The sequence below is a fragment of the Microvirga sp. Mcv34 genome, assembly GCF_024519725.1.
Taxonomy (GTDB): Bacteria; Pseudomonadota; Alphaproteobacteria; order Rhizobiales; family Beijerinckiaceae; genus Microvirga.
Genome location: NZ_JALJRK010000035.1, coordinates 1 through 55,726, shown reverse-complemented (window position 1 = coordinate 55,726; position 55,726 = coordinate 1). Strand labels below are relative to the sequence as shown.

The 55,726-nt window shown below is 64.8% G+C and carries 59 protein-coding genes and 1 tRNA gene (1 of these 60 cut by a window edge); 34 read left to right on the top strand and 26 right to left on the bottom strand.

The window, feature by feature from the left end; genetic code table 11:
* The 4 genes in view from iolD to OC446_RS18085 are tightly spaced (at most 22 nt apart) and all read left to right on the top strand, a layout consistent with a single transcriptional unit that may run on beyond the window.
* Positions 1–969, top strand: the 3' portion of a protein-coding gene (gene iolD / locus OC446_RS18100) for a 3D-(3,5/4)-trihydroxycyclohexane-1,2-dione acylhydrolase (decyclizing) (RefSeq protein ID WP_262030415.1). 879 nt of this gene lie to the left of the window's left edge; only the last 969 of its 1,848 coding nucleotides appear in the window; its start codon lies beyond the left edge, outside the window; its stop codon occupies positions 967–969.
* Positions 970–991: 22 nt separating this feature from the next.
* Positions 992–1,876 carry a myo-inosose-2 dehydratase gene (iolE, locus tag OC446_RS18095; protein ID WP_262030414.1) on the top strand — a complete coding sequence of 295 codons (885 nt, stop codon included), beginning with the start codon at positions 992–994 and terminating at the stop codon, positions 1,874–1,876.
* A gap of 12 nt (positions 1,877–1,888) precedes the next feature.
* The gene (gene iolB / locus OC446_RS18090; RefSeq protein WP_262030413.1) at positions 1,889–2,692 is read left to right on the top strand and encodes a 5-deoxy-glucuronate isomerase; all 804 of its coding nucleotides are present in this window, start codon (positions 1,889–1,891) and stop codon (positions 2,690–2,692) included.
* 13 nt (positions 2,693–2,705) lie between these two features.
* Positions 2,706–2,903, top strand: coding sequence for a hypothetical protein (locus OC446_RS18085; RefSeq protein ID WP_262030412.1), 198 nt, complete (start codon positions 2,706–2,708; stop codon positions 2,901–2,903).
* 15 nt (positions 2,904–2,918) lie between these two features.
* Here OC446_RS18085 and OC446_RS18080 read toward each other — a convergent pair whose 3' ends face one another.
* Positions 2,919–3,371 (bottom strand): host attachment protein, encoded by a 453-nt coding sequence (locus OC446_RS18080; RefSeq protein WP_262030411.1) that lies wholly within the window; start codon positions 3,369–3,371, stop codon positions 2,919–2,921.
* A gap of 194 nt (positions 3,372–3,565) precedes the next feature.
* On the opposite strand from OC446_RS18080, the gene OC446_RS18075 reads away from it, so the two are divergent.
* On the top strand, positions 3,566–3,733 hold the full coding sequence (locus tag OC446_RS18075; RefSeq protein ID WP_036371238.1) for a YqaE/Pmp3 family membrane protein: 168 nt from the start codon (positions 3,566–3,568) through the stop codon (positions 3,731–3,733).
* A 120-nt stretch (positions 3,734–3,853) separates the two neighbouring features.
* Here OC446_RS18075 and OC446_RS18070 read toward each other — a convergent pair whose 3' ends face one another.
* On the bottom strand, positions 3,854–4,249 hold the full coding sequence (locus OC446_RS18070; protein WP_262030410.1) for a hypothetical protein: 396 nt from the start codon (positions 4,247–4,249) through the stop codon (positions 3,854–3,856).
* A 222-nt stretch (positions 4,250–4,471) separates the two neighbouring features.
* Here OC446_RS18070 and OC446_RS18065 point away from each other — a divergent pair, with 222 nt between their 5' ends.
* Positions 4,472–4,675: a hypothetical protein gene (locus OC446_RS18065; protein WP_262030409.1), complete on the top strand. Its 204-nt coding sequence runs from the start codon at positions 4,472–4,474 to the stop codon at positions 4,673–4,675.
* Positions 4,676–4,691: 16 nt separating this feature from the next.
* Here the strand turns inward: OC446_RS18065 and OC446_RS18060 are convergent.
* The 3 genes from OC446_RS18060 to OC446_RS18050 all read right to left on the bottom strand — a co-directional run bounded on the left by OC446_RS18060 (position 4,692) and on the right by OC446_RS18050 (position 6,156).
* Positions 4,692–4,768 (bottom strand) — tRNA-Arg (locus OC446_RS18060).
* A gap of 169 nt (positions 4,769–4,937) precedes the next feature.
* Entirely contained in the window at positions 4,938–5,618 is a 681-nt protein-coding gene (locus OC446_RS18055) for a TerC family protein (RefSeq protein WP_262030422.1), read from the bottom strand.
* 193 nt (positions 5,619–5,811) lie between these two features.
* Positions 5,812–6,156, bottom strand: coding sequence for a hypothetical protein (locus tag OC446_RS18050; RefSeq protein WP_262030408.1), 345 nt, complete (start codon positions 6,154–6,156; stop codon positions 5,812–5,814).
* Positions 6,157–6,361: 205 nt separating this feature from the next.
* Between OC446_RS18050 and OC446_RS18045 the strand changes: the two genes are divergently transcribed.
* Entirely contained in the window at positions 6,362–6,781 is a 420-nt protein-coding gene (locus OC446_RS18045; protein ID WP_262030407.1) for a nuclear transport factor 2 family protein, read from the top strand.
* Between the two features lie 21 nt (positions 6,782–6,802).
* Here OC446_RS18045 and OC446_RS18040 read toward each other — a convergent pair whose 3' ends face one another.
* The 5 genes from OC446_RS18040 to OC446_RS18020 all read right to left on the bottom strand — a co-directional run bounded on the left by OC446_RS18040 (position 6,803) and on the right by OC446_RS18020 (position 9,656).
* Complete coding sequence (locus OC446_RS18040; RefSeq protein ID WP_262030406.1) at positions 6,803–7,549, bottom strand: pseudouridine synthase; 747 nt, start codon at positions 7,547–7,549, stop codon at positions 6,803–6,805.
* Positions 7,546–8,466: a class I SAM-dependent methyltransferase gene (locus OC446_RS18035; RefSeq protein ID WP_262030421.1), complete on the bottom strand. Its 921-nt coding sequence runs from the start codon at positions 8,464–8,466 to the stop codon at positions 7,546–7,548. The genes OC446_RS18040 and OC446_RS18035 overlap by 4 nt, the downstream gene beginning before the upstream one ends.
* 55 nt (positions 8,467–8,521) lie before the next feature.
* The gene (locus tag OC446_RS18030) at positions 8,522–8,740 is read right to left on the bottom strand and encodes a hypothetical protein (protein WP_262030405.1); all 219 of its coding nucleotides are present in this window, start codon (positions 8,738–8,740) and stop codon (positions 8,522–8,524) included.
* An 89-nt stretch (positions 8,741–8,829) separates the two neighbouring features.
* A complete protein-coding gene (locus OC446_RS18025) occupies positions 8,830–9,039 on the bottom strand; it encodes a cold-shock protein (RefSeq protein WP_009763033.1) in 210 nt (69 codons plus the stop codon).
* A 278-nt stretch (positions 9,040–9,317) separates the two neighbouring features.
* Positions 9,318–9,656: a hypothetical protein gene (locus tag OC446_RS18020; protein WP_262030404.1), complete on the bottom strand. Its 339-nt coding sequence runs from the start codon at positions 9,654–9,656 to the stop codon at positions 9,318–9,320.
* Between the two features lie 222 nt (positions 9,657–9,878).
* Here OC446_RS18020 and OC446_RS18015 point away from each other — a divergent pair, with 222 nt between their 5' ends.
* Complete coding sequence (locus OC446_RS18015; protein ID WP_262030403.1) at positions 9,879–10,163, top strand: hypothetical protein; 285 nt, start codon at positions 9,879–9,881, stop codon at positions 10,161–10,163.
* Between the two features lie 5 nt (positions 10,164–10,168).
* On the opposite strand, the gene OC446_RS18010 is transcribed toward OC446_RS18015, so the two are convergent.
* Entirely contained in the window at positions 10,169–11,095 is a 927-nt protein-coding gene (locus OC446_RS18010; protein WP_262030402.1) for a DMT family transporter, read from the bottom strand.
* A 259-nt stretch (positions 11,096–11,354) separates the two neighbouring features.
* Here OC446_RS18010 and OC446_RS18005 point away from each other — a divergent pair, with 259 nt between their 5' ends.
* The 4 genes from OC446_RS18005 (at position 11,355) to OC446_RS17990 (ending at position 15,254) form a co-directional block, all read left to right on the top strand.
* Complete coding sequence (locus tag OC446_RS18005; RefSeq protein WP_262030401.1) at positions 11,355–12,587, top strand: MFS transporter; 1,233 nt, start codon at positions 11,355–11,357, stop codon at positions 12,585–12,587.
* Between the two features lie 268 nt (positions 12,588–12,855).
* A complete protein-coding gene (locus OC446_RS18000) occupies positions 12,856–13,188 on the top strand; it encodes a septal ring lytic transglycosylase RlpA family protein (RefSeq protein ID WP_262030420.1) in 333 nt (110 codons plus the stop codon).
* 157 nt (positions 13,189–13,345) lie between these two features.
* Positions 13,346–14,149, top strand: a complete 804-nt coding sequence (locus tag OC446_RS17995) for a hypothetical protein (RefSeq protein WP_262030400.1) — start codon at positions 13,346–13,348, stop codon at positions 14,147–14,149.
* A complete protein-coding gene (locus OC446_RS17990; RefSeq protein WP_262030399.1) occupies positions 14,142–15,254 on the top strand; it encodes a thermonuclease family protein in 1,113 nt (370 codons plus the stop codon). Before OC446_RS17995 ends, OC446_RS17990 begins: the two co-directional genes overlap by 8 nt.
* Before the next feature lie 52 nt (positions 15,255–15,306).
* Here the strand turns inward: OC446_RS17990 and minE are convergent, their stop codons facing one another.
* The 3 genes from minE to minC are packed head-to-tail and all read right to left on the bottom strand — an operon-like array spanning position 15,307 to position 17,121.
* A complete protein-coding gene (gene minE, locus OC446_RS17985) occupies positions 15,307–15,570 on the bottom strand; it encodes a cell division topological specificity factor MinE (RefSeq protein ID WP_262030398.1) in 264 nt (87 codons plus the stop codon).
* Positions 15,567–16,382: a septum site-determining protein MinD gene (minD, locus tag OC446_RS17980; protein ID WP_262030397.1), complete on the bottom strand. Its 816-nt coding sequence runs from the start codon at positions 16,380–16,382 to the stop codon at positions 15,567–15,569. Before minD ends, minE begins: the two co-directional genes overlap by 4 nt.
* A gap of 16 nt (positions 16,383–16,398) precedes the next feature.
* Positions 16,399–17,121, bottom strand: coding sequence for a septum site-determining protein MinC (gene minC / locus OC446_RS17975; RefSeq protein ID WP_410055091.1), 723 nt, complete (start codon positions 17,119–17,121; stop codon positions 16,399–16,401).
* Between the two features lie 440 nt (positions 17,122–17,561).
* Between minC and OC446_RS17970 the strand changes: the two genes are divergently transcribed.
* Positions 17,562–18,674, top strand: coding sequence for a TAXI family TRAP transporter solute-binding subunit (locus OC446_RS17970; protein WP_262030396.1), 1,113 nt, complete (start codon positions 17,562–17,564; stop codon positions 18,672–18,674).
* 68 nt (positions 18,675–18,742) lie between these two features.
* Positions 18,743–20,305, top strand: a complete 1,563-nt coding sequence (locus OC446_RS17965; protein WP_262030395.1) for a hypothetical protein — start codon at positions 18,743–18,745, stop codon at positions 20,303–20,305.
* Between the two features lie 4 nt (positions 20,306–20,309).
* On the opposite strand, the gene OC446_RS17960 is transcribed toward OC446_RS17965, so the two are convergent.
* The gene (locus tag OC446_RS17960; RefSeq protein ID WP_262030394.1) at positions 20,310–20,567 is read right to left on the bottom strand and encodes a hypothetical protein; all 258 of its coding nucleotides are present in this window, start codon (positions 20,565–20,567) and stop codon (positions 20,310–20,312) included.
* 180 nt (positions 20,568–20,747) lie between these two features.
* On the opposite strand from OC446_RS17960, the gene OC446_RS17955 reads away from it, so the two are divergent.
* The 4 genes from OC446_RS17955 to OC446_RS17940 all read left to right on the top strand — a co-directional run bounded on the left by OC446_RS17955 (position 20,748) and on the right by OC446_RS17940 (position 23,464).
* Positions 20,748–21,347 (top strand): helix-turn-helix domain-containing protein, encoded by a 600-nt coding sequence (locus tag OC446_RS17955; protein WP_262030393.1) that lies wholly within the window; start codon positions 20,748–20,750, stop codon positions 21,345–21,347.
* 8 nt (positions 21,348–21,355) lie between these two features.
* Entirely contained in the window at positions 21,356–21,895 is a 540-nt protein-coding gene (locus OC446_RS17950; RefSeq protein WP_262030392.1) for a GNAT family N-acetyltransferase, read from the top strand.
* 206 nt (positions 21,896–22,101) lie between these two features.
* Entirely contained in the window at positions 22,102–22,869 is a 768-nt protein-coding gene (locus OC446_RS17945) for a sulfite exporter TauE/SafE family protein (RefSeq protein WP_262030391.1), read from the top strand.
* Between the two features lie 127 nt (positions 22,870–22,996).
* A complete protein-coding gene (locus OC446_RS17940; protein ID WP_262030390.1) occupies positions 22,997–23,464 on the top strand; it encodes a hypothetical protein in 468 nt (155 codons plus the stop codon).
* Between the two features lie 61 nt (positions 23,465–23,525).
* Here the strand turns inward: OC446_RS17940 and OC446_RS17935 are convergent, their stop codons facing one another.
* On the bottom strand, positions 23,526–24,557 hold the full coding sequence (locus tag OC446_RS17935; RefSeq protein ID WP_262030418.1) for a cysteine synthase A: 1,032 nt from the start codon (positions 24,555–24,557) through the stop codon (positions 23,526–23,528).
* A 216-nt stretch (positions 24,558–24,773) separates the two neighbouring features.
* Between OC446_RS17935 and OC446_RS17930 the strand changes: the two genes are divergently transcribed.
* Positions 24,774–26,009: a YeeE/YedE family protein gene (locus OC446_RS17930; protein ID WP_262030389.1), complete on the top strand. Its 1,236-nt coding sequence runs from the start codon at positions 24,774–24,776 to the stop codon at positions 26,007–26,009.
* 24 nt (positions 26,010–26,033) lie between these two features.
* Here OC446_RS17930 and OC446_RS17925 read toward each other — a convergent pair whose 3' ends face one another.
* A complete protein-coding gene (locus OC446_RS17925; protein ID WP_262030388.1) occupies positions 26,034–26,942 on the bottom strand; it encodes a LysR substrate-binding domain-containing protein in 909 nt (302 codons plus the stop codon).
* 97 nt (positions 26,943–27,039) lie between these two features.
* On the opposite strand from OC446_RS17925, the gene OC446_RS17920 reads away from it, so the two are divergent.
* Positions 27,040–28,503: a catalase gene (locus tag OC446_RS17920; protein WP_262030387.1), complete on the top strand. Its 1,464-nt coding sequence runs from the start codon at positions 27,040–27,042 to the stop codon at positions 28,501–28,503.
* A gap of 226 nt (positions 28,504–28,729) precedes the next feature.
* Here the strand turns inward: OC446_RS17920 and OC446_RS17915 are convergent, their stop codons facing one another.
* Positions 28,730–29,380, bottom strand: coding sequence for an MBL fold metallo-hydrolase (locus tag OC446_RS17915; protein ID WP_262030386.1), 651 nt, complete (start codon positions 29,378–29,380; stop codon positions 28,730–28,732).
* A 133-nt stretch (positions 29,381–29,513) separates the two neighbouring features.
* Between OC446_RS17915 and OC446_RS17910 the strand changes: the two genes are divergently transcribed.
* Together OC446_RS17910 and fghA are read left to right on the top strand one after the other, a co-directional pair.
* Positions 29,514–30,626: an S-(hydroxymethyl)glutathione dehydrogenase/class III alcohol dehydrogenase gene (locus OC446_RS17910; protein WP_262030385.1), complete on the top strand. Its 1,113-nt coding sequence runs from the start codon at positions 29,514–29,516 to the stop codon at positions 30,624–30,626.
* Between the two features lie 14 nt (positions 30,627–30,640).
* Positions 30,641–31,489, top strand: a complete 849-nt coding sequence (gene fghA / locus OC446_RS17905; RefSeq protein WP_262030384.1) for an S-formylglutathione hydrolase — start codon at positions 30,641–30,643, stop codon at positions 31,487–31,489.
* Between the two features lie 193 nt (positions 31,490–31,682).
* Here the strand turns inward: fghA and OC446_RS17900 are convergent, their stop codons facing one another.
* Positions 31,683–32,258: an NUDIX domain-containing protein gene (locus OC446_RS17900; RefSeq protein ID WP_262030383.1), complete on the bottom strand. Its 576-nt coding sequence runs from the start codon at positions 32,256–32,258 to the stop codon at positions 31,683–31,685.
* Between the two features lie 145 nt (positions 32,259–32,403).
* On the opposite strand from OC446_RS17900, the gene OC446_RS17895 reads away from it, so the two are divergent.
* The 5 genes from OC446_RS17895 to OC446_RS17875 all read left to right on the top strand — a co-directional run bounded on the left by OC446_RS17895 (position 32,404) and on the right by OC446_RS17875 (position 37,295).
* Positions 32,404–33,237, top strand: coding sequence for an SIR2 family NAD-dependent protein deacylase (locus OC446_RS17895; protein ID WP_262030382.1), 834 nt, complete (start codon positions 32,404–32,406; stop codon positions 33,235–33,237).
* A gap of 163 nt (positions 33,238–33,400) precedes the next feature.
* Positions 33,401–34,558, top strand: coding sequence for an OpgC family protein (locus OC446_RS17890; RefSeq protein ID WP_262030381.1), 1,158 nt, complete (start codon positions 33,401–33,403; stop codon positions 34,556–34,558).
* On the top strand, positions 34,474–35,322 hold the full coding sequence (locus tag OC446_RS17885; protein WP_262030380.1) for an SGNH/GDSL hydrolase family protein: 849 nt from the start codon (positions 34,474–34,476) through the stop codon (positions 35,320–35,322). Before OC446_RS17890 ends, OC446_RS17885 begins: the two co-directional genes overlap by 85 nt.
* 54 nt (positions 35,323–35,376) lie before the next feature.
* A complete protein-coding gene (locus OC446_RS17880; protein WP_410055092.1) occupies positions 35,377–36,723 on the top strand; it encodes an AmpG family muropeptide MFS transporter in 1,347 nt (448 codons plus the stop codon).
* A gap of 68 nt (positions 36,724–36,791) precedes the next feature.
* Complete coding sequence (locus OC446_RS17875) at positions 36,792–37,295, top strand: DUF2059 domain-containing protein (protein ID WP_262030378.1); 504 nt, start codon at positions 36,792–36,794, stop codon at positions 37,293–37,295.
* 60 nt (positions 37,296–37,355) lie between these two features.
* Here the strand turns inward: OC446_RS17875 and OC446_RS17870 are convergent, their stop codons facing one another.
* From OC446_RS17870 to xylF, 4 genes are all read right to left on the bottom strand, one after another.
* Entirely contained in the window at positions 37,356–38,108 is a 753-nt protein-coding gene (locus tag OC446_RS17870) for an SDR family NAD(P)-dependent oxidoreductase (RefSeq protein ID WP_262030377.1), read from the bottom strand.
* 139 nt (positions 38,109–38,247) lie between these two features.
* Entirely contained in the window at positions 38,248–39,027 is a 780-nt protein-coding gene (locus OC446_RS17865) for an ATP-binding cassette domain-containing protein (RefSeq protein WP_262030376.1), read from the bottom strand.
* An 11-nt stretch (positions 39,028–39,038) separates the two neighbouring features.
* A complete protein-coding gene (locus OC446_RS17860) occupies positions 39,039–40,340 on the bottom strand; it encodes a sugar ABC transporter permease (protein WP_262030375.1) in 1,302 nt (433 codons plus the stop codon).
* Positions 40,341–40,497: 157 nt separating this feature from the next.
* Complete coding sequence (gene xylF / locus OC446_RS17855) at positions 40,498–41,541, bottom strand: D-xylose ABC transporter substrate-binding protein (protein WP_262030374.1); 1,044 nt, start codon at positions 41,539–41,541, stop codon at positions 40,498–40,500.
* 215 nt (positions 41,542–41,756) lie between these two features.
* Between xylF and OC446_RS17850 the strand changes: the two genes are divergently transcribed.
* The 6 genes from OC446_RS17850 to OC446_RS17825 all read left to right on the top strand — a co-directional run bounded on the left by OC446_RS17850 (position 41,757) and on the right by OC446_RS17825 (position 51,499).
* Entirely contained in the window at positions 41,757–42,974 is a 1,218-nt protein-coding gene (locus tag OC446_RS17850) for an ROK family transcriptional regulator (RefSeq protein WP_262030373.1), read from the top strand.
* A 74-nt stretch (positions 42,975–43,048) separates the two neighbouring features.
* Positions 43,049–46,108 (top strand): DNA polymerase I, encoded by a 3,060-nt coding sequence (gene polA, locus OC446_RS17845; protein WP_262030372.1) that lies wholly within the window; start codon positions 43,049–43,051, stop codon positions 46,106–46,108.
* Between the two features lie 407 nt (positions 46,109–46,515).
* A complete protein-coding gene (locus OC446_RS17840) occupies positions 46,516–46,767 on the top strand; it encodes a GNAT family N-acetyltransferase (RefSeq protein WP_262030371.1) in 252 nt (83 codons plus the stop codon).
* Between the two features lie 963 nt (positions 46,768–47,730).
* Entirely contained in the window at positions 47,731–50,238 is a 2,508-nt protein-coding gene (locus OC446_RS17835) for a calcium-binding protein (protein WP_262030370.1), read from the top strand.
* 177 nt (positions 50,239–50,415) lie between these two features.
* Positions 50,416–51,126: a glutathione S-transferase gene (locus tag OC446_RS17830; RefSeq protein ID WP_262030369.1), complete on the top strand. Its 711-nt coding sequence runs from the start codon at positions 50,416–50,418 to the stop codon at positions 51,124–51,126.
* A gap of 91 nt (positions 51,127–51,217) precedes the next feature.
* Positions 51,218–51,499 (top strand): hypothetical protein, encoded by a 282-nt coding sequence (locus OC446_RS17825; RefSeq protein WP_262030368.1) that lies wholly within the window; start codon positions 51,218–51,220, stop codon positions 51,497–51,499.
* Between the two features lie 13 nt (positions 51,500–51,512).
* Here OC446_RS17825 and OC446_RS17820 read toward each other — a convergent pair whose 3' ends face one another.
* Positions 51,513–52,301, bottom strand: a complete 789-nt coding sequence (locus OC446_RS17820; RefSeq protein ID WP_262030367.1) for a class II glutamine amidotransferase — start codon at positions 52,299–52,301, stop codon at positions 51,513–51,515.
* 256 nt (positions 52,302–52,557) lie between these two features.
* Here OC446_RS17820 and OC446_RS17815 point away from each other — a divergent pair, with 256 nt between their 5' ends.
* Positions 52,558–53,964 (top strand): sodium:proton antiporter, encoded by a 1,407-nt coding sequence (locus OC446_RS17815; protein WP_262030366.1) that lies wholly within the window; start codon positions 52,558–52,560, stop codon positions 53,962–53,964.
* A gap of 112 nt (positions 53,965–54,076) precedes the next feature.
* Here the strand turns inward: OC446_RS17815 and OC446_RS17810 are convergent, their stop codons facing one another.
* Together OC446_RS17810 and OC446_RS17805 are read right to left on the bottom strand one after the other, a co-directional pair.
* Positions 54,077–55,177: an NAD(P)/FAD-dependent oxidoreductase gene (locus tag OC446_RS17810; protein WP_262030365.1), complete on the bottom strand. Its 1,101-nt coding sequence runs from the start codon at positions 55,175–55,177 to the stop codon at positions 54,077–54,079.
* Between the two features lie 158 nt (positions 55,178–55,335).
* A partial coding sequence (locus tag OC446_RS17805; protein ID WP_262030364.1) for a TOBE domain-containing protein occupies positions 55,336–55,726 on the bottom strand: 391 nt, incomplete at its 5' end.

Below are 55,726 nucleotides of genomic sequence, written 5' to 3'. Positions count from 1 at the left end.
GAAGAGGCCGACGTGGTGATCGCCGTGGGAACGCGCCTGCAGGATTTCACCACCGGCTCCTGGGCCCTGTTCAAGAATCCGGACCGGCGCATCGTCGGCCTCAACGTGCAGACCTTCGATGCCGCCAAGCACAACGCGGTTCCGCTTGTGGCGGATGCCCGTGTCGGCCTCGAGGAACTGAGCCGCGCGCTCGGCGCCTGGAAAGCCCCGGAAGCCTGGACGGCGAAGGCGCGGGATGAGAAGTCGCGCTGGGCAGAGACCGCCGCGCGCTACACGGACCCGACCAACGCGGAGCTTCCCTCCGACGCGCAGGTGATCGGCGCGGTGCAGCGCACCTCCTCGCCCACCGACGTGGTGGTCTGCGCGGCCGGCGGCCTGCCGGGCGAGCTGCACAAGCATTGGAAGGCGAGCGCGGCGCTTGGCTACCATATGGAATACGGCTATTCCTGCATGGGATACGAGATCGCGGGCGGCCTCGGCGTGAAGATGGCCGATCCGTCCCGTGAAGTGATCGTGATGGTGGGCGACGGCTCCTACCTCATGATGAATTCGGAACTCGCCAGCTCCGTGATGCTTGGCCAAAAGCTCACGGTCGTGCTCCTCGACAACCGCGGCTATGGCTGCATCAACCGCCTGCAGCGCGCCACCGGAGGCGAGAGCTTCAACAACCTGCTGCAGCACACCAACCACGTGACGTTGCCCGACATCGACTTCGCCGCCCATGCGGCGAGCCTCGGCGCGCAATCCATGAAGGTGAAGAGCATCGCTGAGCTCGAGGATGCGCTGCGGAAGGCACGCAGCGCCGAGCGCAGCACCGTCATCGTCATCGATACCGATCCTCTCGCCTCGACCGATGCGGGCGGCCATTGGTGGGACGTGGCGGTGCCGGAAGTCTCGACGCGCGAGCAGGTGAAGACCGCCCGCAAGGATTACGAAACCGCCCTCGCCGCGCAGCGCGTGGGCGATTGATCAGGACAGAAGGAACAACACCATGACGATCCGCATCGGGGCCAATCCCATCGGCTGGTCCAACGACGACATGCTCGAACTCGGCGGCGAGACGCCGCTGGAGGTCTGCCTGGCCGAGGCCAAGGAAGTGGGCTTCGAGGGCATGGAGCTCGGCAACAAGTTTCCGCGCGAGCCGGAAGCGCTTAAAAAGGCGCTGGCGCCCTTCGGGCTGGCCTGCGTGTCGGGCTGGTATTCCGCCGAATTGTTGAAACGCGACGCGGATGCGGAGATGCAGGCCCTGCGGCCGCATCTCGACCTGCTGAAGGCCATGGGCTCGAACGTCCTCGTCTTCGCCGAGACGTCGAACGCCATTCACGGCGACCGCTCCAAGCCCCTTTCGCAACGTCCCGTGATGAAGGACGGCGACTGGGCCGAGTTCGGCCGCCGCATCACGCAGGTGGCCGAGCGAACGCTCCAGGAGGGCGTGCGCGTGGTGTATCATCACCACATGGGCACCATCGTGGAATCGGGGGCCGATATCGACGCCTTCATGCGCTCCACGGGTGAGACCGTTCATCTCCTGCTCGATACCGGCCACGCCACCTGGGGCGGCGCCGATCCCGCAGCCCTCGCCCGCCGCTATCGCGATCGGATCAGCCACGTGCATACGAAGGACGTGCGCAAGGCCGTGATGGAGAAATCTAAGGCGGAGAACTGGAGCTTCCTCGATTCCGTCATCGAGGGCGTCTACACGGTGCCGGGCGACGGCATGGTGGATTTCGTCTCCGTGTTCAAGGAACTGCCGGGCTACAGCGGCTGGGTGGTGATCGAGGCGGAGCAGGACCCAAAGAAGGCCCATCCGCTCACCTATGCCAAGATGGGCTATGCCAACCTCACCCGGTATCTCAAGGAAGCCGGCCTGCGTTAAGGAGCCTGTGCGATGTCGAAGCTTCTCGTCAAACCGTCGAAGCCCGATCAGACTGGGCGCATCCACGCCATCACGCCGGAAACGGCCGGCTGGACCTATGTGGGTTTCGAGGTCTACCGGCTCAAAAGCGGGCAGTCCCTGAAGCAGCGGACGGAGAACCGGGAGGCTTGCATCGTGCTCCTCTCCGGCAAGGCGCGCGTGGCGGCCTCGGGCCAGGATTTCGGCGTGATCGGCGGACGCAGTTCGCCGTTCGAGGCGGACCCGTGGTCCCTCTACGCGCCCGCCCGCTCCGAATGGTCCCTGGAGGCGCAGACCGATTGCGAAATCGCCGTCTGCACCGCTCCGGCCGAGGGCAAGCTCCCGGCGCGTGTGATCGGGCCCGACCAGGTCGGCCAGGAGACCCGCGGCCAGGGCACCAACACGCGCCATGTGCGCAACATCCTGCCGGAAACGGAGCCGGCCGAAAGCCTGCTCGTGGTCGAGGTCATCACGCCGTCAGGCCATTGGTCGAGCTATCCGCCGCACAAGCATGACCGGGACATGCTGCCGAACGAGTCGCTGCTGGAGGAGACCTATTACCACCGGCTCAATCCACCCTCGGGCTTCGCGCTCCAGCGGGTCTACACGGACGACCGCTCCCTCGACGAGACGCTGGCCGCCAGCGACGGCGACGTGGTGCTGGTGCCAAAAGGCTACCATCCCGTCGGCGCGCCCCACGGCTACGACCTCTATTACCTGAACGTGATGGCGGGCCCGAAGCGGATCTGGAAGTTCCACAACGATCCGGATCATGAATGGATGCTGGCGAAAGCTTGATCCTGCTGTCCCTATGACGTGGTCCGACCTCGCCGCCCGCATCTTCAAGACCGCGATCGCGCTCGTCACCGCGATCGTGATGGACTACGCGTTCCTGGACGGGCGCATGACGCGCCAAGCCGTGATGGGGATCGAGCGCATGGCGGCCGACGCGCCAATCCTCGTCGACCGGCTCGTCACGAGCGTCCTCAACATCAAATGGGATCGCTGAGCGCCTGCTGACGATTCAGGTGCTCGCCACCAGGTGCTGCTCGATCTCGTAGACCGGGTGCTTCGTGAGGTCCTTGTTCACCTCGGCCAGGATCCGCTGCTTCACCGCATCGGAAAAGTGAGTGCGCAGTTCGGCGAGGGTACGGGGAGGCGCGGCCACGATGATGTGCTTCACCTTACCGCCGGAGCAGGCCGCATTGACCTCCTCGGCCACTTCGCCGGCGAATTTCCGTTCGGCGAGATCGTGCCAATCGACCTGCTCGACCGCGCTGCGTTGACCGTTCATCCAGGTCCGACCCTGCTTGTCCGTGCCTTGGAGATGGGTCGGCAGATTGTCCGGGGCTTCCAGGACGCGCTCCACCTGGAGATTCGGATAAACTTCGTCGCCCTTGTTCTTCAGGAAAAGGGCCTTCCTGCCATCACTGACGAGAACCAATCCGTCATGCGGAAGCTTGAGAGCTTTGTTCACGGCCATGCTCCTTGTTACGGGAGGCATTCTTCGGCGCTCGGACCAGCCGCGCCTTGATCCAAATCATATCACGGTTACGAGCATGCTGCTGAGGGGATCGGCCGTCTAGCCGCGTCTGTCGATCATCGGCTCTGGAACGGAACAGCCACGGTTCCGTTCATTCCATGGTCTCACACTCTCCCCCTGTCGATCCCATGGCAAACCTTCTTCGCATCCTTCTCGCCATCCTGCTCCCGCCGGTCGGCGTCTTCTTCACAGTCGGTCTGGGCGGGCAGTTCTGGCTCAATATCCTCCTGACGATCCTGGGCTATATTCCCGGTATCGTTCATGCGGTCTGGATCATCGCGCGGCGGACGCGTTGAGATTGGCGAAGGATGAGCCGAGGAAAGAGGAGGCGCGATCCTCCTCATGGAACTCAGCTTTCTGCTTTGGTGGACATCTTCTTCGAGCGGCGAACCGGATCCACTTCGCCGAATATTCCCTCAGCGACGCCATTGTCCGATCACCCGATCCGCCCGGCCGTGCCGCGGTCGCTCCCGGTGCAAGCCATATCCACCGCGCGAATAATATCGGTTTCCATAGTACCGGTTGCCGTAGTGGCGGTTACGATAATAGCGGTTCGGCGCATACCGGTAAGCGCGATAGGACCGCCCGTAACGGTGACGCGGAGGGACATGGGCTTTGCGACGCACGGTCCGAGCCCTCTCATAAGTGACGCCGCCCGGCCCATACCAGCCGGCGCCATAAGGACCGTTCACCATGCCATTGCGCCACGTGCCGGTGCTCTCGCCGGCCTGTGCGGGAAGCGAGGCCAGCGTAGCCGAGCCCGAAAGGGCCAGGGCCAGAACACAGGTCTTCAGGATACGCGAAGAAAACATTGCACTCTCCGGCAGGTTACGGTCGTGGACAACGTTCCCATGTTGGACAGCGTTCCGAACCAAGCCTGAGCGATCGGTGCAAGGCACCCGAAGCGTGGATGAACATCGCCGGGCGATGCGGTCCGGCATCCGTATGGTGCTGCGGCGCACGTGACGCGATGGAAAACATGAACGGAGAGGCGCGAGGAACGTTCATCCCTTGCGTATGGCATTGCAGCACGCATGACCGAAAGACCAGGCCCGATGACCGTTCTCGACCCCATCTCCGGCAAGCTGGTCGCCATCGACCCGCAGGCAAAGCCACGCGACGCGCACGGGACCGATCTCCCTGACGATGCCCGCTCACAGCCCCGGCAGGACGCATCCGTCGACTGCGAACTGGAGCCTCGCTACGGAACTCGGCGGCGGGAAGAGCCTGAGGATTGATAGCCTAGAAGTGGGATGGCGCACCCGACACGATTCGAACGTGTGACCTTTGCCTTCGGAGGGCAACGCTCTATCCAGCTGAGCTACGGGTGCTTGAGGCGATGGGCCTGTTTCTTCCCTACCCGATTACGAGCGGCAGGGCAACCTCTGCCGATAGGTGAGAGCGGCCGTCTCCTTCTCAAGACGGCCGCTGTGGGTCCTTTCAATTCTTATGCTGGAAACCAGACAGGTTCGACGTCCGGAAAACAGGACCCATCTTTTGCTAGGCCTCGTCCGTTGCCGCCCGGTGCCGCGAGAAGTAGCCGACGGCGAGCACCAGGGCGGCTCCGACGATGGCGATGGGGATTTCCGCCTTGTGGCTGAGTTCCTGGCCGAGTTGCCCGACCAGCCATGGGTCGGAGATCAGCATCTCCCCGGCCACCCAGCCGAGAAGGGCGGCGCCGGCCCAGACGAGCAGGGGAAATCGGTCCAGGAGCGCCATGATGAGGGCGGCGCCGGCCACGATGAGCGGAATGGAGATGGCGAGGCCTATGGCGAGCAGCACAGTGGAATCCTGCGCCACGGCGGCGATGGCCAGGACATTGTCGAGGCTCATGACGGCGTCGGCGACCACGACGGTCCAGACCGCATGCCAGAGGCGATCGGTTTCCTTCACGCCGCCCTCGTCATCGTCGCCGTGCAGGAGCTTCACGGCGATCCAGAGCAGGAGAAGTCCGCCGACGATCTTCAGGAAGGGCGTCGTCAGGAGGGCCGCCACGACGATGGTGAAGACGATGCGCAGGCCCACCGCGACACCGGCGCCGAGCACCATGCCGATGCGCCGCTTGTCTTCCGGCAGGCCGCGACAGGCCAGCGCGATGACGACGGCATTGTCTCCGGACAGGATGATGTTGATCCAGACGATGCCGAGAAGTTTGAGGATTTGGGGAAAAAGGTCTTCCATCATGGGGAACTTGATTGGCCGTTCGAAACGAACAGCGACCGGAGCTTGCCTGGAAGGCGACCATGGCCGATATGAAGGCCCGGCCCTGCCGTTCAAAGGCGCTCGCGGAGACAGGATAAGGCGCCGTTTTGGGCGCGCGACACGATCGGCCCGCAGCCTTCGAGGCTACGCTTCTGGCCAAACTCAACTCACTTCAGAGGCGCGGAGGCCCCGTCGCATGCAGGAATCCCAGAAGAGAGACGGCGCCGGATCGCGGCGGGCCGAGATGGATGCCCTGCCCCGTCGAGCTATGCGAGCGGCAGGCGATGGCTGAAGCCAGGATCGCATCGGATCCGCCCGTGCCGTCCTTCCACGGGCAGGGACAGGCTTCCCCGTCCGCTTCGCCCCCATCGGTCAAGCCCGCGAGCGAGAGGGTTTCCTCGAACTGGATGAGAAAGGACGCGCCGGAATTGGCCTGGTCGATGGCCGGCAGCCACGCAAGCAGGATCAGCCCGAGCAGTGCCTGCACGAAGGGATGTGGAATGCGGGGTCGGGCCAATGCTCTGTCCATTCGAGCGAAAGGGCTCCCAAGCGGCGAACCTCCCCTCCCTAACCCGTCCGGAGGCCAAAGGGCAACCTGAGCAGGCGTATTCGCCTTTGCGTTCGATGCCTTAGTTCGAAATAGACATTGTGCAGGCGGCCGATCGTGCCTCACCATTTCGTCCTGGCGACTCGCTCAAGGTTGCTTTCCATAGGAGAGCTCAATGGCAGCCCCTGACGATCCCGTTTCCATACTCCGCGAAACCTATGCCCGCTGGGTCGACACCAAAGGCGGCGATTGCGAATGCTGGATGGACATCATTGCCGACGATGTCTCTCTCGGCTCGCTGGCCGAGGGCTCGCCGGAAGTCCCGTTCACCATGCGCCGGAGCAGCAAGTCCGGCGTGCGCGCCTATCTGGAAGACCTCATGCGCGATTGGGAGATGATCTCCCACAGCATGAACGAGTTCATCGCTCAGGACGACCGGGTGGCCGTGGTCGGGCGGGCCGTCTGGCGTCACAAGGGGACGGGCAAGGTGGCGGATACCCGGAAGGTCGACATCTGGCGCTTCCACAACGGCAAGGCGGTCGATTTCGAGGAATTCTACGACACGGCCGGGCTTATCGCGGCCGCGACGCCATAGGCGTCAGCCCCGTCCGACAGCTCACGCTCCCGCAGGCGGCAGGAGAAGGGCGAGATCGGCCTCGCCGAGCAGGCGGTATTGTCCCGGTCCGAGATCCTCCGGCAGGGCCAGGCCGCCGATCCGGTCGCGATGCAGGGCCGAGACATGGTTGCCGACAGCCGCGAACATGCGTCGGACCTGGTGATAGCGGCCCTCCGTCAGGGTCAGGTAGGCGCTTGTCTCGGAAATCACCTCCATTTGGGCCGGCAGGAGCGGCTTGTCCTCGCTCTCGAGCATCAGCGTCCCGGATGCGAAGATCTCCGCCTCGTCGCCGCGCAGGGGACGGTCGAGATCGACCCGGTAGCGTTTGGAGATGTTGGCGCGGGGCGAGATGACCCGGTGCAGCAGGCTGCCGTCATCCGTCATGAGCAGCAGCCCCGACGTGTCCTTGTCGAGGCGGCCGATGGTCGAGATCGCCGGGTCGCGCCGACGCCACCGATCCGGGAGCAGCCCATAGACCAGGGGACCGGCTTCCTTGTGCGAGCAGGTGACGCCCAGCGGCTTGTGCAGCATCAGGGCGAGGCCGGGCGGCGGATCGAGCGGCTTGCCCTGGATGCGCATCCTCTCCGACAGGTCGCGCGTCACGGCGATGCGTTGGTCTGCATCCTCGACTTCGGACCCGTCCAGGGTGACGAGACCCGCATTGACCAGGGATTGCACCTCGCGGCGCGAGCCGTAGCCCATATTGGCGAGGAGCCGATCGAGGCGAAGCGTCGGGACCTTGCTCATTTGACGGCCTCATAGATCTTGTAGCCGCTCGCCTCGACCTTTGGCGTCACGCGCTTGAACAGGCTCTTCAGCACGGCTTCATAGGGCAGATGGCGGTTGGCGACGAGCCAGAGGACGCCGCCCGGCCGGAGGGCCTCGGCAGCCCGGCGGATGAACGCCTGGCCGAGACTCTGGTCCTCGGCGCCGCCGTCATGGAAAGGCGGGTTCATCACGGCGAAATCGAGCCCCTTCAGCCCGGTGCCGCTGCGGATATCGGCCCAGCGCAGCTCCGCCCGCGGGTCGTCGATGTTGCGCCCTGCCATGTCCACGGCGCGACGGTCGATATCGATCATGGCGAGGTGCTCGACCTTGGGCGACGTCAGGATCGTGCGGGCGAGGATCCCGAGGCCGCAGCCGAAATCCGCCCCACGCCCGCTCAAGGCAGGCAGGGTCTGCTCCAGCAGGGCACTGCCGGGATCGATACGGTTCCAGCTGAAGATTCCCGGCCAGGTCCAGAGACCCAAGCCGTCATCGAGGCGGGGCCCGCCTTCGGCCAGGGCTTGGTCGAGGCCCGCGGGAAGGGCTGGCCGCGTACAAGCGCAGATGCGGTGATGGCGGCGTGAGGTTTCGGCAACGTCGCAGCCGAACGCCTTGAGCTCCTTGGCGATCCGCGAGCCGCCCTTGTCCTTGGGCGCGAGGACCGTCAGGGCTCCATCGGGCGCGAGAGCCCGCAAGGCCAGGGCGATGGTATAGCGCCGCTCCACGGTGCCGTGCGGGGCCAGCACGACCATGGTGCCGAGAGCCCCCTCCTCCTGCTCTTCCAGACGTCTGGAACCGGGAATCAAGGGCGAGAACTGAAGCGCCCCTTCCGGGGTCTCGGCCAGCTCCGCCGGTGGCGTGCCATAGACGCCGCTTGGTTGTGTATCTTGCAAAGTGATTGAGCCCACGCTGAACGCAGGCGTTCTTATTATGCTGTGATCGGGAAGGTAAGTCTCAATGGCCCTGTCGGGCCTGCTTTATCCCGGCCGCGCGAATTTCCGATTCACCAACCGCGCGCTGGGCGCCGCTCAGGGTATCGCGGATCCGATAGCCCAGCTCGCCGCTGCTGTTCTCCGGCATCAGGCGAACGATCTCATAGGTCCCGCTCGTGCGATCGGCGAAATGGGCGGCAGCGGCATGCACGAGCTGGCCCATGGTGTATTTGTGGCTCACGGAAATCTCCTTTCCGGAAAAAGCAAAAAGCCGCCCTTCAAGGGCGGCTTTGCGAGGCGGCACGGAGGCCGGGCCTGTTCCAAAGGCTATTACGCCGTTTGGATGTTGTTGACGGCGACCTTGCCGGAGCGACGGTCCTCAGCGGTGTCGAAGGACACCTTCTGGCCTTCGCGCAGGCCGCGGATGCCGGCGCGCTCGAGCGCGGTGGCGTGGACGAACACGTCCTTGCTGCCGTCGTCCGGCTGGATGAAGCCGAAGCCTTTTTGATCGTTGTAGAACTTCACGGTGCCCGAAATCATGGGAATATCCTTGGTAGGCTTGTATGCACGTGAGCACGGGGCATGCGGAAGCACGCCCACACTCGGGTTCGTCGATGTTTGGGAAGAGTGTCTGAACGTGCGCCTGGAAGGCCAAGGCGTAACGGCCCGATTGTCCGGCCAAATGTCGATGACCCTCATGTAATGCCGACTTGCGGCGAATACAAGGCAGTCAGCCGGAAAAGCGGACGACCTTCGCATCTTCCGCAAGGGCAATCCCGTAGGCAAGGGCTTGACCCTCGCTTTCGGGACGGTCCGCTTCAGTACTTCAGCCGCAGCGCCTGAACGCTCGCGCCGCCGTCGGCGCAGTAGATCCGGGCCCGGGGGCAATAGGAGACGTAGGCCGTCGTCGGGCAATAGGTCTGCATGAAACTCTCGTCGATGGCACAGGTCACATGCACGCGATAGAAGCCCTGCGGGCCGCTCGGCATATCGTGCAGCACCGAATAGCCCAGTCCCTGATCGGCCAGCCGGGCGATGGCGCGGTCGGGCTGGATGCGGGTGGTGGTGTAACGGGACACCGTCGCCATGTCGGCCGCCTGGGCTGCCGGCCCCACCAGACCGGTCGCCAGTGCGATCCCTATTAAAACCTGCTTCATGCTGCGCCTCGCTGCCGTTTTCCGAAAGACCGGCTCGCTCCGCTCGGGACCGGCGGGAGGAACCTCTCGAGGATAATGCAAAGCTGTCGCCCGGGATCCATCGGGGCGCCTCTACGAAAGGTTAACCACGCTCCCCGCCCCCGATCGGACTTTAAGCAACCGGTAGGATCTTGTGCCCGATAAACGCGGCCAGTTGTTTAAGCGTAAACCGACCAGGATCCCATGCATCACATCCATCTTGCTGAGGGTATGCGGCTTCGTTTTCCGGCACGGAGCGCCGATTTCGATCAGGGCGTCGAGATCGGCATCGTGGCCGCACTGATGAGCCAGGATCTGACGGAATTCTCCCGCAGGATCTCGAACGAAAACCTCGGTCAGGTGCGGGCCTTGGTGGAGCAGTTCGGCTACCGCCTCGTCGAGGGCCAGGCGGACGGGGAGTTCGTGGAGCTCAATTTCTACAGCCGCACGGCGCGCCCGCGCCTGCGCGTCGTCCACTCGGGGTCCTGACCGGATCAGGCGGCGAACTTCCTCTGCATGGCGCGGATGCGCTCGCGATAAGCCGTGTAGAAGCCACTCATGCAGATGAGGCCGGCACCCGTGATCGTCCAGGAATCCGGCAGCGATCCGAACACTAGGTAGCCGAGCGTTCCCGCCCAGATCAGCTGGACATAGGAGAACGGCGCGATCAGCGAGGCGTTGCCATGGCGATAGGCCATGACCACGAACCAATGGCCGATGGCGAACAGGACGCCCATGCACAGGCCCAGCGCGATCTCGCTTCCGTTCGGCGTCACCCAGTGGAAAGGCATGAGCGCGCTCAGAACGATGCTGCCGACCGAGGCTGAATAGGCGAGCGTCGTGAGCGCGTGGTCGCCGGTGATCTTGCGGGTTACCACGGCACCGACCGCCCAACTCGACGCGCTGACGATCGGCAGGAAGGCCGCGTGCTGGAAGGAGCCCGTTCCAGGCCGTACGACGATCATCACCCCTATCAAGCCGATCGCGGCGGCCGTCCAGCGCCGCCAGCCGACGGTCTCTCCCAAGAACAGCACCGACAGGCCCATGATCAGGATAGGCGAGACGAAGAAGATCGCGGTCGCATCGGCCACGGGCAGATGAGGCAGGCTCTGGATGAACATGATGGAGGAGCCCACCATGCCAAAGCCCCTGATCACCTGGAGGCCGGGCCGCTGGGAGCGGAACAGGGCGGGACCGCCCTTGATCAGCACGACGGGAATGATGACGAGCGCGAAGGTGACGTAACGCATCCAGGCCACTTCCGCCGGCGGCAGGGTGGAGGCGAGCTGCTTGGTGATGACGTCCGCCACGGAAAACACGACCGTGGAGGCGATCAGGAACAGGATGCCCCGCAGCGGAGAGGCAAGCACGCCGGGCGTTGCTGGCGCCTCGTTTTCCCGAGCAGCGGGGGCGGAGGTCATGACGAGCTCAAAAAATGAGGCTCGCACGACGATGCGGCGAGCCTGAGGGTCTCAAAGAGAGGAGGTAATGTGAAATACATAAAATACTGTTTCCTCCGCAGGAGAAGTGCAAAGACGGCACAGGGTCCATGCTTTCAATGAATGGATTGCTTTGTCGACTGGCTTACACTTGCGCCCTAAGCATACTGGCCTCGAAGCCGGCCCGGATCTTGGGCCAGCCGGTCAGGACCTGCTTCGACGGCAGGCGCGGAACGGATTCATGCTGAAGCCACTGCCCGAGACACCAAGCCGCCTGGTGAGCGGAACGCCTGCCTTTCGCCGATTGAACTTGGCTTTGTTCGCCGCCGGCTTCTCGACCTTCGCCATCCTCTACTGCGTTCAGCCCCTGCTCCCGGAATTCTCGCAGGAATTCCAGGTCAGCGCGGCGGTCAGCAGCCTATCTCTGTCGCTCTCGACGGGCCTTCTCGCGGTGGCCATGCTTGTGGCGGGCTCCCTGTCGGAGGTCTGGGGACGCAAGCCCGTCATGGTGGCCTCGCTGTTCGCCTCGGCGTTCCTGACCCTCTTGTCCGCCGCGGCCCCGAACTGGACCAGCCTGCTCCTCGCCCGCATGGCCATCGGCATCACCCTGAGCGGCCTTCCCGCCGTCGCGATGGCCTATGTGAGCGAGGAAGTGGACACGAAATCCATCGGCCTCGCCATGGGGCTGTTCATCGGCGGCAATGCGGTCGGCGGCATGGCGGGGCGGATCATCAGCGGCGTTCTGACGGATCTCGGTTCCTGGCGCATCGCCATCGGGCTGATCGGCGCCATAGGCTTGGCCTCGGCCTTCGCGGCTTGGCGGAGCCTGCCGACCTCGGCTCATTTTCATCCCCGCCCGGCCCGTCCAGGGCCGTTGCTGCGCTCCTTCGGCGAACACCTGCAGGATCCCGGGCTGCGCGCCCTGTTCGCGGAGGCTTTCCTCCTCATGGGCGGGTTCGTGACGATCTACAATTATCTCGGCTATCGCCTGACCGAAGCGCCTTATTCTCTAAGCCAATCGGCCATCGGGGCGATCTTCTCCGCCTACCTGATCGGAACCTTGAGCTCGGCCTGGATCGGAGAGCTGGCCGGTCGCCTGGGCCGCAGGCGGGTCCTGTGGGCCATGATCGCCATCATGCTCGCCGGTGTGGCGCTCACGCTCTTCCATCACCTTGCGCTTATCCTGGCCGGGATCGTGGCCGTTACATTCGGCTTTTTCGGGGCCCATTCCATCGCCAGCAGCTGGGTCGGCAACCGGGCTCTCGGGGCGAAAGCCCAGGCCTCGGCACTTTATCTGTTCTGCTACTATCTCGGCTCCAGTGCCGTCGGCACGCTCGGCGGCGTGTTCTGGACCCATGGCGGCTGGCCCGGAGTCTCGGCGCTCGTAGCCCTCCTGCTGATCGCGGCGCTCGCACTGGCCTTTCGACTGATGGTTCTTGCCCCAAGGGAAGCCAAGCAGCCTCTCGGGCAATAAAAACTCCGTCCTAGCCAAGCAATCCCGCTGCAGGTTGTTTACGTCCAGTTCAGCGACGACATGCCTTAGCGGACGATCTATATAGATTAACTGAATATGCCCGCCGGATACTCAGGCTATACCCACTTCCTTCCAGCCAAATATATCGTCTTAATGTTGCCCCATTAGCCTTCATTTTGCAGCCCATCGATAACAATCACGGGAATGCATTGTGGATCAACGTAAGGTATCGCTCGCACTCGCTAGTCTGTTCATCTCCGGATCGACGATTTTCTTACCTCAAGTCGCCTCTGCCGAACCGGCAGGATCTTCCGGTAAAGTGATTCAGAGCGGCCGCGCTTCCTGGTATGGGCCAGGTTTCCATGGCCGGCGGACCGCGAGCGGCGAAACCTTCAACACCAACGACTTGACCGCCGCCCACCGCACCCTGCCCTTCGGCACGAAGGTGCGGGTCGTGAACAAGAAGACTGGCAGGTCAGTGGTGGTTCGTATCAACGACCGTGGTCCCTACGCCCACGGACGTGTCATCGACCTGTCGAAGGCCTCCGCACAGGCGATCGGGATCTCCGGCGTCGCCTCAGTGGACGTCGCCCAGCTTTGAAGACCGGCCCTCGGGCCCGCCATTTATTTCATGACGTTTTTATTTGACGCCTAACCATTGCCACCCGCCCCGGCGACACCTTTGCCGGGGCGGATCATGGAACCGACAAGCCTTTTACCCGCTTTTCCCCGGTCCCTTTCTCTCAAGAAGAGGCCTTTTGGAACGCATGCAGATCGGCCGGTCGCTGACATCGATAACCGCCCTCCTGACGCTGACGGCGGCTGTCTCCTCCATGGCTGCCGCGCAGACGGGTCGGACCTGGGTGGATCCGCCGGCCCAGATCGGACCGGCGACGCCCCCGCCGCCTGCTGCCCAGGCCCCGCAGCCCGAAAGTCCTCCACAGCAGGCCGCGACTCCGGCTCCCGCACCGCCGGCCCCGCCTGCGCAGACAGCCCAGCCACAGGAACCTGTCGTGAAACCCGAGGCGCCGAGTGCGGCTCGGACCGAGCCGCCGCCCGCGCCCAAGCCTTCGGCGCCGGCCGTCGCCGCACAGCCGTCCAAGGAGCCTGAGGGGGACAAGCGGTCCGCCCGGGCCTCGGCCGCGCGGGACTTCGCCGTCGAGTATCTCGAATCCTGGTCCGCCGCGAACGAGGTTGCCCTTGAGGCCACGGCCGAATTCTATGCGCCGCGCGTTCTCTTCCACGGGCGCGAGATGACCATGAAGCGGCTCTTCAACGAGAAACGCCGTTTCGCGAAGCGCTGGCCGGAGCGCGACTATCGCGCGCGCCGGGATGCCATCGGGGCCACCTGCAACCCGCCGGGCGAAGTCTGCACGGTGCATGCGGTGTTCGACTTCAAGGCGTCGAGCCCCAAGCGGCGGCGCGTCTCGCAGGGTACCGGCGCCCTTCAGCTCATTGTAAACTTCATCGGCGACAGGCCGGTCATTGTCGCGGAACACAGCACGCTGCTCGGACAGGAGCGCAGAGGAAGTCTTGCCCAGGAGGGTGTCTCGCATGATTGACGATTCCACCACGCCGGATTCCAACGTCGATCCGCGCCGCAACTGGGCCCGGATGCGCGAGAGGATGCGCGAGGTCATCCATGCGGAGCTCGACAGGATCCATCCCACGGACGATGCGCGCCGCGCCCTCGAACTCATCATCGAATCCTCCGTTCGCCCGTCCGAGGAGAACGGCGGGCTGAAGCTCACCATCATCGATCACGACGGCAAGACACGGACGATCGAGAAGAACGGTCACACGGAGGAGTTCACGCTTCAGGACCTCCTGGACGAGCTGCGCATCAAATACCCGGTGCTCTTCCGGCCGGCGAAGCCCGATGCGGCGGCACTCGCCCCGGAGGACGAGACGCCTCCGCCGCGCGAGACACCGAAGCGCGATTGGCTGAACGTCGATGCCGAACCGTCCCGCCCCGTCGAGGACGGTGCCGCCATCCCGACGGATCACGATGCGAAACCGACGCTGCCGGAACGGGCGCGCGGCGCGTTCGAGACCCTGAAGACGTCCGCCGCGCCCGAGCCCGAAGAGCGGACCGAGGACCCCTTCATTCCCATCGTCGACGAGGATGAGCGGGGCGTCTTCGGCGAAACGCCCCGGCGCTCCTGGGCGCGGCCGGCCGTCGCCCTCGCGGCGGTATCATTCCTCGCGCTCCTTGGCGTCGGAGCCTTCCTGTTCCGGGGCCACGATGCGCCGGCCCCGCAAGCTCGCGCCACGGCGCCGGCCGCTGCCGGCCCGATCAAGGAGCCTGAGCCGGTCACGACGGGCTCGACGGCCCCCACGGGGACGCTGCGCGGCGTGCCCGACGTGATCGATACGGCGACTCTGTCGCTGAACGGCGAGGTTGTGCGCCTGTTCGGGGTCGAATGGGCGCCCGGCGCCGGCAAGCCCGAAGACCTGACTCAGTATCTCAACGGACGCGAAGTGGCCTGCGACCCGGTGGGCGGGAACGACGTCTACCGGTGCCAGGTCGGCAGCCAGGACCTGTCCCGCGTGGTGCTGTTCAACGGCGGCGGCCGCCCGACCGACGATGCGACGCCCGAGCTCAAGGCTGCGGCCCAAAAGGCCCGCGAGGCGAAGATCGGCGTCTGGAGCAAGCAGCAGCCATGAGAAAGCCGCCCCGGCATCGGCCAGGGCGGCTCATCCTTGATGGCACCGCATGTCAGATGCGGATTTCGGCCGGACCGGGAATCTCGACCTCGATCTCGAGGGTCGAGATGTCGGCGTCCCGGTTCATCTTCACCTGAACGTTGTCCTGCTCCACCATGACGTGGCGTCGGACGACGGCCAGGATCTCCTCCCGCAGCTGCGCCACGAGGTCGGGCTTGCCCCCGACGATGCCGCGCTCGTGCGCCAGCAGGATCTGCAGGCGCTCCCTCGCGACGGGCGCGGAGGTGCGCCGGTTGAAGAAACTCAGAAGGTTCATGCAGCTCTCCGTCCGAACAGCTTGCCGAACAATCCCTTCTTGTCGGTGGGGACGGTCAGTTCGACGGTTTCGCCCTTGAGGCGGCGCACCGCGTCGAAATAGGCGCGGCCCGGAGCGCTGGCAGGATTGTTCAGCGTCACCGGCGAGCCCACGTTCGAGGCGCGCAGCACTTCTTCGCTCTCGGGGATGATGCCGATCAGCGGGATCGAGAGGATCTCCAGAACATCCTCGACCTTCAGCATCTCGCCGCGTTCGGCGCGGGCCGGGTCGTAGCGGGTGAGCAGCAGGTGCTTCTCGATGCGCTCGCCCTTCTCGGCCCGTTCCGTCTTGGAATCGAGCAGGCCGATGATGCGGTCGGAATCGCGCACGGAGGAGACTTCAGGATTCGTCACGACGACGGCGACGTCCGCGTGGCGCATGGCCATCGTGGCGCCGCGCTCGATGCCGGCCGGGCTGTCGCAGATGATCCAGTCGAATTTCTGGCGCAGCTCATCGAGCACGCGGGCGACGCCCTCCTCGGTCAGCGCATCCTTGTCGCGGGTCTGCGAGGCGGGCAGCAGGGAGAGGTTCTCGAGCCGCTTGTCGCGGATGAGCGCCTGGTTGAGCTTGGCGTCGCCCTGTACCACGTTGATGAGATCGAACACCACGCGGCGCTCGGCGCCCATCACGAGATCCAGATTGCGCAGGCCGACGTCGAAGTCGATGACGACGACCTTGTCGCCGCCATGCGCCAGGGCCGCGCCCAGAGCCGCCGAAGACGTTGTCTTGCCAACGCCACCCTTGCCGGAAGTTACGACCAAGACTTTGGCCATTGTTGCCCTCTTTCTCTCAATCCATTGTCTTCAGGATGATCGAGTCGCCATCCAGGTTCACTTGCACAGGCTGACCGAGGAACTTGCCCCCCAGGTCGTCAGCGGTCTTGTAGAGCCCATCGATCGCAATCAATTCGGCTTCGAATTTGCGGCAGAAGATGCGCGCGCGGCCATTGCCCGTGCAGCCGGCGATGGCGCGTCCGCGCAAGGAACCGTAGACGTGGATCGAGCCGCCCGCCACGATTTCGGAACCCGACGCGACGGAGCCCAGGACCGTCACGTCGCCTTCCGGGTGCAGGATCGACTGGCCCGAACGCACGGAGCCTTCGATGAGCAGCGACTTCTCCGGCACGGGCGCATCGCCGAACGGCGCTGCGGTCGCGGCGACCGCCGCATTGGCGGCGTCCGGTACGTCGATCTCGCCCGTCGGCTTCCCGCCGGCGATCTGCGGCGGCATGTCGGCGTCGACGTTCTCGGGAGCGGCGCCCTCCAGGCCGATGATGCGGATGTTGCGCATCTTGAAGGCAGCCAGGAGGAATTTCAGCTCGGACTTTGAAGGCTTCAACGACGAGACATCGGCAATGATGGGTCGTCCGGTGAAAAACCCGGGCGACCGCTCGGACACGGCATCGAGATCTTCGAGCCAGTCCCTCAGCGGCACTTCGGGCGCGAGGACCAGGGCCATGAAGGACCTGCCACGGAAGCGAAGAGACGGACGGGTGCGAACGGCAATGGTCACGGGAGTTCAGATTCCTTTAATACCCCATGATTTCGACCGCTTATGGTTAACGGACCGTTAAAGCGGTGAGCGGCCGCTAACAATTTTCGCGTGTCCGAATCGGCGCAACCATTGGCATCCGGTGCGAGAAGACGCCGACGGTCGGATAAGAAATTGAACTTCTTCAAGGAATATAAAGATAAAACCTATTCCTAATTGAGTATTTTCTATCCCTTCTTGAGTAGTAATCCGTCCTCAAAACTCAATTGACCGAAGCGGACAGGAGCCTACGATGAACTTTCCTTCGTTTTTGTTTCACCGTTTCTTAGAGCGATTTTACACCGATCAGTACGACCGCACAGCGATCGGATCGACAACAGTCGCAAGGCTCATCCAGGGGAGGATGAAGAATGTCGGGTCGAGTGAATGCCTGTTCTTCGTTGATTGGATTTGTCCGCCGTTTGTCTCTTCAGGTCGTTTTTGTCGCAGCCGCCCTCGTGTCGGTCCAGGTCGCGGCTTCGGCCCAGAATGCGCCGGCCTCCAGCCCGGCCCGCGCCAATGCGGGCACGCTCGGGGTGATCTCCGGCGGTGCGGACGGCACTTATATCCGCATCGCTGCCGACCTCGCCAACGTGCTCGACGGGGACGACCTTCGCGTGCTGCCCATGATCGGCCGCGGCTCGCTGCAGAACCTGCGCGACATCATGTTCCTGCGCGGCGTCGACATCGGCATCGTGCAGATGGATGCGCGCGAGCAGCTCAAGGCCGAGAACCTCCAGAACGACGCGGTGCGGCGCCTGCGCTACATCACCCGCCTCTATAACGAGGAGGTCCATATCATCGCCGACCGGGCGATCACCGATATCCGGCAGCTCGACGGCAAGAAGGTCAATATCGACAAGGCCGGCAGCGGCACCAACCTGACCGCGCGACTGATCTTCGACAAGCTCGGGATCAAGCCGGACGTGACCACCTTCGACCAGGCCTCGTCCTATGCGAAGCTGAAATCCGGCGAGATCCAGGCGGCCGTCTATGTGGCCGGCCGGCCGGTCCGCGCCATCGCCGAATTCCAGACGGACGGGCGCTTCCACCTGCTGTCGATCCCGTTCGAGGGCGAGATCGCGGAAAGCTATTTCCCGGCCCGCCTGGCGAATGCCGATTACCCGCAGCTCGTCGACAACGACAAGCCGGTCGACACCCTGGCCGTCGGTAGCCTGCTCGCGGTGTTCAACTGGCCCGAAAACTCCGACCGCTACAATCGCGTCAAGCGCTTCGTCGATGCGTTCTTCTCCCGGTTCGACGAATTCCTGCAGCCGGGACGGCATCCGAAATGGAAGGAGGTCAACCTCGCGGCCGACGTGCCCGGCTGGGAGCGCGTGAAGCCCGCGCAGGACTGGCTCGACCGTGCGGCGGCGGCCGCCAAGCCGACCGCCGAAGGCAAGAGCTTCGAGAGCTTCATGAAGAGCAGGGGCATCGACGTCTCGGCCGAGCAGCGCGAGGTGCTGTTCCGGGAATTCCTTGCCTGGCAGAGCGACCGGCAGCGATCCGCCCGGCGCGTGACGCGGCAGGACTGACGATCCAGACGGGACCGAGTCCGAAGGCTTTTTCACGTGCCTTCGGCGACCATTGAAGGAGGTCCGACATGGTTGGGCACGCCACACCTGGACTGAAGCGTTTGACCGTGGAGCTGCTGACCACGGGCCTGATTGCCGCCGCGCTCGTTGGACCAGCCGTCGCGCAGATCTCTCCAGCCGGCAGCGCTCCCGCAAGCGCCGCATCCCGACCGGCGGAAGCAGACGATCTTCGCACGCTCCTGCCCCTTCTTCTCACCTCGCCGGATCGGAAGCGCCTTGCGGCGGAGCTTGAAGCATCCATGCGGGCCGGGGATCCGAAAAAGGCCGAGAGCAGCCTCAATGCGGCGATCGAAGTCGGCACCCTTGCGATCGTTCTCATCGACCGGCTGAACGATCCGAACCTCGTGACTGCCCTGCAGAATCTCGGAATTCGGGGCAATGACGAGCAGACGCCTGAGCCGCCCGCTCCGACGGAGGCGGCAACCACCGAGACTCCAGCCGGCGAGACCTGCGCGGCTCCCCTCGTGGCGGATGCGGCGAATCTCGCCGACATGCAGCAGGCCCTGGATCAGGAGCGGGCCAGGAGCGGTACGCTCTCGCAAACACTGGCCAGCCTGACGCAGGAGCGCGATCACCTCGCGGAACGCCTGGAGACGGAAACGAACTCGCAAGCGCTCGCAGGGTCGGAGATGCGGCAGGCCCTGCAGCGGGAGCAGGACCAAAGCCAGGCCGCCATCGGCGAACTGGAGAGGCTTCGGGAGGAGAACCGGGTTCTTCGGGCCGCCAGGGAGCAGGACAAGACGGCAGAGACCTCGAACGCGATCGAGCGGGACGCGCTCCTGCGGCGGGCGCGCGAGCGGGGCAATGAGGCCGAGCGCAGATTGGCCGAGGCCGAGGCGGAACTGCGCGATCTGCGCGCCTTCAAGGACGAGAGGATGGCCTCCGACACGTCCCGGGTCGCGGAATTGAAGAGAGCCTTGGCCGTGGCCGAGCAGCGCGACGACATGCTGACCCGGGAACTGCTGGAGACGGATGGCGAACTGCGCGCCCTTCAGGAGCCCCAACGTCCAAGCGCGACACCTGTGGTGTTCCGCCTCGCCGCGGCAGGCGCGGAACTTCCCTTCGGTTCCCCGCAGGAGGATGCGCCTGCTCCGGAGGTAAAAGCCGCGGTCGCGGCTCCCGGCAGCGCGCTGCCGGAGGCGACCTCCGCCCTCCCCCTATCGAAGGATCCGGCTCCCGTCGTGGTCGCGGCTTTGCCCGAAGCCATTCAGCCGTTGCCGCTCGGCACGGCAGGCATGGTGCCCACGAAGATCGAAATACCATCCGGCGCCGAGCCCAAGGTGAGCGCGCCCGCGGAGGCTCCCAGAGGCGACGACCGCCTGACATCCCGCGCGGAGGAACTCTTCCGCAAGGGCGACGTAAGCGGAGCGAGGCTTCTGTTCGAGCGGGCCTTGGACGGCGGCCATGCCCGTGCGGCCTTCCTGCTGGCGGAAACCTACGACCCGAACGTGCTGTCCAGGCTGGGCGTCCGGGGGATCCGCGGCGATGCCGCCAAGGCGCGTGACTATTATGCGCGAGCCCGTGCCATGGGCATCGCGCAGGCGGGCGAACGGCTGGAAGCGTTGAAGTAGAAGTTTAGAACGGCACCCACTCGCCGCCTTCGGTCAGGGAATCCACGGCGCGTTCCAGCGCCGTGCCGGCATCGAGCAGCTGCTGGGCCGTCTGCTGGATCTGCAGCGCCGGGCCGGGCAGCCCGGCCACGTGCTCGGTCAGTTCCCTGACCCGCTCGATCATCTCGATCAGGTCGGCGGCGAGCGCGGCCCTCTCCTCTGCCTCGGCGACAGGGGGGCGTCCTTGCTTCAGGCGCGGAGCGAGGGGGATCACGTTCGACATGCTTTGAAAATCTTCTTTTGTTCCGCCGAGGGCAATGGACGAACCGGGCGCGATCCACAGCAATCCGCAGCCTTAGCGGCTGCCACGCTTCCTGGCGACGGCTTTTTTGCCCATCCGGGCCTAGAGGATTTCCCGGACGCGCCCGTTGATTCCAGCATAGTGGAGTGATTTTCTAGTTTAATGGAAAATGCTTCCGCCCTTCACCTCCATCTCGCCGCCCGTTTGCGCGACCTGCGCGCAGAAAGCGGCATGACCATGGACGGGCTGTCCGAGCGCACCGGCGTGAGCCGCTCCATGATTTCCCTGATCGAGCGCGGCGAGAGCAGTCCGACGGCGGCCGTGCTCGACAAGCTGGCCGCAGGCCTGGGCGTAACCCTGGCATCCCTGTTCGCCGAACGCGACAGCCGGGAGGCCGCTCCGCTCGCGCGCCGGGCCGAGCAGCGCGTCTGGCGCGATCCGGACAGCGGCTACCTGCGCCGCAACCTGTCCGCTCCCGGCTTCCCCTCGCCCATCGAACTCGTCGAGGTGATCCTGCCGCCCGGTGCTCGCGTGGCCTACGACACCGGCCACCGCGCCTCCGTGGTCCATCAGCAGATCTGGATCGTCGAGGGCGCGATCGAGCTCACCCTGGGCGAGGAGACCTATCGGCTGGACGCTGGCGACTGCCTGTCTATGCGCCTCGACCGGCCGACCCTGTTCCGCAATCAAACCGAGCGGCCCGCCCGCTATCTGGTGGCGCTCGCCACCGATGCCCGTGGCGGCACCGGCTCTCCACGCTGAGGAATGCCATGAACGAACCGATCGCCATCCGCTCCCTCTCGCTCCTCGAAGCCAGCGAGCAGGTCGGCGCCCTCTCGGCCGTCTTGATTGATTGCGTCGAGGGCGGCGCCTCGGTCAGCTTCATGTCGCCGCTGACGCGGGAGAGAGCCGACGACTTCTGGCAGGGCGTCGCGGAAGGCGTCGGCCGAGGCGAGCGCATCCTTCTCGTCGCCCAGGAGGAGCCGGGCGGACGGATCGTCGGGACCGTGCAGGTGGTGCTCAGGCAGCCGGAGAACCAACCCCATCGGGCCGACATCGCCAAGATGCTCGTCCACGGCCGGGCCCGGAAGCGCGGGATCGGCGCGGCCCTGATGAAGGCCGCCGAAGATGCCGCCCTGGCGGCCGGCAAGACCGTTCTCGTGCTCGATACGGTGACGGGCGGCGACGCGGAACGCCTCTACGAGCGCGCCGGCTGGACGAGGTCCGGCATCATTCCGAACTATGCCCTCTGGCCGAAGGGCGGGTTCTGCGACACGACCGTGTTCTACAAGCAGCTTTCGCCGATCTAATCGCACGGAGACGGGAGGGTTGGAGCTGTTTCCACGGGCGTGGAATCAGCTCTCTTCTTTGTTTGATCGTATTTCTTGACGCTGAACCGGATCCACTTCGCCGGAAAATACTCTAGACATTGGCCTAATGGGCTTCCATGCGCACGCCGTGCTATGGCCGGGCCTCCTCAACTGTCCTGCGTCCTGTTCCTGTCAGATCGAAAATCATGGATCTCTCCACTGCGGCGCTTCTCGCCGCCTCGGGCCTCGCGGCCGGCCTCGTCAACGCGATCGCGGGCGGCGGCACCTTCTTCACCTTCTCGGCCCTCGTGGCCGCGGGCCTCCCGCCCGTCGTCGCCAATGCCACGAGCGCGGTCGCGGTCACGCCCGCCAACCTGGCAAGCGCCTGGGCCTACCGGCGGGAACTCGCGGCGAATGTGAAGCGCTTCGCTGCCCTCGGCATCGTCAGCCTCATCGGCGGCGTGATCGGCGCCTACATCCTCACCGTCACCAACAACGACGCGTTCCGCAAGCTTGTGCCGTGGCTTCTGCTGTTCGCGACCCTGCTCTTCGCCGCGAGCCCGAAGATCGTAGCGCTCGCCCGCAAGATCGGTAAGCAGGAAGGACATCACCCGTCCAACAAGGCGTGGGCGGCAGGACTCGCGTTCCAGACATGTGTCGCCATCTATGGCGGCTTCTTCGGAGCGGGCATGGGCATCGTCATGCTGGCCGCGCTCGCGATCACCGAGGGCGACGACTTCCACCTGATCAACTCCGCCAAGCATCTGTGCTCCACGCTGATCCAGCTCGTCGCCGTGATCCTGTTCATCGCAGCCGGCCTCGTGAGCTGGCCCGAGACCATGATCGTCGGCGCGGCTTCCGTGATCGGCGGCTATCTCGGCGTCGTGTTCGGCAGACGCCTGCCCGCGAGCGTGATCCGCTGGCTGGTCATTGCGGTCGGAGCGGCACTGACACTGTATTTCTTTATCCGTTGAATTCGATAACCATATTCGAAATAGCGCGCGATCGGGCCGCTTTTTGAGCACGGCTGCCCGATTCACGCCACAACCATGCTCCTTCCTGCGAGCCCGATTCTCAACGCTCGCAAAAAAGGAAATGCTTGTGGCCGATTCCCAAAACTTCACAGGACAGGACGGAACGCAATCGGTAAGCGCTCTCGGCCTGCGCTGGGCCGCGCTGCGCGGCATGCTGAACTCGCCGCTGATCACGGCCGAGGAGCAGCGCCCGCTTCGAGACGAGCTGCTGCGCGAGCTTTCTGCCATCGAGCAGGATTTCAGCGATCTGCCGTCGCGTAGCACGATGGAGATCTCCGCCAAACTCGACATCGCGAAATCGGCGTTGCGCGAGCGCATTCACGGCGGCGAGGCGTGGCTGGTCGACCTGATCGAGAGCATCCAGTCGGATCTCCACAGCGTCGCCCACAAGCCGGCATCAGCAACGACGGCGACGACCGGCCGCTCGCCGGCCAATCTCAGCCGCCCGCAGCAGCAGCGTTCCGAGGAGACCGGCAGCCCGTCGAGCACGACGTCCTCCACCGGCTCGGACACGGCTACATCATCGGCGGCGTGATCATAAAAAGAACGCCGCGCTCGATCAATTCGGGCGCGGCGTCGACGCGTGGCGATAAGAGCTAGACGAGCCCCGGATCGATGGTGCTCTTCCTCTCGAGCCATGCGGGAACCGGCAGGTTCTTCGAGCGCAGGAAATCCGGGTTGAAGAGCTTGGACTGATAGCGCGTGCCGTAATCGCACAGGATCGTCACGATGGTATGCCCCGGACCGAGATGCCGGGCGAGGCGGATCGCCCCCGCCACGTTGATGCCCGAGGATCCGCCCAGGCACAGCCCTTCATGCTCCAGCAGATCGAAGATGACCGGCAGCGCCTCCTCGTCCGGAATCTGGAACGCGACGTCGATGGGCGCATCGACCAGGTTGGCCGTGATGCGGCCCTGGCCGATGCCTTCCGTGATCGACGAACCGGAGGATTTCAGCTCGCCGGTCGTATAGTAGCTGTAGAGCGCGGCTCCCATCGGATCGGCGAGGCCGATGGCGATCTTCGGTTTGCGCTCTTTCAGGGCCATGCCGACGCCCGCGAGCGTACCGCCGGTGCCGACCGCGCAGATGAAGCCGTCGACCCTGCCCTCCGTCTGTTCCCAGATCTCCGGTCCCGTCGTCTCGATATGCGCCTTCCGGTTCGCCACGTTGTCAAATTGGTTGGCCCAGATCGCCCCGTTCGGCTCGGACGCCGCGAGACGCTCCGCCAGCCGGCCCGAGACCTTCACGTAGTTGTTGGGATTGGCGTAGGGCACGGCCGGGACCTCGATCAGCTCGGCACCGGCGAGCCGCAGCATGTCTTTCTTCTCCTGGCTCTGCGTCTCCGGGATCACGATCACGGTCCGGAACCCGAGCGCGTTGGCCACGAGCGCCAGGCCGATGCCGGTGTTGCCCGCCGTTCCCTCGACGATCACGCCGCCCGGGCGCAACGCTCCCCGCTTCACCGCATCCTGGATAATGAACAGGGCGGCCCGGTCCTTCACAGACTGGCCGGGATTCATGAACTCGGCCTTGCCCAAAATGGTGCATCCGGTCAGTTCGGAGGCACGGCGGAGCTTGATCAGGGGCGTGTTGCCGATGGCGGCGGGGACGTCGGGCTGGATGGTCATGGCGCCTAGCTTCTGGTTCCGGGAAGAGATCGGCGGATAGAAGAACCGGGTGTACGCCATCCGGCGGGATTCTTCACGGCCGATATTCACATCTACACATGTGATTAAAAATCAAAATACATCTCTTGACGTTCTTTATATCGAACCACATTGTGTGGTGGCAAGGGCCTCAGGCTCCTGGAACACAATTCATCTCACGAAAGCTCAGGAGCGACCATGTCCAGCTCTGCCGTAGCTTCGCCTCTTTCCGCCGGAAACCGTGCAAGCTTGACCATCAACACCCCGGCCTCCCTGGCGGCGGCCGCCGGCATCATCGGCGGCGCGGCCCTTCTGGGCGCCGCCATCAACCCGAAGCAGGCCGCGCTCTATGTTCTCGGCGCGGCGCTCGGCCTCGTGCTCTATCACGCGGCCTTCGGCTTCACCTCCGCCTGGCGGGTTTTCATCGCGGATCGCCGCGGCGAGGGTCTGAGGGCCCAGATGGTGATGCTGGCGATCGCCTCCATCCTGTTCTTCCCGGTCCTGGCCTCCGGGACCCTGTTCGGCCAGCCGGTCTCCGGCAATGTCTCGCCGGCGGGCCTCGGGGTGGTCGTCGGCGCCTTCCTCTTCGGCATCGGCATGCAGATGGGCGGAGGCTGCGCGTCGGGCACGCTCTACACGGTCGGCGGCGGCTCCACCCGCATGCTGATCACGCTCGCGGCCTTCATCGCCGGATCCGCCATCGGGGCGGCGCACCTGCACTGGTGGACGGCGCTGCCGAGCCTGCCCAAGATTTCGATCATCGAGCTGTGGGGCCCCTGGACGGCGCTCGCCGTGCAGCTTGCGGTGTTCGCCGCCATCGCGGCGGTGACCGTGGTGCTCGAGAAGCGCCGCCACGGCCAACTGATCGAACCTGCTTCCTCCCCACGCCAGGGTCTCGCCCGCTTCACGCGCGGTCCCTGGCCGCTGGTGGCCGGCGCGGTCGCCCTGGCCCTGTTGAACTTCGTGACGCTCTACCTCGCCGGCCGTCCCTGGGGCGTGACCTCCGCCTTCGCCCTCTGGGGCTCGAAGATCGCGGCTGCCATCGGCTTCGACGTGGCGAGCTGGCCCTATTGGTCGAGCCCGGCCAGCCGGGCTGCGCTCGAGGGCAGCATCTTCAACGACATCACCACGGTGATGAATTTCGGCATCATCCTCGGGGCGCTGTTCGCCGCTTCCCTGGCTGGCCGCTTCGCCCCCACCTGGAAGGTGCCGCTGCGCTCCGCCGTCGCGGCCATCGTGGGCGGCCTGCTGCTCGGCTACGGCGCACGCCTCGCCTATGGCTGCAACATCGGGGCCTATTTCTCCGGCATTGCGTCCGGCAGCTTCCACGGTTGGGTCTGGCTCGTGGCAGCCTTCGCCGGCAACGTCTTCGGTACGCGCCTGCGCCCCCTCTTCGGCCTGGAAGTGGAACGCGTGAAGCTCACCGGCTGCTGAACAGCCAAGGGGCTGAGATCGATCTCAGCCCCTGTCGGACAGGTCAGGCTGCTTGATGGCCAGGATCAGGTCGCCCAGGGCCTTGAAATCGTCCTTGCGGGTCGAGCTGCGCCGCCAAGCCAGCCCGACTTTGCGCATGGGCGCGTCATCGGGAAACTCGATGAGGGCGACCCGCCGCCGGTCGACTTCGGTCTGGGCGCAGAGTTCGGGAAGCAGCGTGATGCCATGGCCCGCCGCCACCATCTGCATGATGGTGGTGAGCGACGCGGCGGCGAGCGCCTTGCGGGACTGCATATTGGCGATGTGGCAGAACTGCAGGGCTTGATCCCGCAGGCAATGCCCTTCCTCCAGGAGAAGCAGGCGCTCGCGCTCCATGCGGGCGCGCAGATCGCCGCCCGTCCAGCCCTTCGCGGCCTTGCTCTGCACGGCGATGAGAAAGCGATCGTCGAACAGCGCCATGGTCTCCACCTGCGGCTGCGGGATCGGCAATGCGAGAAGGGCCGCGTCGAGATCGCCCCTGACCAGCTCCTCGACGAGCGCCCCCGTCTGCGTCTCGCGGATCTGAAGGTCGAGGGCCGGGTAGTGCCGTGCCACCGCGGTGAGGATCGCCGGCAGGAGATAGGGGGCGATCGACGGGATGATCCCGAGGCGGAGCGGCCCGGTCAGGACGCCCTGCTGCTGGTGCGCGTAATCCGACAAGTCCCGCACCTGGTTCAGGATCGCCTCGGCCCGCTGAGCGATGTCCTGTCCGGCCGGCGTGATCGCCACCGCATTACCCCGCCGCTCGACGAGCGCGATGCCGAGTTCCCGCTCCAGCTCCTTGATCTGCATGGACAGGGCCGGCTGCGTGACGGCGCATTGGTCGGCCGCCATGCCGAAATGCCTCGTGCGCGCAAGGGTTTCGAAATAGCGGAGCTGTCGAAGGGTGATCATGATGCCGATAAGAATATCTGATCGCGCCGTGCAATCAATTCAATTGGACCTTATCGCTTCTCCCCGGCATGGTGCGCGGCACTCAATGGGGACGACCATGACAACAACAACCATGACCACGACGGCGGGGGCGCCGATTGCAGATAACCAGAACAGCCTGTCGGCCGGAGCCCGCGGCCCGCTGCTGCTCCAGGACTACCAACTGATCGAGAAGCTGGCGCATCAGAACCGGGAGCGCATTCCCGAGCGCGTGGTCCACGCCAAGGGTTCGGCCGCCTACGGCACCCTGACCATCACCAACGACATCACGCCATATTCCAAGGCGAAGGTCTTCTCCGAGGTCGGCAAGCAGACGGAGGTGTTCCTGCGCTTTTCCACCGTAGCCGGCGAGCGCGGCGCGGCCGACGCGGAGCGCGACGTGCGCGGCTTCGCCCTGAAGGTCTACACGGAAGAAGGCAACTGGGACATCGTCGGCAACAACACGCCGGTATTCTTCGTGCGTGACCCGGTGAAGTTCCCCGACTTCATCCGCACGCAGAAGCGTCATCCCGCGACGAACCTGCGCTCAACGACCGCCATGTGGGATTTCTGGTCGCTCAGCCCCGAGAGCCTGCATCAGGTGACGATCCTGTTCTCAGATCGCGGCCTGCCGCAGGGCTACCGCTTCATGCACGGCTTCGGCTCGCACACCTATTCGTTCATCAACGAGGCCGGTGAGCGCTTCTGGGTGAAGTTCCACTTCAAGTCCATGCAGGGCATCAGGACCTGGACGAACCGCGAGGCCGAGGCCGTGGTGGCCAAGGACCGCGAGAGCGCCCAGCGCGATCTCTACGAAGCCATTGAGTGCGGCGAGTTCCCGCGCTGGAAATTCTGCGTCCAGATCATGCCCGAGACGGATGCGGAGAAGACCTCCTACAACCCCTTCGACGTCACCAAGGTGTGGCCGCATGCGGAGTATCCGCTGATCGAGGTCGGCATCCTCGAGCTCAACCGCAATGCCCAGCACTATTTCGCCGAGGTCGAGCAATCCTCGTTCTCGCCGTCGAACATCGTGCCCGGCATCGGCTTCTCGCCGGACAAGATGCTGCAGGGCCGCATCTTCGCCTATGCGGATGCGCACCGCTACCGCGTCGGCACCCATTACGAGGCGCTGCCGGTGAACCGTCCGCGCAGCGCCGTGAACCACTATCACGCGGACGGCCCGATGCTGTTCGACATCCCGAACCGCGGCGATGCCTATTATGAGCCGAACTCCTTCAACGGACCGGTTCAGACGCAGCGCGCCGCGGAGCCGCCGCTCAAGATCTCGGGCGATGCCGACCGCTACGATCACCGCGCCGGCAACGACGACTACAAGCAGCCGGGCGACCTGTTCCGTCTCATGACGCCGGACGAGCAGGACCGGCTCATGGACAACATCGCAGAAGCCATGCAGGGCGTGCCCGAGGCGATCGTGAAGCGCCAGATCGTCCACTTCTACCTCGCCGACAAGGCCTACGGTCTCGGCGTGGCGACCCGCATGGGCCTCAAGGGCGCCGTGATGATCCAGGCTGCGGAATAAGCGAATAAAAATCCGTAGGGGCAAAACGGAGCGGCCCGGGAGCGATCCCGGGCCGTTTTTGTTTCTGCAGTTTGCAGGACTGTCATTCCGGGGCGCCGGAGGCGAACCCGGAACCCATAAACACCACGTATGAGAATGGAGCACGTAGCGTCGCTCCTCTTTCTGCATCGTCAGCGGTTATGGGTTCCGGGTTCCGCTGCGCGGCCCCGGAATGACAGGGAGGTTTTTAAAACAACCCCTCGCCCTGCAGGAACGGGTTGGTCTGCCGCTCCTGGCCGATGGTGCTCATGGGGCCGTGGCCGCAAATGAAGGCGATGTCGTCGCCGAGCGGCAGGAGCTTGTCCTTGATCGAGGCGATCAGCGCCTTGCCGTCGCCGCCGGGAAGGTCCACGCGGCCGACGGAGCCCTGGAACAGCACGTCGCCCACGAGCGCGAAGCGCTGCGACGGCGACACGAGGACGACGCTGCCCGGCGAGTGGCCGGGGCAGTGCAGCACGTCGAGGGTAAGGTCCCCGACCGTGACCGTATCGCCTTCGTTCAGCCAGCGATCCGGCGTGACGGCGCGGGCGGGAAAGCCATAAGCCTGCCCCTGCTCGGCCAGCCGCTCGAGCAGGAACCGGTCCGCCTCGTGCGGCCCTTCGACCGGAACGCCCAGGCTCTCGCGCAGCTCGGCCGCGCCGCCGGCATGATCGATATGGCCGTGGGTGAGAATGATCTTCTCCACGGTGACGCCGGCCTGAGCGATGGCCTCGCGGATCCGGTCGAGATCGCCGCCGGGATCGACCACGGCCGCTTTCTTCGTCTTCTCGCACCACAGCAAGGTGCAGTTCTGCTCGAAGGGCGTCACGGGAATGATGGTGGCGCTGACGTCTGGCACAGGCGATTCCTTACATCGTGTCGCCTCCACACATAGGGGCTGCGGAGGCCGCTGGAAAGGCTCGCGTCTATTGACCTGACGGAGCCCGGCTTCACATAGTCCCCGCATCGAATCACCAGGTAAGGACACGAGCATGGAAACCAGGGCCGCCGTGGCGTGGGAGGCTGGCAAGCCGCTCACCATCGAGACCATCCGCATCGAAGGCCCCAAGGCCGGCGAAGTGCTCGTGGAAGTGATGGCGACGGGCGTGTGCCACACCGACGCCTATACGCTGTCCGGCCTCGATTCCGAGGGCAAGTTCCCGGCGATCCTGGGCCACGAGGGCGCGGGCATCGTGCGCGAGGTTGGGCCCGGGGTCACGACGCTGAAAGTCGGCGATCACGTGATCCCGCTCTACACGCCCGAGTGCCGCAACTGCAAATCCTGCCTGTCGCGCCGCACCAACCTCTGCACCGCGATCCGGTCCACGCAGGGCCAGGGCGTCATGCCCGACGGAACCTCCCGCTTCCGCTGCGACGGCGAGACCGTGTTCCACTACATGGGCTGCTCGACCTTCGCGAATTTCACCGTCCTGCCGGAGATCGCGCTCGCCAAGGTGCGCGAGGACGCGCCCTTCGACAAGATCTGCTACATCGGCTGCGGCGTCACCACGGGCATCGGCGCGGTGATCTACACGGCGAAGGTGTGGCCGGGCGCGAACGTGGTGGTGTTCGGCCTCGGCGGCATCGGCCTCAATGTGATCCAGGGTGCGCGCATGGTGGGCGCCGACAAGATCATCGGCGTCGACATCAACCCGGCCAAGGTCGAGATGGCCCGGAAGTTCGGCATGACCGACTTCATCAACCCGAAGGAGATCGGCAACGACAAGGTCGTGCAGGCCATCGTCGACCTCACGGGCGGCGGCGCGGATTTCTCCTTCGACGCCACCGGCAACACGGATGTGATGCGCCAGGCGCTCGAATGCTGCCACCGCGGCTGGGGCGAGAGCATCATCATCGGCGTGGCGGAGGCCGGCAAGGAAATCTCGACGCGTCCGTTCCAGCTCGTCACCGGCCGCGTCTGGAAGGGCACGGCCTTCGGCGGCGCGCGCGGCCGCACGGACGTGCCGAAGATCGTCGACTGGTACATGGAGGGCAAGATCAACATCGACGATCTGATCACCCACAAGATGCCCCTCGACGAGATCAACACCGCCTTCGACCTCATGCACGAGGGCAAGTCGATCCGCTCCGTGATCGTGTACTGATCAGGAGCGATGGGTTGAGTTTCGAGACTGTCTCGCAAGCGCGCTGCTTTGACGGTGCGCAATTCGTCTACCGGCACCTCTCGCAGGAAACCGGCACGCCCATGCGCGTGGCGGTCTTCGTTCCGCCGCAGGCCGCCGACGCCCCGGTGCCGGTGGTGTGGTTCCTCTCCGGGCTCACCTGCACGGAGGAGAACTTCACCGTGAAGGCGGGCGCGCAGCGCGTGGCCTCGGAGCTCGGCCTGATCCTGATCGCGCCCGACACCAGCCCCCGCGGCGAGGCCGTGCCGGACGATCCCGAAGGCGCCTACGATTTCGGCCTCGGCGCCGGCTTCTACGTGGATGCCACGCAGGAGCCCTGGGCACGCAACTACCGCATGCGATCCTATCTGGAGCGCGAGCTGCCGGCGCTCGTGGCCGACAGCCTTCCCGCCGACATGAGCCGGCAGGGCATCATGGGCCATTCGATGGGCGGCCACGGCGCGCTCACCATCGCGCTTCGCGACCCTCAGCGCTTCAAGGCCGTCTCGGCCTTCGCGCCCATCGTGTCGCCCATGAACTGCCCCTGGGGCGAGAAGGCGCTCTCGGGCTATATCGGGCCCGACCGCGCGGCCTGGCGCGACTACGACGCCTGCGCGCTGATCGAAGACGGCGCGCGGCTCCCCGATCTCCTGGTCGACCAGGGCAAGGCCGACAGCTTCCTGGACAGCCAGCTGAAACCCCAGCTCCTGGAAGCCGCCTGCGCCGAGGCGGGACAGCCTCTCACGCTGCGTCGCCAAGAGGGCTACGACCACTCCTATTTCTTCATCGCGACCTTCATCGAGGACCACCTGCGCTGGCATGCCGAGCGGCTCGGCGCGAGCTGAGAGGCTCATAGTCGAGCGTCTCATCCTCACGTCATCACCGGCCTTGTGCCGGTGATCTCGATCCATTGAAACGACGCGCTTTTCAGCATCGGGATGGCCGGGACTGATCCCCGGATCAAGTCCGGGGACGGCCATGACGTGGAGTGTGTGATCCCGGCCAGCGTCTGAGCAGCCGGATCGTGTAGAAGCAGCTTCAATCCTTCCCGAACAGCTCCGGGTGCCGGAGCTGCAGGGCCTGGATCAGGACCAGGGTCTTCATGTCCGCGATGGCGCCCTCGTTCATCATCCGCGCCAGCACGTCGAGACCGATTTCCAGCACCTCGATGTCCTCGTGCTCTTCCGCCAGCCCACCGCCCTCGCCTACCCGGTCGGCGGACGCATAGGGGGCGAGGAACAGGTATAGGCGCTCCGTCGTCATGCCGGGCGCCGACCAGGCCTTGGCCACGGGCTCCAGTCTGCCGATGCGAAGGCCGGCCTCCTCCATGGCCTCGCGCCGGGCGCAGGCCTCGGGCTCATCGTCATCGAGCAGACCCGCCACGGCCTCGAGAAGATCCGGGTGGCCCTCCACATGCATGACGGGCGCCCGGAACTGTCGGATCAGGATCGCCGTGCGCCTCTCGGGATCGTAAGGCAGCACGACCGCCGCACCGGCGCTGTTCAGCACCTCCCTGGTCATGGTCCGGCCGTCGGGTATCCGAACCGTGAGCTTGAGAAGCCTGCTCCAGCCGTCATGGAGGGTTTCGACCTGTTCGATGCGATAGCCTGACACGTTCCGTTTTCTCCTGTTCGATGCCGCAAAGCCTGAAGACAACACGCGACGCGCTCAAGTTATCCCTCAAGCCCAGCTGAAGCAGAGTGCCGCGCTCGCGCGTTAAGGGCAGGCGCCGGTTCTGGCGCTCGTGATGGAGAGTTGCGTGCTTGATGATCTGGTTGCCGCGATCCGGAAGCGGCAGGCTATCCTGTTCGCCGGGGCCGGGGTTTCCATGACGGTCGGGCTCCCCTCCTGGAACACCCTGATCGAACACATCGCCGACGAGCTGAAGATCGACCTGTCGGAGTTCCGGGGTGCCGAGCTCAACCACCTGACGCTGGCGGAATATTACCGCCTCAAGCAGGGCAGCATCGGCCCGCTCCGCAGCTGGATGGACCGGAACTGGAGCATTCCGGAGGAGGTCCTGAAATCCTCGCGCGTTCATGAACTCATCTGCGAACTTGATTTCCCGATCGTCTATACGACGAATTTCGACCGGAACCTCGAGACCTCCTTCGAGCTGCACGGCAAGGAATACGTCAAGATCGTCAACGCCAAGGACATCGCGCGCATCCAGGCCGGCGTGCCGCAGATCGTGAAGTATCACGGCGATTTCGACGACGACGGGTCCATCGTGATCGCCGAGACCGATTATCTCGATCGCCTGTCCTTCGAGTCGCCGATCGACATCAAGTTCCGCTCGGACGCTCTCGGCAAGACCATCCTGTTCATCGGCTACAGCATGAGAGATCTGAACATCCGCTTCCTGCTGCACCGGCTCTGGAAGACCTGGGTGGATTCCGGCTACGAGCGGGACAGGCCGCAATCCTATATCTTCATGCTGCGGTCCAATCCGGTCGAGCAGGCGGTCCTGGAGCAATGGGGCCTGCAGGTCCTGACCGAGAAGGATTGCCCCTCCGAGCAGGCGCTCGAGATCTTCCTCACCAAGCTGAGCAGGGCCGTGGAGGAATCACGTCAGGGAGGAGACCGGGCGTGATCATGCATGTGTGATGACGCCACATCTCGACCCGTCAAGCTTTTGTGCTAGAACTCATCCATTCAAAGAAGATTCGCGGGGTCTCTGCACAGGTGCGTTTGCTCCTGGGCAACCCCTTTGCCTTGTTGGCGTTTGCATCAGGGACAAGTTCAAGAGTGGGTCGATGAAGGTCTTGGGACGGAACACGACAATCGATTTCTGGCGCGGGCTTGTCCTCGTGATCATTTTCGTCAATCACATTCCCGGCAACCTGATCGAGCATATCACGCCGCGCAATTTCGGTTTCTCCGATTCGACCGAGGCGTTCATCTTCATTTCCGGCCTGTCGGTCGCGCTCGTCTATTATCCGAAAATCCCCCAGGGAGACATCGTCGGCGTCGTCAAGCGCTGCCTGAGGCGGGCGTTCGAGCTCTACCGGATGCATCTTCTCCTCACCGCCGGCGCCATCGCGCTCTTTTCCATCGGCTACGAGCTGAGCGAGGAGATCGGCCTCATCGAAGAGCATGGCCGCAGCATGGTCTTCGGCGACACGGCGAAGGGCGTGACCGGGATCCTCCTGCTCGGCCACCAGCTCGGCTATTTCAACATCCTGCCGCTCTACATCATGCTCATGCTGTGGGCTCCGGTGGCGCTGGTCCTGGCGCGAACCCATCTGGGGCTCACCCTCGCAGTGTCCGCTGGCCTCTACGGCCTCGCCCGCATGGAGATCCTCACCCTGCGGAGTTGGCCCGAGCCGGGAACCTGGTTCTTCAACCCTTTCGCCTGGCAGATCCTGTTCACCATGGGGATCGTAACGGGCATTCTCATGCTCAGGCAGCAGAACTTCTACAGCCGCCCCCTGATGCTCGCGTCCCTCTTCGTCGTGGTCTTGTCGCTTGTCTTCACGACGGCGGGGTTCGGAGTCTTCCCGCACCTTCCCGACGCGGCCCATGCGCTCTTCGACCTGACCAAGCATGACCTGGGGCTCGGCCGAATCGTGCACTTCCTCGCCCTCGCCTACGTCCTGACCCAGTTCCCCGTGGGCGAGGTCCTCAAGCGCACCTTCGTCGGCCCCGACCTGAAGCGCCTTGGCCGCAACGCGCTTATGATCTTCTCGGCCGGATCGCTCCTGAGCGCCCTGGGGCAGGTCACCATGACGCTGGCCGCCGTCAAATCCTCCGCTAGTCCGCAAATGATCGGGATGGTATTCACTGTCCTCGGTATCATTGGTCTTCTTGCGCTGGCGCGATATCTCGAATGGAACAAGCTCAACGTGGCCACCCCACCGAAGGGGATGGCAAAGGATCTCGGATTGTCCGCCTCGCAGGGGCGGTTCTCTTAAGTCTTGCGTTTCTGGGGGCGGGGGCTTCGGCACGGGCCGATAATACTCCCGCGTGTTCCAACGCCTCCGCCCGCCTGAAGGGGCAGAGCGCCATTCCGGCCCTGGCCGGCAAGCTGTCCCGGCACCAGCCCATCCGCATTCTCGCCATCGGCTCCTCCTCGACCGAGGGCATCGGCGCGTCCTCGCCTGACCATACCTATCCGGCCCAGCTCGAGGACGATCTGGCTGCGCTCTGGAAGGAGCAGGTCGCGGTAGTGAATGCCGGCAAGGGTGGAGAGACCGTCGTCCAGACCATCGAGCGCCTGGAGGCCGCCCTGAAGGCCGACAGATACGACCTCGTGATCTGGCAGGTCGGCACGAACGATGCCATCAACGGTGTCGACGAAAGCGCATTCAGGGCCCTGCTGGACCGGGGTATTTCCGCCGTCAGGCAGGCCGGGACCGAAATGGTCCTCCTGGACCAGCAGTACTTTCCTTCGATCAAGGACCTAGCCCGCTACGAGCGGTTCGTGAACGCCGTCAGCGTGACTGGCCTTGATCGCAAAATCGGCGTGTTCTCGCGCTATGCTCTCATGAAGGAGTGGAACAGCCGCTCCCCCGAGGAGCTGCGCTCCATGCTCTCCGCCGACGGCTTCCACATGGGCGACAAGGGCTACGATCACCTTGCCGATTGCATGGCCGATGCTCTTCAGGCCATGGTGGAGCATTCCGTGGCCGAAGCCAGGCCGACCGTCACGGCCGTCGCGTCCGTGAGGGATCGTTAACGCCTCTGCGGGACGATAGCGGAAGCACCGCATGTCCGCCGATACCGGCCGGGCCTGCGGCAACCATGTTCGGGGGTTCCCATCGCCGTCTCAGCCAAACGCCGTCTGTCCCTGCGTGACGTCCTGACCGACGGGCGCGTCGCGCTCATGCTGCCCCTCGGCTTCTCCTCGGGGCTGCCCTTCCTGCTCGTCTTCAGCACATTGTCGGCTTGGCTCAGGGAGGCGGGGATCTCCCGCACCGAGATCGGCATGCTGAGCTGGGTGGCCTTGGCCTATTCGTTCAAGTTCCTGTGGGCTCCCATCGTCGACCGCTATGACGTGCCGGGTCTCGCGGGGCTACTCGGGCGGCGGCGCGGCTGGATGATGTTCGCGCAGATCGCGACGGCCCTCGGCCTCGTCGGCATCGCTCTCAGCGATCCGCAGACGCGCCTTTCCCTCACCATCGCGTCGGCGCTGCTCGTGGCCTTCGCGTCCGCCACGCAGGACGTCGTGGTCGATGGGTGGCGCATCGACGTGGCCGCGACGGAGCGCCAGGGCATGATGGCGGCCTCCTACCAGCTCGGCTACCGGCTGGCTCTCATCTGCGCGGGGGCAGGCGCGCTCTACATTGCCGAGTTCGTGAACTGGCGCAGCGCCTATATGGCCATGGCCGCTCTCATGATTGTCGGCCTCGTCGGCACCCTCCTCGCGCCGCGCGGCAACGAGAGCGCCATGCGCGAGCGCCTTCCGTTCACGGCGGCGATCATCGAGCCGCTGGCCGATCTCTTCCGGCGCAAGGGGCTGATCCTCATTCCCATCCTGGCGTTGATCGCCTGCTTCCGCCTGCCGGACTTCGTCGCCGGCGTCATGGCGAATCCGCTCTATATCGACCTCGGCTTCTCCAAGACGGATATCGCCAACGTGTCCAAGCTCTACGGGGTCTGGATCGGAATCATCGGCGCCTTTGCGGGCGGCTTGGCGCTGACGCGGCTCGGCCTCTGGTGGACCCTGCTCGTCGGTGCCGTCATCGCGGCCTCCTCGAACCTGATGTTCGCGTGGCTCGCCTCGGAGGGAGCGCGGTTGGATCTGCTCACTCTGACGATCAGCTTCGACAATTTCGCCGCAGGCTTCGCGGGCTCGGCCCTCATCGCCTACATGTCGGGCCTCACCTCGCCGGGTTTCGCCGCCACGCAATATGCTCTCCTGAGCTCGCTCTATGCCCTACCCGGCAAGCTCATCGGCGGCGCCTCGGGCGCGGTGGTGGACGCCTACGGCTATCCCCTGCTCTTCACCGGCACCGCCGCCATCGGCATCCCGCTGGTCTTCCTCTGCTTCATCATCCGTCGGGATACAATGAAGACCGTCGAGGAGAAAAAGGAACAGAACGTTCTACCCGGTTCGGTTCCGGCTGCATCTCGATGAGGGTCCTAGCCTGGCGATTGCTTCGCCGTTCCAAATATGCAACTTGATAACACCAATCGCCAAGCTGCATGAAAGGCTATGCCGTGTTTAAGGCTGTCCGTCCCATCATCTTCTTATCTCTGCTGGCCCTGCCATTACCGGCGACCGCTCAATCGGTCGACGAAAAAATCAGGTACATCCTTGAGATCAGCGATACAGAGCGGGTCATGGATGTTGCTTTTGAAGGCTTCCGTCCCACGATGATCGATCAGCTCAAGCGGATATCCAATAAGATCACCCCTGAGATTGCCGATCACCTTGTCAACGTCGCAGCCGAAGAGATGAAGCAGATTAAGCCCGAATTTCTCGCTTTCGCTGCCGACCTCTATAAGAAGGAATGGAGCGAGGAGGAAATCGGAGCCTTGTACGATTTCTATAAGTCGCCAGTCGGTGCGCGGGTCGGCAGGAAAATGGCGACGTTTACCGAGGTTATGCTGCCTCAGGTCCAGTCCTTTATGGCAGCACGCTATGTCCCGAGAGTTCAGTCACGCATCGGCCAGGATGAGCGACTGCGCAAAGCTCTCTCTCCGTGATGTCCATCACAGGTATCGCCATTCATCTCATGATCAGAACGGCGACACCTGGACGGAATTCTAGACCCAGCCGCCGTCCACAAGATAGGTCTGCGCGGACATGGCGCTGGAATCGTCCGCGCCGAGGAACAGGGCGAAGTTCGCGATGTCCTGCGGTACGAGCTTGCGCTTCACGCATTGGCGCTTGAGCAGTTCCTTCTCGCCCTCCGGCGTGAGCCACAGGTCGATCTGGCGCTGGGTCATGATCCAGCCGGGCACGAGGCAGTTGACGCGGATGTTCTTCGGGCCGAGCTCACGCGCCAGGGCGCGGGTGAGGCCGATTGCGGCGGATTTCGCCGTCTTGTAGGCGGCGAAGGAATCATCACTCACCATGTAGCTCGTCGAGCCCATGTTGATGATCGAACCGCCGCCGGCCTTCTCCATGTCGGGCAGCACGGCTTGCGCTGCGAAGAACTGGTGGTCGAGATTGGTGGCGAAGCGCTCGCGCCAATATTCCGGTGTCACCTGGTCGATGGTGTGACGGTCGTCGCGGGCGGCGTTGTTGACGAGAATCGTGATCGGGCCGAGCGCCTCGCTCGCGCGGCGGATCGCCGCCTGGAAGGCCGGGATGTCGCGCACGTCGCTGTGCTCGAAATGCACGCGCTCGCCAAGCTCCTTCGCCAGGGCCTGCCCGGCCTCGGCATTGTAGTCGAGAATGGCGACCTTGCTGCCCTGCGCATGAAACGAACGCGCGATGCTCTCGCCGATGCCACTGGCGCCGCCGGTGATGAGAACGGTCTTGCCCTTCAGCGAGCCGTAAGTCGTCTGGGTCATGGTTTCTCACTTGATTGAAATGGAGTTCCGTCATCCCGGAGCTGCGCCGCAGAATCCGGGATGACGGAACAGAATCGGGTCTTATTCTGCAACCGATCCCGGATCTTCGCTACGCTTCGTCCGGGATGACGTCGAAGGATCAGCTCGCGCCCGGTCCGGGCGTCGCGCCGGGCGGGCATTTGCCCAGGATGATCATGCCGAGGACCTCATCCTGCGTGACGTCCTGGACGTCGGCCGATCCCACGAGCTTGCCGTTCTTCATCACGCTCACCCGGTCGGCGAGGCCGAACACGTCGTGGATGTCATGGCTGATGAGGAAGATGACGATGCCTTCCTTCTTCAGCTGCAGCACGAGATCGGCCACCTGCTGCGTCTCGGCGGGGCCGAGCGCGGCCGTCGGCTCGTCCATGATCAGCACCCGCGCATTGAAGTAGATCGCGCGCGCGATCGCCACGGATTGGCGCTGGCCGCCGGACAGCGCCTTCACGGGCTCCTTGAAGCGGCGGAAATGCGGGTTGAGGCGCGCCATGACCTTGCGGGTCTCGGCCTCCATCGTCGCGTCATCCAGGGTGCCGTAGGGCGTCAGCACCTCTCTTCCTAAGAAGATGTTGCCCGCCGCGTCGATGTTGTCGGCGAGCGCGAGCGTCTGGTAGATCGTCTCGATGCCGTAGCGCTTGGCGTCGCGGGGCGTCGCGATGTCGGCGTGTTCGCCGTTGACGTAGATCTCGCCCGAATCCGGCCGATAGGCGCCGGACAGGATCTTGATCAGCGTCGACTTGCCTGCGCCGTTGTGGCCGAGCAGGCCCACCACCTCGCCGGGGCGAAGGTCGACGGACACGCCGTCCACGGCCTTGATGCCGCCGAACGCGATGGAGATGTTGCGCATCTCGACGAGAGGCGTCGTTCCATTGGTGTGCATGATGCGCCTCCTTACTTGATGCGACGGCGATAGAGGCTGTCGACCCAGACCGCCAGCACGAGCACCGCGCCGACGACGATGTTCTGCAGCGGCGTGTCGACGCCGAGCAGCACCATGCCCGATTGCAGCGACTGCATGACGAGGGCGCCGAGCATGGCGCCCGCGATCGTCCCGATGCCGCCGGCGAGCGACGTGCCGCCGATCACCGCGGATGCGATGACGTACAGCTCGTCGAGCGTCCCAGCCGCGTTCGTGGCCGCATTCAGGCGCGCGGTCGAGATGCAGGCGGAGATGCCGCACAGGAGGCCCATGAGGCCGAAGACCTTCATGAGCGTCCAGCGGGTGTTGATGCCCGACAGCTCGGCCGCCTCCGGATTGCCTCCGATGGCGAAGACGTAGCGGCCGAAGCGCCGCCGCGTGGCGATGAAGGTCATCACCAGTCCGACCAGGACGGCGATCAGCACCGGAAGGGCGACGCCTTGCGAGATGAACAGGCCGCCTTCGGGCCAGGCGATGCCGCGGGCTTCGGCCCAGGTCCGGGCCGATCCCATCGGCATGGGATAGGCGTTGAAGACCGCAGCCGTGGCGAGAACGGCCCCGCAGGCCACGACGGCGATCACCGCGTCGGCCCAGCCGGGACGGACCGGAAAGCCGAAGCGCAGGCGGCGGCGGCGCGTCAGGCCCAGGCCCACGATGATGAGTCCGCAGGCGATCGCCGCGATGATCCAGGTGGTGGTGGCGCCGAGCGCGCCTTCCACGCCGCCGCCGAAGGCCTTGAAGCGCGAATCCATCGGCGCGACGGTCTGGCCCGTGGTGACCCACCAGGCCGCGCCGCGCCACACGAGCAGGCCGCCCAGTGTGACGATGAAGGAGGGAATGCCGAGATAGGCGATGAGCCAGCCCTGGAACAGTCCGATGAGCCCGCCGGCCACGAGCGCGATCAGCACGGCGAGCGGCGCGGTCAGCCAATGCTCGAGGCCGAGATAGGCCGGCAGCCACTGCACCTGCGCGACGCCGATGATCATGCCGACGACGCCGAGGATCGCCCCGACCGACAGGTCGATGTTGCGCGTGACGATGACGAGCACCATGCCGGTCGCCATGACGGCCACGGAGGCCGTCTGGACCGACAGGTTCCAGAGGTTGCGGGGCGTCAGGAACACGCCGCCGGAGAGAATGTCGAACCCGATCCAGATCACGGCGAGCGCCGCCAGCATGCCGAGCATGCGAACGTCGATTTCGAGTTTCGAGAGGAGCGAGCCGGACGCGGTGCTCGGTGGCGGCGGGGCAGTCGTGGCAATGGGTGCGGTCATGACGTCACGCTGAAAGACGAATGAAAAGTCTCATGAAAAATGTCATCCCCGGCCGGAGCGTCAGCGGAGGGGAAGGGGATCCATTCGCACGCTTTGCGCTATGGATCCCCTTCCCTCGCCTAAAGGCCCGCCGGGGATGACCCGGAGCGGGTTTCGATCAGTCGCAGGCCTTCACGGTGCCGGCCTTCACGCCCTGGCAGACCACCTCCTTGGACGCCCAACCGGCCTTGATGACCACGTCGAGATTGTCCTTCGTGATCGCCACGGGGGTGAGGAAGAGAGCCGTCATGGTCTGCTTCTTCGGGCCGAGATTCCACGGCTTCGCGCCCTGGATCTCGCTCAGCTTCTTGCCGCCTGCGAGCTGCACGGCGATTTCAGCGGCGTTGCGGCCGAGTTCGCGGGCATCCTTGAACACCGTCACGGTCTGCGTGCCGAGCGCGACGCGGTTGAGGGCCGCCTTGTCGGCGTCCTGTCCGGAGACCGGCACCGAACCGGCCAAGCCCTGCGCCGCGAGAGCCGCGATGGCGCCGCCGGCCGTGCCGTCGTTGGCGGCGATCACCGCATCGATCTTGTTGTTGTTCTTGGTGAGGAACTGCTCCATGTTCCGCTGCGCGTTGGCCGGGAGCCAGCCATCCGTGTAGGCCTCGCCCACGTTCTTGATCTTGCCGGCGTCGATGGCGGGCTTGAGCACTTCCATCGAGCCCTGGAACAGGAAGTTCGCGTTCGGATCCGAGCCCGAGCCCTTGATGAAGGCGTAGTTGCCCTCGGGCTTTACTTTCAGCACTTCACGAGCCTGAAGACGACCGACCTCGACGTTGTCGAAGGTGAGATAGAAGGCCTGCGGGATTTCGATGAGGCGGTCATAGCCCACGACCGCAATGCCTTCCGCGATGGCCTTCTCGACGGCCGGGCGCACCGCGTCGGAATCCTGGGCCAGCACGATCAGCGCCTTGGCTCCGCGGGAGATCAGGCTCTCGATGTCGGTGAGCTGCTTGGCGGGCGAGGATTGCGCATCCGCCGACACGTAGGTGCCGCCGGCCTTCTCGACGGCAGCCTTGATGGCGGCTTCGTCGGTCTTCCAGCGCTCTTCCTGGAAATTCGACCAGCTGACGCCGACGACCGGGCCCTTTTGGGCGAAGGCGGCGGTGGCGGACAGAGCCAGGGCGGCAAGGCTGATCAGGGCGTGTTTCTTCGATAGCATCGGCTTCCTCCTGGACCTTGCGTTCCCTTGCAGGTCCGTGGCTCATGGCAGGCTGTCGATCCGGTTGGTTCGACGATAAGGCTCGCTCCGCCATGCTTTATAGTTCGAGCGGGGAAATAATTATCTCAGGCATTGGCGCCTTCAAGCACCAGTAAGCTTATCTTTTCGTCTGATATCCAATCATTCTGGAATAGTTTTATTCGTAGTTCGAACAAATGACCGCGATGTCCATGATCCCTCTCTCCCCCCGTGAAGCAGCCCGCCGGCGCCTGCTCGACGCCCTGCGCCGGGAAGGCCCCATGGCACGGGTGGAAATCGGCCAGCATCTCGGCATGAGCCCGGCCTCCGTGTCCGAGCTGACGGCGAGCCTCCTCGACGAGGGGATCCTGGTGGCGGAGGAGACTGCCGATCAGGCCTCCGGGCTGATTCGCGGTCGGCCCAAGACGCGCCTCTACTTCGCGGAGACGCTCGGCTCCGTGGTCGGTGTCTGGACCGGTTTCAACCGGATTGAGCTGCGGCTCGTGGACAGCGCCGGCCGCAACCGGGCCAGCCGCCATATCGAGCGCCCCCTGCGCAATCTGGGGGCGGACGAGCTGATGGACGTGCTGGCGGGGACGATCACGGCCTTTGCCGAAGAGACGGGCGCTCATGACGTGAAAGCCGTCGGCCTCGCCTGCCAGGGCTATGTGGACACGCGGGACGGCATCGTGGCCTGGAGCCCGGTGCTCGGCACCCGCGACCTGCCGCTGGCCTCGGGCCTCGGGGCAAGGCTCGGCAAGCCCGTCCTCATGGAGAACGACGCCAGCGCCATGGCCTTCGCCATCGCGCAGCGGAACTCGGACCTGCGCTCCGGGCGCACCACCTGCCTGATGATCGGCGACGGCGTGGGCCTGGGCTTCCTCATCCAGGGCGAACTCTATCGCGGCGCCCGCTTCGGCGGCAGCGAGTTCGGCCATGTGCGCTTGCGTCGAAGCGGCCCGCAATGCCGCTGCGGCGGGCGCGGCTGCATCGAGGCCTATCTGGCCGATTACGCCCTGCACCGGGACGCCCAGCTCATCGACCACCGCCCCGCCCCGACCCTGCTGCTGCCGGGCGAGGACGCCATGGAATCCATCGTCGAGCAGGCCCGGGCGGGCGATCCCGCCCTGCTCAATCTCTTCCAGGCCGCCGGCGAGGTCTTGGGCGACGCGGTCGGCATCCTGATCCAGACGCTCGAGCCCGACCACATCGTGATCTGCGGCCCCGGCACGCGGGCCATGGATCTGCTGCGCCCCTCCTTCGAGGCGGCGCTCGAATCGCAGACCATTCCGGAATTGCGGGCGCTCGCCGCCATCCATGTGGTGGAATCCTCCATGGATCTGCTGACGGAAGGGGTGGTGATCCAGGCCCTTCGTGAACTCGACCTGGACCTCGCCCGCCTCAGGGCTGCATAAACCCGCCGCGGGCGTAGCCATCGGGCCTCAAAAACACTATCTGTTACGGGTCGATTTCTCACCAAAAGAGACCCATGGCTTCCTCCCGTCCCGTCCAAGCCGGCGACCACATCTTCCTCGTCGACGGCTCCTCCTTCATCTTCCGGGCCTACTTCCAGTCCATGAACCAGGACCAGAAGTACAATGCCCGCTCGTCGGACGGGATGCCGACGGGAGCCGTGCGGCTCTTCGTGTCCAAGCTCCTGCAGTTCATGCGCGACGGGGCGGCAGGCCTCAAACCGACGCATCTCGCCATCGTGCTTGACAAGTCCGAGGGCTCCTTCCGCAAGGAGCTCTACGAGGATTACAAGGGCCACCGGCCGGACGCGCCGGAGGACCTGAAGGTGCAGATGCCGATCATGCGCGAGGCGATCCGGGCCTTCGGGCTCGAGCCCGTGGAGCTGCAGCGCTACGAGGCCGACGACCTGATCGCCACCTATACCCGGCAGGCCGAGGCCCGCGGGGCGGACGTGCTCATCATCTCGTCCGACAAGGACCTGATGCAGCTCGTCGGCCCGAAGGTGTGCTTCTACGATTTCGAGTCGGGGTCCAAGGGCAAGCCGGGCTACCGGCCCGAGCGCAACCTGGACGAGGCCGCCGTCATCGAGAAGTGGGAGGGCATTCCGCCGGAAAAGATCGGCGACGTGCTGGCCCTCATGGGCGACACCTCGGACAACGTCCCGGGTGTTCCCGGCATCGGGCTCAAGACCGCCGCCCAGCTGATCAAGGAATACGGCGACCTCGAAACCCTGCTGGAGCGCGCCCCCGAGATCAAGCAGCCCAAGCGCCGCGAGACGCTCATCAACAATGCGGAATCGGCGCGCCTGTCCAAGAAGCTCGTGACGCTCGATTGCGACGCGCCGGTTCCGGTGCCCCTCGACGACCTGCGCATGCCGGAGCCCGATCCGAAGACGCTGATCGGCTTCCTGAAGGCCATGGAGTTCAACACGCTCACCCGGCGCGTGGCGGAGCTCTACGAGGCGGACCCGTCCGCTATCGGGCCCGACCCGCGCCTCATGCCCGGCGGCGAGGCAATCCGCTGGGAGCGCAACGGCAACGGCACCGGCGTGACGGCGCCCACGGACGATGCCATGCCGTTCTTCGGCAAGGCCGATGCCGGGGCGGGCGAAGTCGATCCCTTCGCGGGTCTCGACCTGCCGGAGACCGCGAGCCCGCGCAAGCCCGTCGACGGCATCGGCACGCCGTCGCAGCTCGCGGGACGACGCGCGACGGAAGCCTCGTCGGTACCTTTCGACGTCGCCGCTTACGAGACTGTCACGACCCTGGAGCGCCTGAAGGAATGGGTCGCGCTGGGACGCGAGCAGGGCTTTGTTGCCGTCGACACGGAAACGAGCGATCTCGACGCGACGCGGGCCGATCTCGTCGGCTTCTCCCTGGCGCTGGAAGCGGGCAAGGCCTGCTACGTGCCTCTGCAGCACCGCGATGAATCGGATCTCTTCGGCGGCGGGCTCGTGAAGGGGCAGATCCCCATTACCGAGGCGCTCGATGTCCTGCGTCCGCTGCTGGAGGATCCGTCGGTTCTCAAGATCGGTCAGAACCTGAAATACGACTGGGTCGTGCTGAAGCGCCACGGCATCGAGGTGCATCCCTTCGACGATACGATGCTGATCTCCTATGTACTCGATGCGGGCAAGGGCTCGCACGGCATGGACGAGCTCTCGCGCCGCCATCTCGGCCACTCGCCCATCACCTTCTCCGAGGTCGCGGGCACCGGCCGGAACAAGGTGACTTTCGACAAGGTGGAGATCGGCAAGGCCACCGCCTATGCGGCGGAGGACGCGGACGTCACCTTGCGCCTGTGGCAGCTCCTGAAGCCGCGCCTCGCCGCGGAGCACCGCGCCACGGTGTACGAGACGCTGGAGCGTCCGATGGTCGACACGCTTGCCCGCATGGAGATGCGCGGCATCATGGTCGACCGGCAGATCCTCAGCCGCCTGTCGGGCGATTTCGCCCAGACGCTGGCCCGGCTCGAGGACGAGATTCACGAGATGGCGGGCGAAAAATTCGCCCTGGGCTCGCCCAAGCAGATCGGCGACATCCTCTTCGGCAAGATGGGCCTGCCCGGCGCGAAGAAGACGCCGTCCGGCCAATGGGCCACGCCCGCGACGTTGCTCGACGAGCTGGCGCAGGCCGGCCACGAGCTGCCCGCCAAGATCCTCGAATGGCGCCAGCTCTCGAAGCTGAAATCCACCTACACGGATACGCTGCAGGAGCACATGCATCCCGAGACCAAGCGGGTGCACACCTCGTTCTCGCTTGCGGCAACGACGACGGGACGCCTTTCGTCCTCCGATCCGAACCTGCAGAACATCCCGATCCGCACGGAGGCCGGCCGCAAGATCCGCAAGGCCTTCGTGGCACAGGAAGGCCACAAGATCATCTCGGCCGATTACAGCCAGATCGAGCTGCGCCTGCTCGCGCATATCGCCGACATTCCGCAATTGCAGGAGGCGTTCGCGCAAGGCATCGACATTCACGCGGCGACGGCGTCCGCCATGTTCGGCGTGCCGCTCGACCAGATGACGGGCGACCTGCGCCGTCAGGCGAAGACCATCAATTTCGGCATCATCTACGGCATCTCGGCCTTTGGCCTTGCCACGCGCCTCGGCATCGGCAACGCGGAAGCCTCCGCCTTCATCAAGCAGTATTTCGAGCAGTTCCCCGGCATCCGCAACTACATGGACCAGACGAAGAAGTTCTGTAAGGAGAAGGGCTATGTGACCACGCTATTCGGCCGCGTGTGCCATTACCCGCAGATCAAGTCGAACAATCCCTCCGAGCGCGCCGGCGTGGAACGCCAGGCGATCAACGCGCCGATCCAGGGCACCGCCGCCGACATCATCCGCCGCGCCATGGTCCGCATGGAAGACACGCTGAAGGCCGAGCGCCTCTCCGCCCGCATGCTGCTGCAGGTGCACGACGAACTGGTGTTCGAGGTTCCCGACGACGAGGTCGAGGCCTCGCTGCCGGTGATCTCCCGCGTCATGACGGAAGCGCCGTTCCCGGCCGTGACCCTCAAGGTCCCGCTCGCCGTTGAAGCCCGGGCGGCGCAGAACTGGGACGAGGCGCATTGAGCGGCGCCCTCACAGAGTAGTCGATGTGGCGGCATCCCCGGTCCATGTGCGAAGCGCGACGCCCGATGATGCCGACACGCTTTTTCGTTTGAATGCACCTCGCCGTCATCACCGGCCTCGTGCCGGTGATCTCGATCGGAAGAGTTCGGCGCTTCACAGCATCGGGATGGCCGGGACTGATCCCCATCAAGGCTGGGGACGGCCATGACGTAAGAGGGCATCGTTCCCGGGTCTGATCACCGTGCGTGACGGTCAGCCCGTCGGCTTCGTCTCGTTCTTTCGCGGCTCGAGCATTTTTTTCGGTGAAGTGGATCCGGTTCACCGTCAAAAAAGATGCGGCTCGGCAAGGAAGAGAGATGATTCCACGTGAGTGGAGGCAGATCTGAGCCGGATGGCGCGGCCTGGCGATGGGCATCGTGCATGCCCTCTCCGTTCTGCCGGAGGAGCGCCGCTCAGGAGCCGCACGGGCGCTCATGGTGGGCATGGCCCGGATCGCCCCGGAACGCGACCGGATCCGGATCGAACTCTTCGTCGAGGAAGGCAGGCCCGCCCTCTTCTTCTACGAACGGATCGGGATGCGGGACCTTCATCACAGGCATATGCGCCTCGAGGGGGAAGCCCTGGAGCGATTGGCTCACGGGATCTTTGACGTCGCATGACGGCGTCTGTGGATCCTTCCGTGTCAAAGAGCCAGCACCTTCAGCCCCGGGGCCGGTCGGCCCCGGGGCTGAAGGTCAGTCGAGGGAGGTGCGCTGCATCGCCCGGCTCGCTGTGTGGTGTGGAAGTGGAAGAGCCAGGCGGCGCCTCGCACGCGGTTCTTTTCAGGTGGACCAACTGGGACGACGCCCAAGGTCGACCTCCCGCGACCACAGGTGTGCGAGACCTGCGGCGGGACCGCCTCCCGCCCCAAACTTGCGACGCCTCGCGAGCGCGCCCCTCGTGGGCGGGAGTAGGGAACGATATAGCCAAGCTTGCAGCCGCTGTCAAGAACAAAGTAAGAACATAACGCTGCGCCGATCATTCCCGCGCCGATCTTTCCCGCGCCGTCATGGCCGCGCTCGTTGCGGCCACCCACGTCTTCGGGATCTCACCGTGGCCAAGACGGGGATGGCCGTCCCCGGATCAAGTCCGGGGAGGTGATGACGTGAGAGCGTGATCCCCCTCTCTTGGCATGCACAAGGCCGGCCATGACGAAAGAGGTCAGGCGCGAGGGCACGGAAATGTGCCTCAGCGCACAGCCAAGCTCGGTTTCGATGACTCTGCTCCTCGCCTCAGACAACAGCTTTTTCGATGCAGAGGCAATCACTTAGCGAAATTTCAGACCGATTTTGTACTGAGCCGCCCCTTCTCAGACAGTCGCACCTCTCCGAACGGAGAGTTGCGAGCGGGAATCCGCGCCCATATAGCGTTACGTAACTCGCTCCGGTGAATCGACAGCCTGAAAGGCTGCCGGTCGAGAGAGCGGCGTCTGAACCAAGACACGACAGGGCAAAGCTCATCTCGCTTTCATCGGATCCGGCCAAGGCCGGGTTCTCCACGCCTGTAGCCACCGACGAGTCCAGGCTCGGCGGAGCACATCATCTCTCATCATTCGGCGCATGCGCCTTTCAGGAGAATACACAATGGCCGTCGTTACGCCCAAGATCTGGAGCCCCATGGATGCCGTCACGCTAGACGGCAATGCGGACAGAGACTCGCTCACCATGCTGCCGAATGGCGGCTATGTGGTGACGTGGCGCGAGAACCAGAAGATCGCATTCCAGCTTTACGACGGCACCGGCGCCAAGGTTGGCGGGAAGAGCTTCGTTGAAGGTTCGAGCATCGGGCAACAATTTTCAGACGTCCTCAGCTACGCGGAAGATGGGGCCTTCGTCGTCACCTGGACTGAAGGAGCTGAAAGCGGAACGGGACGCACACTCCGCATGCAGAAATTCAATTTCGATGGCAGCCCGATGAATGGTGGCGCCTCCACCATCGCCCTAAATGCACTGTCTGACGGTGCACAGATTACGGCCAGCGGGAATCATGGTTGGGCGATTGCCTATACAGCAAGGGCAGGTGCATCGAACGATATTCGTCTGTCTGTGTTTGACAGCAACGGGACGGAGATAAGAACCGTAGCTCCTATTGTTGTTGGAAGTGCCAGCAGACCTGATGTGACGTGGCTTGGTGGAACGAAATATCTGGTTTCCTATCTTTTGACCGCAAAGCGAACCTTTGTCATCGTCGATGGAGAGTCCGTAGGTACGCCGGTCGTTACAGGAGACGATTCAATTGAGACAAAAGTCGTCGCTCTCAAAGGGGCCGATGGCCAGCCTTCTGGCGATTTTGTCGTCGTGCACGATACGGATATCGGAACCGGCACGATTTCTGCAGAGCGATATCGCATCGCAGCAGATGGAACGCTGACCTCGCTTGGAACGACTTCGATCTCGACTGGCGGGCAGCCGAGCACGGGCGACAAACTGAGCATCACGGCCCTCAAGGGCGGCGGATATGCGGTCGCCTATGTAGCACCCGGCAGCGCAACTCTTCACGACGTCTGGGTCAAGGTCGTCGATGCAAACGGGCAGGCGGGTCCTGCGATCAATCTCACCGCCCAGGCAGGCGAGCAGATCACTCCATCGATCTTCGAGATGGCGGACGGCCGCTTGGCTGTTTCATGGCATGATCGGTCCTATCCGACTTACGGCATAGGCGGCATCGTCACGAAGATCGTCGATGCACGCGCGGACAAAGTTTCCGTCACCGGCACCTCTAAGAACGACATCTATGCTCCGTCCGAGCACGCCGGCGACATCCTCGACGGCAGCGACGGCATCGACACCCTGACCTTCCAGGCAGCCGGCAACGGCGTGGGCGTCAACCTCGGGGAAGAGCGTGGGACAGCCGGCATCGCTGAGGGCGACACCTACAAGAACTTCGAGAACATCATCGGCTCGCACTTTGCAGACACCCTCGTCGGCAATGCCGCCGCGAACGTCTTCCAGAGCGGCGACGGTGACGACTACCTTGACGGTGGCGCCGGTGCGGACGTTCTGATCGGCGGCGCGGGCAACGATACTTACGTCCTCGACAACAGCGCCGATTCCATCCAGGAAAGCGGCGCGGCCGATGGCGGCATCGACCTGGTCTACACCTATGTCAGCCATGCCCTCGAGGCTTTCGTCGAGAACATGACCGCCCTTGGATCCGATGCCATCACGCTGACGGGCAACGATCTGAACAACACTCTTATTGGCAATGAGGCCAACAATACTCTCGTCGGGGGCGGCGGCAATGACATCCTGCGCGGGGCAGGCGGCGACGACAGCCTCGATGGCGGTGACGGCAACGACGTGCTGGACGGGGGAACCGGAGCCGACGTGATCGCCGGCGGCGCGGGCAACGACAACCTCAGCGGCGGCGACGGCAACGACAACCTCAATGGTGGCGACGGCGACGACGTGATCAATGGCGGAGCCGGAGCCGACGTGATGAACGGCGGCGCGGGCAACGACGTCTACTATATCGATGACGCCAACGACCAGATCGTCGACGGGGCCGGTGTCGACACCGTCTATCTCGCCGTGAGCTATGACATCGCGCGCCTCGGCGCCATCGAGAACATCACGGGCGTCGGCGCCGTCGACATCACGCTGACGGGCAATGACGGGAACAACACGTTCACCGGCAACGACGGCGCCAACATCCTCTATGGCGGCAAGGGCCACGACATCCTGGACGGCGGAGCGGGCAACGACCGCATCCACGGCGGTCTCGGCAATGACGTCCTCACGGGCGGTTCGGGCCGCGACATCTTCGTGTTCGACACGCCGGTGACGAAGAAGACCGAGAAGGCCAATCTCGACAGGATCACGGATTTCAACGTTGCCGACGACTCGATCTACCTGGAGAACAAGTACTTCAAGGTCACGCCCGGCGGCACGCTCACGAAGCCGAAGCAGATGGCGAGCAAGCACTTCTACAAGGGCGCCAAGGCGCACGACAAGGACGACCGGATCATCTACGACAGCAAGAAGGGCGTTCTGTACTACGACGCCGACGGCAATGGCAGCGCGGCGCAGGTCAAGATCGCCACGCTCTCCAAGAGCCTGAAGATGACCCACAAGGACTTCTTCGTCATCTAAACTGGATTCAGCCTGTTTCTCAGGCCGGCTCACCACGCAAGGGCGCCCTGTTCCGCAGGGCGCCCTTTTTTGTCTCAGCGGACGTATGGGCGCTTCTCCCATGCCCGGCGGGACGCCGCGCGCGGAACCCATCTAACCCCATCATCCTTGGTGTCGAAGCACCACGGGAGGATCAGCATGTCCTACGAACTCTATTATTGGCCGAGCATCCAGGGGCGTGGGGAATTCGTCAGGCTCGCTTTGGAAGAGGCCGGGGCCGAATATGTCGACGTGGCCCGGGACCCGGAGGGCCTCGCCGCGATGATGCGGATGATGGACGATGCGGAGCGCCCGCCCTTCGCCCCGCCTTTTCTCAAGGACGGCGAGACGATCATCGGGCAGAGCGCCGCCATCCTGCTCTATCTCGGGGCGCGGCATGGACTTGCCCCCAAGGATCCGGCCGGGGGGCTCTGGACGCACCAGATCCAGCTCACCCTGGCGGATGTCGTCGCCGAGGCGCACGACACCCACCATCCCGTCGGCGTCGGGCTCTATTACGAGGACCAGAAGGACGAGGCGCTCCGGCGGGCCAAAGAATTCCGCGAAAGCCGGATCCCGAAGTTCCTGACCTGGTTCGAGACGATCCTCGCCCGCAACCCCGACGGCGATGCGCATCTCGTCGGCCGCACCCTGACCTATGTGGACCTCTCCCTGTTCCAGGTCGTGGAAGGGCTGGCCTATGCCTTCCCCAAGGCCACGCGGCGGGCTCTGGAGGAGACCCCGCGCGTGGCCGCCCTGCACGGCGCCGTCGCGCAACGACCGCGGATCAAAGCCTATCTCGACAGTCCCCGGCGCATCCCCTTCAACGAGGATGGGATCTTTCGCCACTATCCCGAGCTCGACGGTTAAATCCTTTTTAAGGGTCGACAGGACTGGATGGCGCAGTGCCTCAATTCCTCCACGCTGCGCCCCAATTTTAGCGGGAGACCAGGAGCAGACCATGAACGACGACAACGAGGGCGTTGCGATCCGTCTCTGGCGCGACCGCGCGCAGCTGCGCGAGCAGGAGCGGAACGAGATTCAGGCCCGCCTTCGCATCGCCGAGGAGAAGATCGCGATCCTCATGGCCGAGAACGACCGGCTCGCCACGGAGAATGCCCGCCTCAGGGCCCAGGCCAGCCCGGACGACGGCTCATCCCGGACCGAGACGGAGCTTCAGATGGAGGCGCTGAAGGGCGCCCTGATGTCCCTGATCGCGCGGCCGACGGACAGCCTGAATTGAGGAGGGACCGCCCTCACGCGGCCAGCCGTCCCATGGCCTGGTTCAGGCATTCGACCGTGACGCTGCCGGCCCGGGCGACGAGGCTGCAGCCCTTCGGCACCTCGCGCCAGCCCCGGGTCTTGTCGTCGATGGGTTCGGAGACCACGAGCAGGTTGCCGTCGACCTCACGGAAATAGAGGGTCGGCGGCTTGGCATCGCAGGCCCAGCGATAGGCCCACAGGTTCTCGCCATCCGTGAAGGCGGCGGTGAAGCGCAATGCCTCTTCGATGCCCGCCTGGTCCATCAGGCCGCGCACCTGCTTGAGGGTCCTGGCCATGGCGGTCACGGGCTCTTCGGGCAACCCGTTGGCAAGGGCGAGGAGGAAGATCGCCTCCGAATCCGTGGTGCCGAGGCGTCGGTCGTAGAGCTCGTCCGGGATCAGGGCTTCCAGCCGCCGCTTGATGCGTCCATAGCCGCCGATCTGGCCGTTATGCATGAAGAGATAGCGGCCATGCGCGAAGGGATGGCAATTCGCCCGAGTGGTCGAGGTGCCGGTCGAGGCGCGCACATGGGCGAAGAAGAGCTTCGAGCGCACCTGCTCGCACAGGCTTCTCAGGTTCTCGTCGGACCAGGCCGGGCGGACCTCCCGGTAGGTGCCCGGCTCGCTCCGCTCCCCGTACCAGCCGATGCCGAAGCCGTCCCCGTTCGTTTCGGTCTTGGCCTCCACCGCGTGCAGCGACTGATGAACCAGCGAATGGGCCGGGGCGCAGACGAGCTCGTCGAGGAAGATCGGCTCCCCCTTATAGGCGAGAAAGCGGCACATGGTTTGACGGCAACCCCTTACCCCAGTGACCCCTGTAATGATGTTGTACTATCTTTGACTTATGGTGAATAGCCGGTTAACGGCACGGCATCCGGCCCAAAAGTGGACTTGCCCTTTCGGGATCTCTCCGATGCCTCGTCCTGGACGAGCGCACCCTCTGGTGCGCGGGGCGTTGCGGCACCATGGTGATTCCCATAAAAGCATTCGCAATCATTCGATAAAAAGCCGGCCGGGCCGGCATGGGGATCTCGACAACATGCTTCGCCTCTCGAGCTTGGCGCCGGCCGCCGCGCTGATCCTGCTGCCTCAGGCAGCCTTCGCGGCGGAATTCGACGGGGCGAGCCTCGGCTTCGCCTGGGCCCTGCCCTTCGCGGGAATTCTTCTCTCCATCGCCCTGTTCCCCCTGCTGGCCCCGCATGTCTGGGAGCATCACCAGGGCAAGATCGCGGCGGCCTGGGGCCTGCTGGTGCTGGTCCCGATGGCGCTCGCCTTCGGCCCGGTGACGGCGATCCACGCCCTCGCCCACACGGCCTTCCTGGAATACATCCCGTTCATCCTGCTGCTGCTGGCGCTGTTCACCGTGGCGGGCGGCATCCTCGTGCGCGGCAACATCCATGGCGCGCCAGGCACCAACACGATCCTCCTGGGGATCGGCACGATCCTCGCGAGCTTCATCGGCACGACGGGCGCCTCCATGGTGATGATCCGACCGATCATGCGCGCCAACGACGACCGGATGCACAACGTCCATGTGATCGTGTTCTTCATCTTCCTGGTGTCGAACATCGGCGGCTCGCTCACGCCGCTCGGTGACCCGCCGCTCTTCCTAGGCTTCCTGCGCGGCGTCGAGTTCTTCTGGACCACCACGCACCTGTTTCCGGAAACGCTGTTCGCCAGCCTTCTCCTGCTCGTCCTCTTCTTCGCGATCGATCTGGCGATCTACAAGAAGGAGGGCCGCGTCCGTCCCGATCCGACGCCCGACAACCCGGTGCGCGTCACGGGCGGGATGAACTTCCTGCTGATCTTCATCATCATCGCGGCCATCCTCATGAGCGCCACCGTCGATCTCGGCCGGGTGACCCTGCTCGGCGCGGAGATCGAGCTCGCCAACGCCCTGCGCGACCTGATCATGATCGTGGTCACGATCGTCTCCCTCAAGACGACGCCGAAGGCCAACCGCATCGAGAACGGCTTCTCCTGGGGGCCGATCAAGGAAGTGGCGAAACTCTTCGCCGGCATCTTCATCGCGATCATTCCGGTGCTCGCCATGCTGAAGGCCGGCGCGGACGGCGCCTTCGCGCCCCTCGTCGCCCTCGTGACCAACCCGGATGGCAGCGCCAACAACGCGGCCTATTTCTGGCTCACGGGCGGGCTCTCGTCGTTCCTCGACAACGCACCGACCTATCTGGTGTTCTTCGAGCTCGCCGGCGGTGATCCGCAGAAGCTGATGACCGCCGGGGCGTTGACGCTGAGCGCCATCTCGGCCGGCGCCGTGTTCATGGGCGCCAACTCCTATATCGGCAACGCGCCCAACTTCATGGTCTACGCGATTGCCCGCGAAGGCGGCGTGAAGATGCCGAGCTTCTTCGGCTACCTGCTCTGGTCGGGCGCGATCCTGATCCCGACCTTCCTGCTCGTGACGCTGCTGTTCTTCAGGGGGTGAGCCATCCCACCGTCATCCCGGGGCTGCGTAGCAGAACCCGGGATCGCGTGACGACAATAGCACCTCGTTCTTCTGACGATCCCGGATCGGCTCACGCCGTCCGGGATGACGCCTATGACGAAGCGCCCAACCTCTCCGCCACGTCCTCGGCGATCGACAGGCACGAGGTCAGACCCGGGCTCTCGATGCCGAAGAGCTGCACGAGACCCGGCAGGCCGTGCTCGGCCGGGCCGTCGATCATGAAATCGGCGGCCTTCTCGCCAGGGCCTGTGAGCTTGGGGCGGATGCCGGAATAGTCGGGCACGAGGGCGCCGTCGGGGAGGCCCGGCCAGTAGCGGCGGATGGAGGCGTAGAAGCTCTCGGCCCGGCGCGGATCGACTTCGTATTCCTCCCTGTCGATCCATTCCACGTCGGGACCGAAGCGCATGCGGCCGGCAAGATCCAGCGTCACGTGCGTGCCCAAACCGCCATCCACGGGAGCCGGATAGATCAGGCGCGAGAAGGCGGGTTTCCCGAGACAGCCGAAGTAGTTGCCCTTCGCCAGCACCAGTGGTGGCACGCGCTCCTCGGGATAGCCCTCCGTCGCGCGGGCGAGCGCCTGCGCGCCGAGGCCCGCCGCGTTGATCACCGCATCGACGGTGAGGCTGGCCGGCTCGGATCCGCCCACATGCACGTCCCATCCCGTTCCGTTGCGCGCGATGCGCTCCACCGGAGCATGAAAGGCGATGACGCCGCCCGCATTCTCGAGATCGCCCTGGAGCGCCAGCATGAGGGCATGGCTGTCGACGATGCCGGTTTCCCGCGACAGCACGGCACCCGTACAGACGAGGTTCGGCTCGAGCGCCTGCGCTTCATCGGCCGTCAGGTAGGCAAGACCCTCGACGCCGTTCGCCAGCCCCTGCTCGTAGATGCCCTCGATCTTGGCCTGTTCGAGATCGTTCGTGGCGACGATCAACTTGCCGCATCTCGCATGGGGCACGCCGTGGCTCTCGCAGAAGGCGTAGAGCATCCGCCGTCCCTCGACGCAGTGACGCGCGCGCAGGGAACCGGCGGGATAATACATGCCGGCATGAATGACCTCGCTGTTGCGCGAGGACACGCCGTTGCCGATGCCGCCAGTCGCTTCGGCGACGATCACGCCATGGCCGCGAAGGCCGAGCGCCCGCGCGACGGCAAGCCCCACGACGCCGGCCCCGATCACCAGGATGTCCATGACCGCCTCCCCTTTTGCGGAATCCAACCGGGTCGGGGCATATAACGAAAGACACGGGCCAGCCAGGGCAGCCGCTTCACCCCGGCCATGACCGCATCGCCGGTCTCACGAAAAAGGCGGCCTCGCACAAGGCGGGCCGCCGTCACGTGGTTTTCGGTTCAGAGGCGCTTGCCGGTCTGCTCGTCGAAGAGGTGAACGAGGCGCGGATCGGGCGTGACGCGGATCTGCTGGCCGGGCTGGGCGTTGACGCGCTCGCGGAACACGCCGACCACATCCGAGCCGCCGAACTTGGCGAAGACCTGCGTCTCCGAGCCGGTCGGCTCGACCACGGCCACCTCCGCCGGCATCCCGTTCGAATCGTCCAGGATGAAGTGCTCAGGCCGGATGCCGTAGATGATCGGCTGGCCGTCCGAGGCGGCCGGGGCATTGGCCACCGGCAGGCTGGTGCCGCTCGCGGTCACGAAGCGCCCGCCCTGCAGATGCCCTTTCAGGAAGTTCATGGCCGGGGAGCCGATGAAGCCGGCCACGAACAGGTTGGCCGGACGGTCG

What these genes read in the sequence shown, in the direction of transcription:
- OC446_RS17835 (WP_262030370.1), top strand. Translation starts at nt 47,731, where the DNA reads ATGGCCGTCGTTACGCCCAAGATCTGGAGCCCCATGGATGCCGTCACG.
- OC446_RS17945 (WP_262030391.1), top strand. Translation starts at nt 22,102, where the DNA reads ATGGATCTCTCCACTGCGGCGCTTCTCGCCGCCTCGGGCCTCGCGGCC.
- minD (WP_262030397.1), bottom strand. Translation starts at nt 16,382, where the DNA reads ATGGCCAAAGTCTTGGTCGTAACTTCCGGCAAGGGTGGCGTTGGCAAG.
- OC446_RS17850 (WP_262030373.1), top strand. Translation starts at nt 41,757, where the DNA reads ATGACCGCGATGTCCATGATCCCTCTCTCCCCCCGTGAAGCAGCCCGC.
- OC446_RS17955 (WP_262030393.1), top strand. Translation starts at nt 20,748, where the DNA reads ATGGAAAATGCTTCCGCCCTTCACCTCCATCTCGCCGCCCGTTTGCGC.
- OC446_RS18005 (WP_262030401.1), top strand. Translation starts at nt 11,355, where the DNA reads ATGCTGAAGCCACTGCCCGAGACACCAAGCCGCCTGGTGAGCGGAACG.
- iolE (WP_262030414.1), top strand. Translation starts at nt 992, where the DNA reads ATGACGATCCGCATCGGGGCCAATCCCATCGGCTGGTCCAACGACGAC.
- OC446_RS17825 (WP_262030368.1), top strand. Translation starts at nt 51,218, where the DNA reads ATGAACGACGACAACGAGGGCGTTGCGATCCGTCTCTGGCGCGACCGC.
- xylF (WP_262030374.1), bottom strand. Translation starts at nt 41,541, where the DNA reads ATGCTATCGAAGAAACACGCCCTGATCAGCCTTGCCGCCCTGGCTCTG.
- OC446_RS17820 (WP_262030367.1), bottom strand. Translation starts at nt 52,301, where the DNA reads ATGTGCCGCTTTCTCGCCTATAAGGGGGAGCCGATCTTCCTCGACGAG.
- OC446_RS18045 (WP_262030407.1), top strand. Translation starts at nt 6,362, where the DNA reads ATGGCAGCCCCTGACGATCCCGTTTCCATACTCCGCGAAACCTATGCC.
- OC446_RS17870 (WP_262030377.1), bottom strand. Translation starts at nt 38,108, where the DNA reads ATGACCCAGACGACTTACGGCTCGCTGAAGGGCAAGACCGTTCTCATC.
- iolB (WP_262030413.1), top strand. Translation starts at nt 1,889, where the DNA reads ATGTCGAAGCTTCTCGTCAAACCGTCGAAGCCCGATCAGACTGGGCGC.
- OC446_RS17830 (WP_262030369.1), top strand. Translation starts at nt 50,416, where the DNA reads ATGTCCTACGAACTCTATTATTGGCCGAGCATCCAGGGGCGTGGGGAA.
- OC446_RS17865 (WP_262030376.1), bottom strand. Translation starts at nt 39,027, where the DNA reads ATGCACACCAATGGAACGACGCCTCTCGTCGAGATGCGCAACATCTCC.
- OC446_RS17920 (WP_262030387.1), top strand. Translation starts at nt 27,040, where the DNA reads ATGACAACAACAACCATGACCACGACGGCGGGGGCGCCGATTGCAGAT.
- OC446_RS17960 (WP_262030394.1), bottom strand. Translation starts at nt 20,567, where the DNA reads ATGTCGAACGTGATCCCCCTCGCTCCGCGCCTGAAGCAAGGACGCCCC.
- OC446_RS18010 (WP_262030402.1), bottom strand. Translation starts at nt 11,095, where the DNA reads ATGACCTCCGCCCCCGCTGCTCGGGAAAACGAGGCGCCAGCAACGCCC.
- OC446_RS18070 (WP_262030410.1), bottom strand. Translation starts at nt 4,249, where the DNA reads ATGTTTTCTTCGCGTATCCTGAAGACCTGTGTTCTGGCCCTGGCCCTT.
- OC446_RS18075 (WP_036371238.1), top strand. Translation starts at nt 3,566, where the DNA reads ATGGCAAACCTTCTTCGCATCCTTCTCGCCATCCTGCTCCCGCCGGTC.
- OC446_RS17885 (WP_262030380.1), top strand. Translation starts at nt 34,474, where the DNA reads ATGGAACAAGCTCAACGTGGCCACCCCACCGAAGGGGATGGCAAAGGA.
- OC446_RS17990 (WP_262030399.1), top strand. Translation starts at nt 14,142, where the DNA reads ATGATTGACGATTCCACCACGCCGGATTCCAACGTCGATCCGCGCCGC.
- OC446_RS17950 (WP_262030392.1), top strand. Translation starts at nt 21,356, where the DNA reads ATGAACGAACCGATCGCCATCCGCTCCCTCTCGCTCCTCGAAGCCAGC.
- OC446_RS17965 (WP_262030395.1), top strand. Translation starts at nt 18,743, where the DNA reads ATGGTTGGGCACGCCACACCTGGACTGAAGCGTTTGACCGTGGAGCTG.
- OC446_RS17910 (WP_262030385.1), top strand. Translation starts at nt 29,514, where the DNA reads ATGGAAACCAGGGCCGCCGTGGCGTGGGAGGCTGGCAAGCCGCTCACC.
- OC446_RS18055 (WP_262030422.1), bottom strand. Translation starts at nt 5,618, where the DNA reads ATGGAAGACCTTTTTCCCCAAATCCTCAAACTTCTCGGCATCGTCTGG.
- OC446_RS17875 (WP_262030378.1), top strand. Translation starts at nt 36,792, where the DNA reads ATGAAAGGCTATGCCGTGTTTAAGGCTGTCCGTCCCATCATCTTCTTA.
- OC446_RS17890 (WP_262030381.1), top strand. Translation starts at nt 33,401, where the DNA reads ATGAAGGTCTTGGGACGGAACACGACAATCGATTTCTGGCGCGGGCTT.
- OC446_RS18085 (WP_262030412.1), top strand. Translation starts at nt 2,706, where the DNA reads ATGACGTGGTCCGACCTCGCCGCCCGCATCTTCAAGACCGCGATCGCG.
- polA (WP_262030372.1), top strand. Translation starts at nt 43,049, where the DNA reads ATGGCTTCCTCCCGTCCCGTCCAAGCCGGCGACCACATCTTCCTCGTC.
- minE (WP_262030398.1), bottom strand. Translation starts at nt 15,570, where the DNA reads ATGAACCTTCTGAGTTTCTTCAACCGGCGCACCTCCGCGCCCGTCGCG.
- OC446_RS17810 (WP_262030365.1), bottom strand. Translation starts at nt 55,177, where the DNA reads ATGGACATCCTGGTGATCGGGGCCGGCGTCGTGGGGCTTGCCGTCGCG.
- OC446_RS17840 (WP_262030371.1), top strand. Translation starts at nt 46,516, where the DNA reads ATGGGCATCGTGCATGCCCTCTCCGTTCTGCCGGAGGAGCGCCGCTCA.
- OC446_RS17815 (WP_262030366.1), top strand. Translation starts at nt 52,558, where the DNA reads ATGCTTCGCCTCTCGAGCTTGGCGCCGGCCGCCGCGCTGATCCTGCTG.
- OC446_RS18015 (WP_262030403.1), top strand. Translation starts at nt 9,879, where the DNA reads ATGCATCACATCCATCTTGCTGAGGGTATGCGGCTTCGTTTTCCGGCA.
- OC446_RS18040 (WP_262030406.1), bottom strand. Translation starts at nt 7,549, where the DNA reads ATGAGCAAGGTCCCGACGCTTCGCCTCGATCGGCTCCTCGCCAATATG.
- OC446_RS17860 (WP_262030375.1), bottom strand. Translation starts at nt 40,340, where the DNA reads ATGACCGCACCCATTGCCACGACTGCCCCGCCGCCACCGAGCACCGCG.
- OC446_RS17930 (WP_262030389.1), top strand. Translation starts at nt 24,774, where the DNA reads ATGTCCAGCTCTGCCGTAGCTTCGCCTCTTTCCGCCGGAAACCGTGCA.
- OC446_RS17925 (WP_262030388.1), bottom strand. Translation starts at nt 26,942, where the DNA reads ATGATCACCCTTCGACAGCTCCGCTATTTCGAAACCCTTGCGCGCACG.
- OC446_RS17935 (WP_262030418.1), bottom strand. Translation starts at nt 24,557, where the DNA reads ATGACCATCCAGCCCGACGTCCCCGCCGCCATCGGCAACACGCCCCTG.
- OC446_RS18065 (WP_262030409.1), top strand. Translation starts at nt 4,472, where the DNA reads ATGACCGAAAGACCAGGCCCGATGACCGTTCTCGACCCCATCTCCGGC.
- OC446_RS18020 (WP_262030404.1), bottom strand. Translation starts at nt 9,656, where the DNA reads ATGAAGCAGGTTTTAATAGGGATCGCACTGGCGACCGGTCTGGTGGGG.
- OC446_RS18025 (WP_009763033.1), bottom strand. Translation starts at nt 9,039, where the DNA reads ATGATTTCGGGCACCGTGAAGTTCTACAACGATCAAAAAGGCTTCGGC.